The sequence below is a fragment of the Marinimicrobium sp. LS-A18 genome (assembly GCF_000463525.1).
In the GTDB taxonomy this organism is placed as follows: Bacteria; Pseudomonadota; Gammaproteobacteria; order Pseudomonadales; family Cellvibrionaceae; genus Marinimicrobium; species Marinimicrobium koreense.
Genome location: NZ_AWEP01000004.1, coordinates 56,916 through 111,728, shown reverse-complemented (window position 1 = coordinate 111,728; position 54,813 = coordinate 56,916). Strand labels below are relative to the sequence as shown.

At 58.9% G+C, this 54,813-nt stretch carries 46 protein-coding genes and 3 tRNA genes (1 of these 49 cut by a window edge); 18 read left to right on the top strand and 31 right to left on the bottom strand.

Annotation, left to right across the window (positions count from 1 at the left end; all coding sequences use genetic code 11):
- Positions 1-379: 379 nt before the first annotated feature.
- The 4 genes from N645_RS0107835 to N645_RS0107820 form a co-directional block, all read right to left on the bottom strand.
- Complete coding sequence (locus N645_RS0107835; RefSeq protein ID WP_024460952.1) at positions 380-1,270, bottom strand: dihydrodipicolinate synthase family protein; 891 nt, start codon at positions 1,268-1,270, stop codon at positions 380-382.
- 55 nt (positions 1,271-1,325) lie between these two features.
- Entirely contained in the window at positions 1,326-3,068 is a 1,743-nt protein-coding gene (gene araD / locus N645_RS0107830; protein WP_024460951.1) for an L-arabinonate dehydratase, read from the bottom strand.
- Between the two features lie 118 nt (positions 3,069-3,186).
- Positions 3,187-4,215 (bottom strand): LacI family DNA-binding transcriptional regulator, encoded by a 1,029-nt coding sequence (locus N645_RS0107825; protein ID WP_024460950.1) that lies wholly within the window; start codon positions 4,213-4,215, stop codon positions 3,187-3,189.
- A 90-nt stretch (positions 4,216-4,305) separates the two neighbouring features.
- Complete coding sequence (locus tag N645_RS0107820) at positions 4,306-4,863, bottom strand: glutathione S-transferase family protein (RefSeq protein ID WP_024460949.1); 558 nt, start codon at positions 4,861-4,863, stop codon at positions 4,306-4,308.
- Positions 4,864-4,942: 79 nt separating this feature from the next.
- Here N645_RS0107820 and N645_RS0107815 point away from each other — a divergent pair, with 79 nt between their 5' ends.
- From N645_RS0107815 to N645_RS0107800, 4 genes are all read left to right on the top strand, one after another.
- Positions 4,943-5,176 (top strand): hypothetical protein, encoded by a 234-nt coding sequence (locus N645_RS0107815; protein ID WP_024460948.1) that lies wholly within the window; start codon positions 4,943-4,945, stop codon positions 5,174-5,176.
- A gap of 57 nt (positions 5,177-5,233) precedes the next feature.
- Entirely contained in the window at positions 5,234-6,001 is a 768-nt protein-coding gene (locus N645_RS0107810; protein WP_024460947.1) for a sulfite exporter TauE/SafE family protein, read from the top strand.
- An 83-nt stretch (positions 6,002-6,084) separates the two neighbouring features.
- Complete coding sequence (locus tag N645_RS0107805) at positions 6,085-6,621, top strand: hypothetical protein (RefSeq protein WP_152521656.1); 537 nt, start codon at positions 6,085-6,087, stop codon at positions 6,619-6,621.
- Positions 6,622-6,796: 175 nt separating this feature from the next.
- Entirely contained in the window at positions 6,797-8,017 is a 1,221-nt protein-coding gene (locus tag N645_RS0107800) for an ROK family transcriptional regulator (RefSeq protein WP_024460945.1), read from the top strand.
- Between the two features lie 83 nt (positions 8,018-8,100).
- Here N645_RS0107800 and N645_RS16765 read toward each other — a convergent pair whose 3' ends face one another.
- The 3 genes from N645_RS16765 to N645_RS0107785 form a co-directional block, all read right to left on the bottom strand.
- On the bottom strand, positions 8,101-9,720 hold the full coding sequence (locus N645_RS16765) for a glycoside hydrolase family 32 protein (RefSeq protein WP_051174355.1): 1,620 nt from the start codon (positions 9,718-9,720) through the stop codon (positions 8,101-8,103).
- A 45-nt stretch (positions 9,721-9,765) separates the two neighbouring features.
- Positions 9,766-11,163: a sugar porter family MFS transporter gene (locus N645_RS0107790; protein WP_024460944.1), complete on the bottom strand. Its 1,398-nt coding sequence runs from the start codon at positions 11,161-11,163 to the stop codon at positions 9,766-9,768.
- An 86-nt stretch (positions 11,164-11,249) separates the two neighbouring features.
- Positions 11,250-12,176 (bottom strand): ROK family protein, encoded by a 927-nt coding sequence (locus tag N645_RS0107785; protein WP_024460943.1) that lies wholly within the window; start codon positions 12,174-12,176, stop codon positions 11,250-11,252.
- Positions 12,177-12,492: 316 nt separating this feature from the next.
- Between N645_RS0107785 and N645_RS0107780 the strand changes: the two genes are divergently transcribed.
- The 3 genes from N645_RS0107780 (at position 12,493) to N645_RS0107770 (ending at position 19,970) form a co-directional block, all read left to right on the top strand.
- Positions 12,493-15,210 (top strand): hypothetical protein, encoded by a 2,718-nt coding sequence (locus N645_RS0107780; protein WP_024460942.1) that lies wholly within the window; start codon positions 12,493-12,495, stop codon positions 15,208-15,210.
- Between the two features lie 70 nt (positions 15,211-15,280).
- On the top strand, positions 15,281-18,196 hold the full coding sequence (locus N645_RS0107775; RefSeq protein WP_036160597.1) for a SusC/RagA family TonB-linked outer membrane protein: 2,916 nt from the start codon (positions 15,281-15,283) through the stop codon (positions 18,194-18,196).
- Between the two features lie 49 nt (positions 18,197-18,245).
- Positions 18,246-19,970, top strand: a complete 1,725-nt coding sequence (locus tag N645_RS0107770) for a RagB/SusD family nutrient uptake outer membrane protein (protein ID WP_024460940.1) — start codon at positions 18,246-18,248, stop codon at positions 19,968-19,970.
- A 182-nt stretch (positions 19,971-20,152) separates the two neighbouring features.
- Here N645_RS0107770 and hpf read toward each other — a convergent pair whose 3' ends face one another.
- The 10 genes from hpf to N645_RS0107720 form a co-directional block, all read right to left on the bottom strand.
- A complete protein-coding gene (hpf, locus tag N645_RS0107765; RefSeq protein WP_024460939.1) occupies positions 20,153-20,488 on the bottom strand; it encodes a ribosome hibernation-promoting factor, HPF/YfiA family in 336 nt (111 codons plus the stop codon).
- Between the two features lie 216 nt (positions 20,489-20,704).
- Positions 20,705-20,781 (bottom strand) — tRNA-Met (locus N645_RS0107760).
- Between the two features lie 62 nt (positions 20,782-20,843).
- A complete protein-coding gene (ychF, locus tag N645_RS0107755) occupies positions 20,844-21,935 on the bottom strand; it encodes a redox-regulated ATPase YchF (protein WP_024460938.1) in 1,092 nt (363 codons plus the stop codon).
- A 255-nt stretch (positions 21,936-22,190) separates the two neighbouring features.
- Entirely contained in the window at positions 22,191-22,775 is a 585-nt protein-coding gene (gene pth, locus N645_RS0107750; RefSeq protein ID WP_024460937.1) for an aminoacyl-tRNA hydrolase, read from the bottom strand.
- Positions 22,776-22,849: 74 nt separating this feature from the next.
- Positions 22,850-23,500: a 50S ribosomal protein L25/general stress protein Ctc gene (locus tag N645_RS0107745; RefSeq protein ID WP_193744957.1), complete on the bottom strand. Its 651-nt coding sequence runs from the start codon at positions 23,498-23,500 to the stop codon at positions 22,850-22,852.
- 108 nt (positions 23,501-23,608) lie between these two features.
- Positions 23,609-24,538, bottom strand: coding sequence for a ribose-phosphate pyrophosphokinase (locus N645_RS0107740; RefSeq protein ID WP_036160594.1), 930 nt, complete (start codon positions 24,536-24,538; stop codon positions 23,609-23,611).
- 224 nt (positions 24,539-24,762) lie between these two features.
- Positions 24,763-24,837 (bottom strand) — tRNA-Gln (locus N645_RS0107735).
- Between the two features lie 53 nt (positions 24,838-24,890).
- Positions 24,891-25,739 carry a 4-(cytidine 5'-diphospho)-2-C-methyl-D-erythritol kinase gene (gene ispE / locus N645_RS0107730; RefSeq protein ID WP_024460934.1) on the bottom strand — a complete coding sequence of 283 codons (849 nt, stop codon included), beginning with the start codon at positions 25,737-25,739 and terminating at the stop codon, positions 24,891-24,893.
- Entirely contained in the window at positions 25,736-26,323 is a 588-nt protein-coding gene (gene lolB, locus N645_RS0107725) for a lipoprotein insertase outer membrane protein LolB (RefSeq protein WP_024460933.1), read from the bottom strand. Before lolB ends, ispE begins: the two co-directional genes overlap by 4 nt.
- Positions 26,320-28,104 carry a tetratricopeptide repeat protein gene (locus N645_RS0107720; RefSeq protein WP_024460932.1) on the bottom strand — a complete coding sequence of 595 codons (1,785 nt, stop codon included), beginning with the start codon at positions 28,102-28,104 and terminating at the stop codon, positions 26,320-26,322. The genes lolB and N645_RS0107720 overlap by 4 nt, the downstream gene beginning before the upstream one ends.
- Positions 28,105-28,312: 208 nt before the next feature.
- Here N645_RS0107720 and hemA point away from each other — a divergent pair, with 208 nt between their 5' ends.
- The 4 genes from hemA to N645_RS0107700 are packed head-to-tail and all read left to right on the top strand — an operon-like array spanning position 28,313 to position 32,277.
- Positions 28,313-29,599, top strand: coding sequence for a glutamyl-tRNA reductase (hemA, locus tag N645_RS0107715; protein ID WP_024460931.1), 1,287 nt, complete (start codon positions 28,313-28,315; stop codon positions 29,597-29,599).
- Entirely contained in the window at positions 29,596-30,672 is a 1,077-nt protein-coding gene (gene prfA, locus N645_RS0107710; RefSeq protein WP_024460930.1) for a peptide chain release factor 1, read from the top strand. The genes hemA and prfA overlap by 4 nt, the downstream gene beginning before the upstream one ends.
- On the top strand, positions 30,672-31,538 hold the full coding sequence (prmC, locus tag N645_RS0107705; protein WP_024460929.1) for a peptide chain release factor N(5)-glutamine methyltransferase: 867 nt from the start codon (positions 30,672-30,674) through the stop codon (positions 31,536-31,538). The genes prfA and prmC overlap by 1 nt, the downstream gene beginning before the upstream one ends.
- Positions 31,528-32,277 (top strand): molybdopterin-synthase adenylyltransferase MoeB, encoded by a 750-nt coding sequence (locus tag N645_RS0107700; protein ID WP_202960780.1) that lies wholly within the window; start codon positions 31,528-31,530, stop codon positions 32,275-32,277. The genes prmC and N645_RS0107700 overlap by 11 nt, the downstream gene beginning before the upstream one ends.
- 86 nt (positions 32,278-32,363) lie before the next feature.
- On the opposite strand, the gene N645_RS0107695 is transcribed toward N645_RS0107700, so the two are convergent.
- The gene (locus N645_RS0107695) at positions 32,364-33,365 is read right to left on the bottom strand and encodes an adenosine kinase (RefSeq protein ID WP_024460927.1); all 1,002 of its coding nucleotides are present in this window, start codon (positions 33,363-33,365) and stop codon (positions 32,364-32,366) included.
- A 142-nt stretch (positions 33,366-33,507) separates the two neighbouring features.
- Between N645_RS0107695 and mrcB the strand changes: the two genes are divergently transcribed.
- The gene (mrcB, locus tag N645_RS0107690) at positions 33,508-35,847 is read left to right on the top strand and encodes a penicillin-binding protein 1B (RefSeq protein WP_024460926.1); all 2,340 of its coding nucleotides are present in this window, start codon (positions 33,508-33,510) and stop codon (positions 35,845-35,847) included.
- 271 nt (positions 35,848-36,118) lie between these two features.
- On the opposite strand, the gene N645_RS17420 is transcribed toward mrcB, so the two are convergent.
- The gene (locus tag N645_RS17420; protein WP_024460925.1) at positions 36,119-36,517 is read right to left on the bottom strand and encodes a tetratricopeptide repeat protein; all 399 of its coding nucleotides are present in this window, start codon (positions 36,515-36,517) and stop codon (positions 36,119-36,121) included.
- 178 nt (positions 36,518-36,695) lie between these two features.
- On the opposite strand from N645_RS17420, the gene N645_RS0107680 reads away from it, so the two are divergent.
- The 3 genes from N645_RS0107680 to N645_RS18515 all read left to right on the top strand — a co-directional run bounded on the left by N645_RS0107680 (position 36,696) and on the right by N645_RS18515 (position 38,349).
- Positions 36,696-36,772 (top strand) — tRNA-Pro (locus N645_RS0107680).
- A gap of 247 nt (positions 36,773-37,019) precedes the next feature.
- Positions 37,020-37,469: a hypothetical protein gene (locus N645_RS17965; protein WP_152521655.1), complete on the top strand. Its 450-nt coding sequence runs from the start codon at positions 37,020-37,022 to the stop codon at positions 37,467-37,469.
- Positions 37,470-38,097: 628 nt separating this feature from the next.
- On the top strand, positions 38,098-38,349 hold the full coding sequence (locus N645_RS18515) for a helix-turn-helix transcriptional regulator (protein WP_081665968.1): 252 nt from the start codon (positions 38,098-38,100) through the stop codon (positions 38,347-38,349).
- Between the two features lie 131 nt (positions 38,350-38,480).
- On the opposite strand, the gene N645_RS0107675 is transcribed toward N645_RS18515, so the two are convergent.
- Entirely contained in the window at positions 38,481-39,530 is a 1,050-nt protein-coding gene (locus tag N645_RS0107675) for a hypothetical protein (RefSeq protein ID WP_024460924.1), read from the bottom strand.
- Positions 39,531-40,156: 626 nt separating this feature from the next.
- Between N645_RS0107675 and N645_RS0107670 the strand changes: the two genes are divergently transcribed.
- The gene (locus tag N645_RS0107670; protein WP_024460923.1) at positions 40,157-40,621 is read left to right on the top strand and encodes a nuclear transport factor 2 family protein; all 465 of its coding nucleotides are present in this window, start codon (positions 40,157-40,159) and stop codon (positions 40,619-40,621) included.
- Positions 40,561-41,598: a Gfo/Idh/MocA family protein gene (locus N645_RS0107665; RefSeq protein WP_081665966.1), complete on the top strand. Its 1,038-nt coding sequence runs from the start codon at positions 40,561-40,563 to the stop codon at positions 41,596-41,598. The genes N645_RS0107670 and N645_RS0107665 overlap by 61 nt, the downstream gene beginning before the upstream one ends.
- On the opposite strand, the gene pelA is transcribed toward N645_RS0107665, so the two are convergent.
- From pelA to dksA, 10 genes are all read right to left on the bottom strand, one after another.
- Entirely contained in the window at positions 41,595-42,794 is a 1,200-nt protein-coding gene (gene pelA, locus N645_RS0107660; protein ID WP_024460921.1) for a pectate lyase, read from the bottom strand. The genes N645_RS0107665 and pelA overlap by 4 nt on opposite strands.
- Before the next feature lie 114 nt (positions 42,795-42,908).
- Entirely contained in the window at positions 42,909-43,733 is an 825-nt protein-coding gene (gene panB, locus N645_RS0107655; RefSeq protein ID WP_024460920.1) for a 3-methyl-2-oxobutanoate hydroxymethyltransferase, read from the bottom strand.
- Between the two features lie 19 nt (positions 43,734-43,752).
- A complete protein-coding gene (locus N645_RS0107650) occupies positions 43,753-44,427 on the bottom strand; it encodes a deoxynucleoside kinase (RefSeq protein WP_036160590.1) in 675 nt (224 codons plus the stop codon).
- A 12-nt stretch (positions 44,428-44,439) separates the two neighbouring features.
- Positions 44,440-44,940 (bottom strand): 2-amino-4-hydroxy-6-hydroxymethyldihydropteridine diphosphokinase, encoded by a 501-nt coding sequence (folK, locus tag N645_RS0107645; RefSeq protein ID WP_024460918.1) that lies wholly within the window; start codon positions 44,938-44,940, stop codon positions 44,440-44,442.
- Positions 44,941-44,942: 2 nt separating this feature from the next.
- Positions 44,943-46,286 (bottom strand): polynucleotide adenylyltransferase PcnB, encoded by a 1,344-nt coding sequence (gene pcnB / locus N645_RS0107640; RefSeq protein ID WP_024460917.1) that lies wholly within the window; start codon positions 46,284-46,286, stop codon positions 44,943-44,945.
- A gap of 874 nt (positions 46,287-47,160) precedes the next feature.
- On the bottom strand, positions 47,161-48,564 hold the full coding sequence (locus N645_RS0107635) for a sigma-54 dependent transcriptional regulator (protein ID WP_024460916.1): 1,404 nt from the start codon (positions 48,562-48,564) through the stop codon (positions 47,161-47,163).
- Positions 48,565-48,658: 94 nt separating this feature from the next.
- Entirely contained in the window at positions 48,659-51,625 is a 2,967-nt protein-coding gene (locus N645_RS0107630; protein WP_024460915.1) for an ATP-binding protein, read from the bottom strand.
- Entirely contained in the window at positions 51,615-51,794 is a 180-nt protein-coding gene (locus N645_RS0107625; protein WP_024460914.1) for a hypothetical protein, read from the bottom strand. Before N645_RS0107625 ends, N645_RS0107630 begins: the two co-directional genes overlap by 11 nt.
- Positions 51,787-52,794 (bottom strand): tRNA glutamyl-Q(34) synthetase GluQRS, encoded by a 1,008-nt coding sequence (gene gluQRS, locus N645_RS0107620; protein WP_024460913.1) that lies wholly within the window; start codon positions 52,792-52,794, stop codon positions 51,787-51,789. Before gluQRS ends, N645_RS0107625 begins: the two co-directional genes overlap by 8 nt.
- A 48-nt stretch (positions 52,795-52,842) precedes the next feature.
- Positions 52,843-53,286 carry an RNA polymerase-binding protein DksA gene (dksA, locus tag N645_RS0107615; RefSeq protein WP_024460912.1) on the bottom strand — a complete coding sequence of 148 codons (444 nt, stop codon included), beginning with the start codon at positions 53,284-53,286 and terminating at the stop codon, positions 52,843-52,845.
- A 252-nt stretch (positions 53,287-53,538) separates the two neighbouring features.
- Here dksA and sfsA point away from each other — a divergent pair, with 252 nt between their 5' ends.
- Positions 53,539-54,273 carry a DNA/RNA nuclease SfsA gene (gene sfsA, locus N645_RS0107605; protein ID WP_051174352.1) on the top strand — a complete coding sequence of 245 codons (735 nt, stop codon included), beginning with the start codon at positions 53,539-53,541 and terminating at the stop codon, positions 54,271-54,273.
- Positions 54,274-54,286: 13 nt separating this feature from the next.
- Here the strand turns inward: sfsA and N645_RS0107600 are convergent, their stop codons facing one another.
- Positions 54,287-54,813: the 3' portion of a S1C family serine protease gene (locus tag N645_RS0107600; protein ID WP_024460910.1), read on the bottom strand. The gene runs 520 nt beyond the window's last position; 527 of the gene's 1,047 nt are visible here — the last part of the coding sequence; the start codon falls outside the window, past its right edge; it ends in the stop codon at positions 54,287-54,289.

The following is a 54,813-nucleotide window of genomic DNA, read 5'->3' as shown; positions in this document are numbered from 1 at the left end:
CGGATAAGCCGAAGGCGCATCCGCCGTTACTGAACTTGACGAGGGGAATAGTCCCTTATGTACTGCAACTTGGGTAACGGCGGATGCGGGCTTTGCCCTTATCCGCCCTACGCAACCTGCCGTGTAATACCAAACCCCACATCCGAAAGGTGCTATTTCCCGAAACGTTAATTTGGCACCGCGGAGGTTGGGTAACCCCTTGTGAGACCGTAAGCGGAGGGACTCCGCGCGTCGAGCCAGTGGACGCCCCACATGGATGTGGGAAGTGTCCCGAAGCGCCGGGAGCGCGAAGGGGACCGGATTCACGGCGTGTCTCACAAAGGTATACCCAGGCGGAGCATTCCGATACGAAGCACTGCAACCAAAATCCTCCGGGGTATTACCAACCCTTCAAAATTTCTTCTAACGCCTCTCGCTGTGTCTCACTCAACTCAGTCACCCCCGGCGCCCGCGTCGGCCCCACGGGCCATCCCTGAATCTGCATCGCCTCTTTCACCACCGTCACGTTCGCGCCATTGGCCTCAAAGGTACGCATTTTTTCAAACTCGGCAATCCGGTCCACCAAAGCCCGGGCCTCACTCATCGCCTCGCGCTCCAGCGCCGCGTGAATCGCCAGAGACAACTCCGGGGCCACATTCACCAGCCCCGACGTGAAACCCCGGGCGCCGCAGGCGTAGAAGGGTAGGGCCCAGCTTTCCGCCAGACCGCACAACCACTGCAGGGGGCTGCCCTGAGTGGCGCGGATACATTCACCCAGACGGATCGGGTCGGGCACAGCATACTTTACCGCCACCACATTCTCTATTTCCGCCAGGCGAACGAAGTGACCCGGCTCCAGACCCGGGCTGCGGGCGTAGGCGATGATGGGCAGGTCGGTGCTGTCGGCGATCTGTTGAATATAGTCGATGACCAATCGGGGCGAGCAGAACGGGTCCGGTGGCTGATGGATCATCAGGGCGTCGGCACCAGCCTCTTGTGCCTGCTGTGCCAGACGAACTGCTTCCCGACCGCTGCGGCCGACGCCGGCGGTGACTTTGGCGCGCCCGGCGTTGGCTTCAACAGCGACCCGGTAGCCGAGCACGACTTCGTCCAGGTCCTGGGCGTAAAACTCGCCGGTATTGCCGCCGGTGACGATGTTGTGAATCCCGGCGCTGGCGATGCGATCGACCACCTTGTGCAGCAGGGGCTGATCGACTTCGCCCGTGTTGTCATAGGGGGTGATGTGCACCCCGGAGATGCCGTTCAGGGCGTTGCGCATGGCTTCGTACATAACAGTTCTCTCGTGTTTTGTGTTGCTCGCGAGTGTTTTTTACCGCGTCGCGGCCTCAGTGAATATCGGGTTCCTGGTCGGTGATGTCGGTCACCGGGATGGTTTCCAAGAAGTCGAAATCACAGCCTTCATTGGCCTGGCTGACATGGGATTGATAGAGCGCGCCCCAGCCGCGGCTGAATTTGGGCTCCGGGGCTTTCCAGGCGACACGTCGGCGGGCCATTTCGTCCTCGTCGATCAGCAGATTGAGTTTGCGCTCGGGTACGTTCAATTCAATCAGATCACCGGTCTGCACAAAGGCCAGGGGCCCTCCGACGTGAGATTCCGGGGCGACGTGCAGGACGCAGGCACCGTAGCTGGTGCCGCTCATGCGCGCGTCTGAAATGCGCAGCATGTCTCGTACGCCTTTTTCCAACAGTTTTTTCGGGATGGGCAACTGGCCCCACTCTGGCATGCCTGGTGCGCCCTGGGGACCGGCGCTTTTGAGCACGATGATGGAGTGCTCGTCGATGTCCAGCGTCGGGTCGTCGATGCGCTCGCTCATCTCCTGATGGTTTTCAAACACCACCGCCGGGCCCGTGTGCACCAGCAGGTGCGGTTCCGCGGCGGGGGGTTTGATCACCGCGCCGTCGGGGGCGAGGTTGCCGCGCAGCACGGCAATGCCGTCTCGCTCGGACAGCGCGTTGTCGAGGGAGCGAATGACATCGTCGTTGAAGACCCGTGCGCCGGCGATGTTTTCGCCCAGGGTTTTACCGGTGACGGTGCGCTGGTTCAGATCCAGCAGGGACTTCATCACTTCCTGCAGGGCGGGCAGGCCACCGGCGTAGTAGAAGTCTTCCATCAGGTAAGCGCCGGCGGGGCGCAGGTTGGCGATCACCGGGGTGTGTCGAGCCAGGGCGTCAAAGCGGTCGAGGGTCAGTGGGAAACCGGCGCGCCGGGCCATGGCGATGATGTGCACGATGGAGTTGGTGGAGCCGGACAGAGCCAGCGCGACTTTGATGGCGTTGTCGAATGACGTCTCGGTGAGAATGTCTTTCGGGGTCAGATCCTCCCAGACCATTTCCACGATGCGCTTGCCGGTGCTGCAGGCCATCTGGGCGTGGCGCGAATCCGGGGCGGGAATGGAGGCGGCGCCAGTCAGGCACAGGCCCAGGGTCTCGGCCACGCTGGTCATGGTGGAGGCGGTGCCCATGGTCATGCAGTGCCCCGGGGAGCGGGCAATGCCGCTTTCCACGCCCTGCCAGTCTTCCTCGGTGATGTTGCCGGCGCGCAGTTCGGCCCAGTATTTCCAGGTGTCGGAGCCGCTGCCCAGGGTCTTGCCCTGCCAGTTGCCGCGCAGCATGGGCCCGGCGGGTACAAAAATCGCGGGCAGGTTGGCGGAAATGGCCCCCATGATCAGGGCGGGGGTGGTTTTATCGCAGCCGCCCATCAGCACTACACCGTCGGCCGGATAGGCGCGCAACAGCTCTTCGGTTTCCATGGCCAGCATATTGCGATAGAGCATGGCGGTGGGTTTCTGGAAGGGCTCGGACAGGGTGGACGCCGGCAGCTCCACCGGGAAGCCCCCCGCTTGCCAGACGCCGCGCTTGACCTCTTCCACTCGCTGTTTGAAGTGGGTATGGCAGGGGTTGATGTCGCTCCAGGTATTGACGATGGCAATCACCGGCTTGCCGGCGTAGTCGTCGCGGGTGTAGCCCATCTGGGAGGTCCGGGATCGGTGGCCGAAGGAGCGCAGGTCTTTGACGCCGTACCAGCGATGACTGCGCAGCTCTTCGGGAGAGCGTTTGGGCTGGCTCATAGGGTTCTCTCTGTCGTGTTTTTATAGCTGTTTTAAGGCCGGCTGGGCCCGGTTGATGGCTGCTATGATTGCGCAATCATTTTTGGATTGCAAGACCCGATGGCAAAAAGACGGAAAATCAGGCGCTGTCGCGTTTGACGATCTGGAAGCCCACGTCGATGGTCACGGGCTCGGTCGGAGGGTGTTCGCCGGTCATGGCGCTGAGCAGGTGCTGGGCCGCGCGATACCCGATTTCGGCGCCGTTGATCTGCACCGAGGTGAGCGAGGGCAGGGTGTGGGCGGCGAAATCCAGGTCGCCAAACCCGATTAACGCCATGTCGCCTGGGATGTCGATGTTCCGGGCCCTGGCCTCGGTCAATACCCCTTGGGCGAGGGTGTCGGAGCTGCAGTAAACCGCCTCGGCCCGGATTCCCTGCTCCAGAAGGCGGGCAAAGGCCTGCCGGCCCTGGCTGAAGCGGGCGGGAGTTTCCAGTCGCTCCACGGCGTCGGGGCTGATACCGGCCTCGTCCAGGACCTGAATGAAGCCTGCGAGACGGTCTTCGGCTCGCTGGTCGTCGGCACTGATGGCCGCGAAGCGCCGGTGTCCCTGGTTCAGCAGGTACTGCCCGACACTGCGGCCCACGTCCAGGTGCGAGAAGCCGACCAGGGCATCGAGGGGCTGATCCCCCAGATCCCAGGTTTCGACAATGGGAATCGCGGCGGCCTTGAGGCGGGTTCGGCTGATGTCTGTGTGGTTCAGACCGGTGAGGATGATGCCATCCGGACGGCGACAGAGAATGGCCTCCAGCAGGTCTTGCTCCTGGGCCTCGGAGTACCCGGATAACCCGAGCAAGGTCTGGTAACCGGCCTGTTCCAGGGTTTCGGTGATGGCCCGGACGGTTTCGGCGAAAATCGGGTTGGCGATCGTCGGTACGATCAGCGCCACCAGGCGGCTGCTCTGGGTGGCCAGGCTGCCGGCAAGCATGTTGGGCAGGTAGCCGGTTTTCTCGACCGCGGCGGTGACTTTGGCTCGCGCCTTTTCCGACACCCGTTCGGGCTGGTTCAGTGCCCGGGAAACGGTAATGGGCGAGACGCCCGCCACTTTGGCCACGTCGATCAGAGTGGGCGCCCGGCCGCGCTGTGGGTGCTGGGTCTGTCGCTCAGTCATGGTCGTGTCGATTCTCGTGGTTGGTCGGAGTCGACCGCCTCGGAAGCGGTCGTTCTTCTTATAAAAATACTGACGCGTTATTCAGTCGGATCACTGAGGTGGCGCCGTGTCGGCAAACGGCGCATATTGATCCAGGCCTTCCAGTAGCTCCGTAAGACTCGGGTACTGCTGGAAGCTGAAGCGGTCCCGGTAGCGGCCCCAGGCCAGAACGCACCCCAGGCGCAATTCAAAGTCGTTGTAGGGCGCCTGGCCGCTCAGAGGGCGCTGGGCCAGGGCATCGAGGCAGGTGTCGATACGACGGCGCTGGCGCTCCAGGTAGGGGCTCTGTTCCGGGGTCAGGCCGTCACGCTCCAGCACCAGGAGAATTTGTGCGGCATCCATCAGGGTGTTGGTCAGGCAGAAGTCGTCGTAATCCCGGAGGCTGGGGAAGAAGCTTTGGCCGGCTTTTTCCCGCAGATAGCGCAGAATGGAAGACGAGTCGGTCAACAGCAGTTCACCGTCCTGTAGAAAGGGCAGTTTCTGACTGGGCGAGCGCTCGGCGCTGGTGCGGGTGTCGCTTTCAATGAACTCGCAACGCAAGCCGGTTTCGGCCAGCGCGATGCGGCAGTGGCGAACGTAGGGGGAGGTGTAGCTGCCAAACAGTTGCATGGATAGTGACTCCTCTGGTGTTGTCCTAATGATAACGGAAAAGTGTGGTTTTTGGGGCCAGTGGGCCCGGAGGTGTGCGATGAAAGCGTCGGAATTTCTGAAAAAGTACGAGCGTGAGCGCGAAAAAGCCAAAGAACATGAACAGGAGGATCACTCCCTGCAGGCCCATGCCAAAGAGCGGGCCCGCCACCCGGATCATCTGAACGCCGGGACGCCCTATGACTGGGAAGATCTGGAAGCCTACCAGAAAGAACTGGAGCGACTGGACAAAGAGGGCCCCGGGGGCTCAAGTGGCGATCCCGATAAAGGATAGCAGCGCTTGAGGGGGTAACTCACTGGTACAATGGCCGCTTTTTGACGGGAGCGGCGGATGATTGGCGGTTGGGAGTTCTACGCACTGGCGATTCCGGTGGTGTTGCTTGTTGGCCTGTCCAAAGGCGGTTTTGGTGGCGGCCTGGGCACCCTGGCGGTGCCGGCGCTGAGCCTGATGATCGATCCCCGGATGGCCGCCGGTATCCTTCTGCCCATTCTGTGCACCATGGATCTGGTCAGCCTGTGGAGCTTTCGCGGCCGCTGGGACTGGGCCAACCTGAAGATCATGTTTCCCTGGGCCATGGTGGGCCTGCTCGGCGGTGCGTTGACCTTTCAGTACATGAGCGTGGATATGATCCGCCTGATGATCGGCGTCATGGCGCTCTACTTTGTGGGCCACTACCTCTGGGGCAAATACCTGTTGCAGCGGCTCCATGCCCACGGGCCCAGCGTCTGGCGAGGCGGTTTCTGGAGCGGCGTGTCCGGCTACGTCAGCTATATTGCGCACGCCGGTGGCCCACCCATTGCGATTTATCTCTTGCCTCAGCACCTGCCCAAAACCGTGTTTGTGGGCACCACGGTGCTGTTTTTCAGTGTGGTCAACTACACCAAGCTGGTGCCCTATGCCTTCTTTGGTCAGTTGAATATCGGCAATATCACCACCGCACTGGTGCTTCTGCCTTTCGCGCCCCTGGGGGTGCTGTTGGGCGTTTATCTGCACAAGCGGGTGTCCGATCGCTGGTTCTACTGGACCTGCTACGGTCTGTTGCTGGTCGCCGGCATCAAGCTTCTGGTGGAGGGGGCGGCCGGCTTGCTTGCCGCCTGATTTTCGCCCGCGCGTTCAGTTTCGATTCAGATCCCGGAGGGTAATCTGGCATTACGTTAACCGGAATGCATAGGGGGTGCCCCGTGAATCGTATACTGAGCCTGATCGTGATGACTGCCTCGTTGATCCTGATGGGGTGCGATGAAAGCCATGTGCAGGTCACGCACGTCAACGATAGGCCTCATCGGGGTTCGGACTTTGTGCCCTATCTCAAAACCTTCAATATCATCGACAGCTATGGCGTGGATACGGCGCTGGATCCGGGGGTGCCGCTGACGTTTGATCCCTATGTGGATGCGGGCATTTTCGAGATCGACTGGCAGGTGAACAGCCTGGAAGATTATCAGGTGAGTTTCCGCCTGAACGACCGCCCGTCATTGACCGGCAGTTATGGGGTGTACACCGAAGTGTGCGGCGAGGGCCTGCCCTGTGACCAGGAAGCCATCCGCATCTGTCAGTACTACCCGGACCTGACCATGGCCTGCGGCCTGGATGATTATGTGACCGATGTGAGCCCGCTGATTTACGAGTTACCCGAGAAGCTCTATGCGGTGCTGGAAGTGTGTGATCTGGACTCCAGCTACTGCGAGTACGACTACTATCCGGTCTGGCTGGAATAATAAGCTGCAAGACTAATGAACCGGACTGCTGGGGTTCCAGCCCAGAACTGACAAGGTGCTGGCCTTAATGGTCCGCGCCTTGTTAAACTGCGGTGATGTTTGACAAAGGGCTGCCGTTGAATACGCATTCAATCATCGATTCGGTAGCCGCCAGTCCAATCGGGAGCCGGAACACATGAGTCAGGGCAGTAATTCCAGCGGCCTGCGTCGCTACAACGAACGGGTGATGCTCACCCATTTGCGCAAATACCGCACCGCGTCCAAATCCGATCTGGCGCGGGCCACCAACCTCACGCCCCAGGCGGTGACCCGCATCGTCGACGACCTCGAGCAGAACGAGCTGGTGATTCGTGAAGGGCGCCGTCTCGGTGGTCTCGGTCAGCCCTCGACCCTCTACGCCATCAACCCGGCCGGGGCCTATTCCATTGGCATCAAGATCGGGCGGCGCGATCTGGAGCTGCTGTTGCTGGACTTCAGCGGCAAGACCCTGGCCCAGTTCAAACGCGAATTCGATCAGCCGGATCCGGACTACATCATCGAACAGATCGATCTGCTGCTGCCCGAGTTGCGCAATCACCTGGACAAATCCGGGCAGAAGCGTCTGCGCGGGGTCGGCGTTGCCATGCCCTGGTTCCTGGGTGCCTGGCCGAGCGATCTGGAAATGGCCGATGAGCTGTCCGAGCGCTGGCGCAATATCAACCTGAGTGAAGAGATCTCCAGCCGTATCGACCTGCCGGTGTTTTTTGAAAACGACGGGGCTGCGGCGGCCGTGGCGGAGTTGCAGCTCGGCGTCGGACGGGATATTTCGGATTTTCTGTACGTCAATATCGGCGCCTTTATCGGCGGTGGCCTGGTGTTGCACGGCAACCTTGAGCCCGGTGTGCATGGCAACGCGGCGGAGCTGGCGTCAATGCCCGTTCCCCACTCCGAGCTGTTCGGCCATGAGCCGGGCAAGGGCGGATTTGACATGTTGACCCAGCGGGCGTCGCTGCTGACACTTCGCCGGTACCTGAACCAGAAGGGCATCGAGATCAGTCACATCGGCGAGCTGCCCGAGCACATCGATAATGCCCGTATCTACATCCAGGAGTGGATGAACGATTGTGCCGATGCCATGGTGTTTGCTTTTCTTTCGGCCATCAGCATCCTGGATCTGAAAGCCATTGTGATCGATGCCAACCTGCCGCGCTTTATTATTGAAGAGCTGGTGGCGATGGTGGAGCGGCGCCTGGGTAGCATGGCGGCCAAAGACATTTTTGTGCCGGCCATTATTCCGGGGCAACTGGGGCCGGATGCGATTGCGGTGGGCGGCGGCATTCTGCCGTTCTATTCGTCCTTCGGCGCGGATAAAACCGTACTGCTCAAAGGCAGTGTGCCGGAGCGGCGCATGATCTGAGTCGGCGTTGAGGTAATGGCGGCTCCAACAAAAAAGCCCCGGCAAGTGCCGGGGCTTTTTTGTTGCGTTGCGTCGGTGAGCGCTTACCAGATGGACTTCAGCGGCCAGGCGTCGATGCGGTCAAAGGTGGCGCTACCGCCTTCGACAAACACTTCAACGCCCTCGCTGTCCGGTTGTGGGAAAATCTTGTCACTGATGGCGACCACGCCGTCGTGCGCAAAGACTTCCACCGAGGACCAGTCGATAAACACGTGCAGCTCCACCTGACCGTTATCCAGCGGCAGCGGTGCCACATGAACGCCCGGGAAATCCGCGTGGAAGTCCACCTGTCCGGACTGGGTGCGATCCAGCGCCAGCGTTTCCTCGCTCACGTCGTAGCGCAGCACGGTTTTTTCATCGTTACCGGTGCGCAGGTTGAGGCCAACCACCTCGGCATCGCCCGGAGTGAAGGTCACTTTCATTTCCAGGGCCTTACCCTGAATGTCCCAGTCTGCCAGTGAGCGGGTGTCATTGGTGACGGTCAGGTTGCTCAGCGACTGTTGGGCGCCGCGCAGGGTCTGCAGTTCATCCACAGGCTCCTGAACCATTTTCAGGCCGCCGTCGTGGCTTGCCAGCTCCAGGGTGCGCGGAATGCTCTGGGAACTGCGCCAGGGTGAGGTGGGCAGTTCTTGTGCATACTGCCAGTTGTTCATCCAGCCGACCCAGATCCGGCGACCATCCTCTTCCGGTACGTCGGACCAGGAAACCGCGGCATAGAAGTCTTTGCCATAATCCACCCACTGGTGTGGGCCGGATTCGCTTTCGGGCATGGCGTCTTCATCGGGAATGAACTGCTTGCCATCAAACTCGCCCACAAAGTAGAGGCCACCGGAACCTCCGGCCACAGAGCCTTCCTCGCCCGCACCCAGGTCCACTTCCAGCACCCATTTGCGCTTGTCTTCATCGCCGTCAATCGGCAGGGCAAACAGGTCCGGGCATTCCCAGATCCCCAGTTCGGATCCCGGGGATTCGAAATGGCTCAGGAAAGTCCAGTCCTTCAGGTTGGGCGAGCTGTAAAAGGCGATCTTGTAGTCAGTCGACAAGGCCACCACCATGATCCATTGTTCGCTCTCTTCGTGCCAGATCACCTTCGGGTCACGGAAGTTCTCCATGCCTTCATCCAGCACGGGGTTGCCCGCATACTTGGTCCAGGTGCGACCGTTATCCAGGCTGTAGGCCAGTTGCTGATCCTGCCCCTTTTCCGGTTCCTGTTTGTGGCCGGTATAGATGGCCACCATCGGAGGGTTGTCCTTGGTGCCGAAGCCGGAGGTGTTGTGATGGTCTACCACAGCGCTGCCCGAGAAGATCATGTACTCCTCGTCTTCGGGAATGGCCACTTTCTGTTCTTCCCAGTGCACCAGGTCCTTGCTGATGGCGTGGCCCCAGCTCATGTGGCCCCATTTGTCGCCGTAGGGGTTGTACTGGTAGAACATGTGGTATTCACCGTTGTGGTACACCAGCCCGTTGGGGTCGTTCATCCAGTTCTCTTTGGGGGTGAAATGGAACTGCGGACGGAACGTTTCCTGGTAAGGCGCCGTGGTTGCCGGCCCGCTGGTTTCTGCTGGCGCCGCGGTGTCCGGTGTGCTGGTGGTGTTGCTGCCAGTACAGCCGGCGACGGCCAGCGCCAGCGCGGAGGTCAGGGGAAGGGTGAATGTCTTGCGCATGGTAAACCTCGCTATACGATTTATGATGATTGATTATTCGCTGATTCAGGCCGATGCGGCGGTTTTCGCGTTGTCGGGTGCGTTGTCGCGCACATGCAGTGTGTACTCCAGATCTTCCAGTGATGTGCCTTTGGTTTCCGGCATGATTTTCCAGACAAACAGGAACTGCAGGACCATCATCAGACCGAAGAAAATAAACACCAGCCCGCCATTGCCGTCGGCAAACACCGGGAACAGCCAGGACACCGCGGCCGCCATGAACCAGTGTGTGAAACTGCCGAACGCCTGGCCTTTGGCTCGCACCCGGTTGGGGAAAATTTCCGAGATGAACACCCAGATGACGGCGCCCTGAGAGATGGCAAAGGCTGCAATAAAGCCTAGCAGACCGTAGAGCACCAGGCTGCCGGAGATTTCCTCGGCCATGAACTGGAAGCTGACCAGAAACAGCGAGGCGGCGGTGCCGATGGAGCCGATGAACAGCAGGGGACGACGGCCGAGCTTGTCGATCATGAACAGGGCGATGACGGTGAACATGAAATTGGTGCCACCCACCAGAACCGCCTGCAGCAGGGATGCCTCGGTGCTGAAGCCAGCGCTCTCAAAAATGCGGGGCGCGTAGTACATTAACGCATTGATGCCCGAGAGCTGATTGAACATGGCAATGGCCCAGGCGCAGAAAATCGGGAACATATATTTGCGTTGAAACAGTCGGTCCGAGGCGCCGTTGTCGTCGTCTACCAGGGAGCGTTCAATATCTGCCAGCTCCTGCTCGACGTTGGGCTCGCCCATTTTGACCAGAACGTCGTGGGCTTCAAGGGTGCGGCCTTTCTTGACCAGCCAGCGCGGGCTGTAGGGAATGAGGAACAGCAGGGCGAGGAACAGTGCCGCGGGGACCGCTTCGATACCCAGCATCCAGCGCCATGCCGTCGCATCGTCAATGGACAGGCCAATCACATAGTTGGACAGAAACGCCAGCAGAATGCCACCGACCACGTTCAACTGGTTGATTGCCACCAGCCGGCCGCGCATGGCGGCGGGGGAAATTTCCGCGATGTACATCGGTGCCACAACTGAGGCGGCACCCACCGCCAGACCGCCGATCAGGCGATAGACCAGAAACTCGCCCCAGACCGTGGCCAGTGCGCTGCCCACGGCAGAGATGAAATACATTACTGCAATGACCATCAGAGAGCGCTTGCGGCCCAGCCAGTCGGCCGGTTTGCCCACGCTCAATGCGCCGATGACCGTACCGATCAGAGCGATGGCAACGGTAAAGCCCAGCCCGTTGCTGCTGAGTTCAAATTCCCGCTCCAGTGCACCGGTGGTGCCGGAAATGACGGCGGTATCAAAGCCGAACAGTAGCCCCCCGAGGGCGGCCACGATGGTGCTGAAAATGACAACTCGATGAGAACGGGGCGGTGCGGCCCCCGGTGAATGGTTCATGGTTACTACCTCGCTTGGATTATTGTTTGTGATTTTAAGGGAGCCATCGTGCGTGGCTCCTCTGTATTAATGAATGATCAGAGCCGTCAGCCGGCCGCGGTTGAAGTCATCGAAGGCGCAATGGCCTGTGCCATCAATAGTGCACCGACTTCGCCCGCATGACCGCCGAGCTCGGGGGCCACAATATAGTCTTGCGGGTTTTTGGCAGCGCCGCCGCAGGGGTAGCCATTGATATGGCCCTGAAAGCGCTGGTGAATTCGCGGGAACAGATGGTCCTGCTTCATTACCCCGCCGCCGAGAATGATCCGCTGGGGGGAGTAGGTGACGGTCAGGTTCCAGCACAGGGCCGCCAGATAATCAGCCTGAATGTCCCACGCCTCGTGATCCTGGGGGAGGGTGTCGGCCTTCTGCTGCCAGCGTTTTTCGATCGCCGGGCCGGAGGCCAGGCCCTCGACACAGTCTCCATGAAAAGGGCAGGCGCCGGGAAAGGGGTCGACCTCCCGGTCATGGGGCAGAAGCATATGGCCGACCTCCGGGTGCATGGCACCCTTCACCGGCTGACCATTGGCAACGATGCCGGCGCCCACGCCCGTGCCGATGGTGACATACACATAGTCGTCCAGCCCCTGAGCAGCGCCCAGAGAACCTTCCCCCAGCGCGGAACCGTTGACGTCGGTATCAAAGGCCACCGGTACGCCCAAGGCTTTGGACAGCGTGCCCACCACATCGGTATTGGACCAATGCGCCTTGGGTGTGTCGGTGATGAAGCCGTAAGTGGGGGATTCCAGAGACAGGTCCACCGGGCCAAAGCAGGCTACCCCGAGCGATGCGATGGCACCGTGCCGGGCCTGGGCCTGCTCAAAAAACTGGATCGCGGCACCGAGGGTTTCATCCGGGCGGGTCGTCGGAAAGCTGGCGCGCTCCATAATCTCCGTCGGAGAGCGACCCAGCACGCAATTGAACTTGGTGCCGCCGGCTTCGATGCCCGCATAGAGGCAGGGTAGTGACTTCACGTTGATTCTCGCTCTTATTAGGTTTACTGGTTGGCGGCATGCGCCTATTTCGATTAAGTAAATCACGGTTAAATAAGGATGTCAATAATCGTGTATTTTTGATATATACGATTTTGTTCATTGATACCGGTTTCTATATAAGTATTATTATTAACACAAGGTTAATAAAGTAGTTGAAATAAGCTAAATCATTCTGTAGTTTATCTAGTTGATGGCTTTGTAAGCTCATCGAAACTCAGCACATATAACAAATAACGCCTCAACTAAAGGGCTTTGTGTGAAGCCAGGGCAGTGAAGGCGTAGCGAGGACAAAGCGATGAAACGATATAAAGAACTAAACGTGCTCCCGGCACTGTTAGTGGCCCTGACGGCAACAGTTGCTGGCTGCAAGGTGGGGCCTGAAGATAGCCCGCCTCAAAGCGTTGCTGAGGTGGTCAGCGGGGGTGGTGGCTCATCAAGCTCCAGCAGCTCCTCTTCGAGCGACTCTGAAAACTATCCCCCTACCTCTCTATTTGAGCACTCCGGCTTTGAGTTCTGTTGCGGCGGATTCGGGACGTACGAGGCACACGGGTTTACGGCGTCCGGGGTTGTCCAGATGCTGGATGGTGGCCAATGGGCCGCCGATATAGAAGGTGCCGAGGGCGAGCGAGTATTTGCCAGCTTTGGCGATGGTTTTGACGACGACGGTGACACCTCGGCAGAGTGGAAAGGTTGGGAGCTTACTGGTTCCCTCACGACTCCAGAGTTTGAGATTCCGGCACGCTATATCAATTTTCTCGCGGGTGGCGGAACAAACACTTTTGATTCCGACCGACCCACTGCGATTGTGCTCAAGGTGGGTGGAGACGTTGTCCGTCACGCGACAGGTAACGGGCAAGAGGCCACTCTGTCTGTAGTGACTTGGGACGTTCAGGAGTTTGTCGGGCAGCTGGCTCGCATCGAGATCATTGATGGTCATGACGATGAGGGCAGTGATGGCTCTCTTCCCATGATTCTTGCAGATCGTTTTGAGGCCAGCTCAACCGCTGAAACGTCGCCTTCGGGGGTGACGGATGGTGGCTCGGTTGAGCTCGTGTTCACCGAAACTCCGGAAACTGAAGGGTTCAGTTTGTTCACTCGCCCCGGTTCTGATCAGAATATTGCAGGTTTTGAATTCTGCTGTGGTGGCTTTAATACGTACCAGGAGCACAGCTTTGGTGTGACCGGAGACTTTGTCTACCTCGACGGTGGTGAATGGGCTGAAGCGTTCGAGGGGCGGCAAGGAGAGCGAGTGTTCGCCAGTTTCGGTAATGCCTTTGATGAGGATGAAGGAAACTTCTTTTTGGGGTGGGGGGCTACGGGTCGCCTGAGTTCTCCAGAATTTTCCATCGGTAGTAACTTCATTAATTTTCTGATTGGTGGTGGAAACAATCAGTACAACGAAGCTTATGCCACAGCGGTTGTCTTGAGGGTCGACGGCGAAGTGGTGCGTCAGGCCTCTGGTAGTAACGTTGAGAACTCGCTTGAATGGGTGAGCTGGGACGTCTCTGCTCTGAAAGGGCGTCAAGGAGTCATCGAAATTATTGATATGCACCCTGATGATGGATCTGATGGTGCTCTTCCGTATGTTCTTGCCGACGAATTCCGGGCTTCGGACAAAGTGGCAGTAGAACCTTCGGACGACAGCGTTGTAACCAATGTGCTTCCCGGCCCGTTGGCTAACCGTCTTAAAATGGGTGATCCAAACCCCTTTTACGAGGATGGCACTTATTACCTCTACTACCTTCAGGACGACGGGAACCACCCTTGGTATCTGTCTCAAACTGACGACCTGGTAAATTTCTCGAGCGCTTATGAAGTTCTGCCTGCGGGATCGGAGCCTGATAGCCAGGATAACTGGACTGGATCCGGCAGCGTTATCAAGGATGAATCAGGACAGTATCGGATGTACTACACTGGTCATAACCAGACGATTGACCCAGTTGAAGCTGTCATGTTGGCAACGGCGGGCTCTCCCGACTCTGATGTCTGGGAGAAACAGCCAGAGTCAACGTTCAGCGGAGACAGTGGGTATAGTGATTTTGATTTCCGTGACCCCTGGGTCTTCTGGAATGAAGGCGACGGATCCTATTGGATGCTCCTGACGTCTCGTTATAACAGTCAGGCGGCGATTGCTCTCTACACTTCTCCTGACCTGGATACATGGACTGCAGAAGCGCCGTTATACCAGGAAGACTCCAATCTTAACCTGGAGGTTCCTGACTTGCTTCAGCTGGCTGGAGACGAATATCTGATTTATTCAGATCAGAGGGATGATTCCAGGCAGGTAAGACACCTGGTTTCCGATGGTTCAGGCGGTTGGGAGTATCCAGCGTTCGATGCGTTAGATGGTCGAGGTTACTATGCAGGTCGTTCCGCTGGTCCTGAAAACAGCAAGCTGCTCTTTGGTTGGGTTCCACACAAGTCAGGCGCCGTCGATAGTGGGCGTTCTCGTTGGGGTGGCGACCTTGTGGTCCATCAATTGGGAAAAACCGAAACCGAAGAGTTGGCTGTCAGTCTGCCCGAGATGATTCGAACAGAAACTTCCACAGCGGTTGCCTTGAATGTGGCCTCGTCAGGAGAGGGGGCATCGTTCGACAGTGGCAATGTTTCCCTGGTTGGTGATACATCGGTAATGTTCGAATCGGTAAGTCAGTTGACTCGATTTGAGCTTGCTATCGATCAATTTCCGGCAGACGAGGCGTTTGGACTGGCATTCAAAGATCCAAATAACGGCCGAACCGCCCAGATTGAGTTTGATGTTAGTGAAGACGAAGTCAGGTTCTCTTTGGACGGGGTTCGGGAAAACCCGCTAGATCCCGCCGTCTTGACGCCTTTGGTTTCAGGTGAATCGATTAATCTGGAGTTGCTTCTGGATCCTGTTCTGGAGTATGGCGTAGTTTATATAAATGACTTTCGAGCGCTGACGTTTCGATTCTACGAGCTCAATCAGTACGATATCGGACTGTATTCCAAAGCTGGCCTGACAGCTACCTCTGTACAACGATTTGAATAAAGCCGTGGCGCCTAGAGTTAGGCGCCCAGCATTGATTCTTCACCAAAAAATAAAATGTAGGAGAAATCCCATGAACAGATCTCTATTTAAAATGAGCGCATTAGCATGCGCGATTGCACCTGGACTGGCGGTCGCCCAGCCGGAAAATGGTCCGGAGATGAGGCCTTTAGAAGAAGTTGTTGTTACTGGTTACAGTACGACCGAAGAGAAGAAGTTGCTCGGGGCTGTAAACGCGGTGAACCTGGACGACGTCGAAGACTTGCCATCGGGCAATATAATGCAGAACTTGCAGGGTCGGTTGCCGGGTGTTCAGATTACCACCAACGGTAGCCCAAATCCCAGCTCAACTGTCCGTATTCGGGGGCAGGGTATTGGTGGGCTGGGTTTCAATGATCCTCTATATGTCATTGACGGTGTGCCAACTACAAAGGGGATGCATGAGCTTAATCCCAACGATATTGCCAGCATTCAGGTCCTGAGAGATGCGGCGACAGGCAGTGTCTACGGCGCGAGAGCTGCGAACGGCGTCATCGTTGTCACCACCAAGAAAGGTTCAGACGCTGACGGTGTTCAGGTAAAGCTCAACCAGTCATTTCAGGATTACTCTTACGACCTGAACCCTCTGAACACACAGCAGCGTGCACGCGCAATATTCCAGGCGGCGGTCAATGATGGTACTGATCCGAATAACGCCAGTCCGTTGTACAGCTATGATTGGAACGGTGACTACGGTAACCCTGAGCTGAATGAAGTTCGCCTTCCGGAGTACCTTGACTCGGCGCAGACAATGCGTCCGGCTGATACCAATTGGTTTGATGCCGTTACCCGCACGGCGAAAGTGAGTGATTTACATATCTCGATGGGTAATTCGAGTGATCGATCGAATGTCTATGCGTCATTTGGTTACTATAATGCGCAGGGCGTTGTGGATGAATCCGAGTTCGAGCGGCTGTCATTCAGGGTTAACTCGAGCCTGGATTTCATGGATGGTGACTTAACCATTGGAGAAAACTTTACTTTCACCAATCAGGTATCCAATAAAGTCAATGACTTGGCGGAAAGTGCACTTAACTTGTCCATTGAGCAGCAGTCCATTGTTCCGATTCGTACAGAGGACGGGTTGGGCTGGGGTGGCCCGGCTGCGGGGATCACCGACCGAGATAATCCGGTTCGCTTGATTGAAATGAACCAGGACAACGAAAACACATACAACCGCCTGATGGGCAGCACATACATTGAGTATCGTCCTTATGAGGACTTGATTCTAAGGTCAAATGTGGGTGTTGACTATAGCCAATTCTATTACCGCGATTACACTCGAGCGTTCCAAGCCGGTAACTTGAACTTCGAGGATCAGTTGAGCACTAATCATAACTGGAACAGATCGCTGGTTTGGACAAACACAGCCGAGCAAAGTTGGGATTTTGACGGAGGTCACTTCTTAAAGGTTCTGGTTGGTGCAGAGACCGTTGATTTTGAGACAGAGGGTTTCTCTGGGCTGAATCAAGGCTACGTTTCAGATGATCGCGATTATGCCTTCCTGTCCCAGGGTACTTCTGGGACCGAAGTGGGCGGCTCCGGCGATGCGTGGAACATGCAGTCCTATTTCACTCAGATTGACTACGATTTCGAAGGTCGCTATCTGGCGTCTGTCACGGTGCGGCGCGACGGCTCTTCCCGGTTCGGTGACAATAATCGCTACGGCACCTTCCCCGCCGTGTCTGCCGGTTGGTTTGTTTCTGATGAAGCCTTTTTCGATGTCGACTTTATCGACGAGCTGAAGCTGCGTGCCAGCTGGGGTGAAAACGGTAACCAGGAAATCGATACCCGGGCGACCTCCACCATCTACGAAAGCCGTTATGCGACGACCTCTCTGTTTACCACTCAGCAGGATGAGGGCACCGCGTACGACCTGAATGGTGCGGATACCGGCAACCTGCCGTCGGGCTTCGCCCGGGTGCAGATCGGTAACCCGGACCTGAAGTGGGAGACATCGGTACAGACCAACGTGGGTATCGATTTTGAAATGTTCGGTGGTTCCTTCTGGGGTTCACTGGACTGGTTCGACAAGACCACCGAAGATATTCTGACCCGCACCCAGCCTCTGGCAACTCAGGGTGAAGGCGCCTCCCAGATTGTTAACGGCGGTACCATCGAGAACTCCGGTTTCGAGCTGGTGCTGAACTATGCCAATGACTTCGAGATTGATGGCGTCGGTGTATTCAATTATGAGATCAGCGGTAACGTCTCAAGTGCCGAGAACGAGGTCATCTCACTGCCCGCCGACGTGGTGAACTCCTTCCCGGGTGATGGGCGTGACAAGACGATTCTCGGCCAGTCCATCAACGCGGTTTATGGTTACGTAGCCGATGGCCTGTTCCAGAACCAGGATGAAGTTGAGGCTCATGCGATTCAAGGTGGTGCGGCACCAGGTCGAATTCGCTACTCCGATCTGAATGGCGACGGTGAAATCACCGAAGCTGACCAGACGTTCTTCACGACGTCCGATCCGGATCTGATCTATGGCGTGAACTTCAAGCTCGGCTATGAAAACTGGGACTTCAATATGTTCTGGCAAGGCGTTCACGGTGGGCAGATTCGTAACCACTGGCGCTTCTTCACCGACTTCACCTCGCTCAACGCCGGTTCCAACTACGGTGATCGCGTGCTGGGAGCCTGGAGCCCGGACAATACCGGCAGCAATGTGCCGGCGCTGACCCTGGTCGACAACAACAACGAAGCCCGCTCTTCCACCTTCTTCTGGGAAGATGCGTCTTACATCAAGTTGCGTGACCTGTCTGTGGGTTACACGCCGTCGGATACCTTCTGGGGTGCCATTGGTGCCAGCACGGGTCGCTTCTATATTCAGGGGCAGAACCTGCTGACCATTACGCCGGACGGTACCCTGGCTCAGGACCCGGAAACGCCGGGAGCGACGTTCCCGATTCCGCGCAGCATCAATGTGGGTATGAATGTCACCTTCTAAACCGGGACCCTATAACGAATTCAAATATTGAACAATTGAGGTTAACATCATGAATAAGACTTATAAGTTAGCACTGTCCGCGGTGATGGCTTTTGCCATTACGGCGTGTGGCAGCGACTCTCTGGACGTTGAGCCGAAGTCGGCCCTGAGTGAAGATCAGGTAAAGACCGTTGATAACCTGGATGCACTGGTGACGTCTGCCTACTCATATCTGGGCAACGACCACTACACCGCTCCAATGTACCTGTGGCCGACGGGAAATCTGCGTGCCGGCGATGCCCACAAGGGCGGTAACGGTGCGGCGGACATTTTCGCCTATCACGCTCTGTCACTTTACGAACCTTTGGTGGCTGACGGTGAGTCCTTCCCGCCGGATTTCATTGATCTGAACAACAAGAAGTGGGTGCGTGATTTCACGGGTATTTCCCGAGTGAACTCGGCGCTTCAGGTCATGAATGATGTGGATGAAAGTGTCTACCCGAACAAAGCGGCTCGTCAGGCGGAGCTTCGCTTCATCCGCGGGGTGTTCTACTTCGACCTTAAAATCCATTACGATCAGGTGCCCTGGATCGATGAAACCATGACACCAGAGCAGGTGGAAACCGCGAGCAATGTGGACCTGACCTCGCAGGAGTTGTGGGACAAGATCGCTGCCGATTTCCGCTTTGGTGTGGAAAACCTGCCGTTGCCTCAGGATCAGGCGCAAGTGGGCCGGGCGGATCGTGATGCGGCGCGGGCCTACCTGGCCAAGACGCTTCTCTATCAGGCCTATGTGCAGGACGAGAATCATCAGGTGACCAGTATCGACTCTGACAAACTGGAAGAGGTGGTCAGTCTGGTCGATGACATTGAAGAAAATGGCCACTATGGGCTGGTGAATGACTATGCGGAGAACTTCCTGTGGGAGTTCGAGAACAACCGCGAGTCCGTGTTTGAAATTCAGCGTTCCCGTGAAGATGGCAGTCCCGATGGCCGAGGTTCCTGGGGTGTGGCTTTGAATACCCCGATGGCCGGTGGTTTCGGTTGCTGTGGTTTCCACGTGCCGACCGATAACTTTGTCAACGCCTTCAAAACCGGGGCTGATGGTCTCCCCCTGTTTGATACCTTCAACGATGCCAATTACGACGCGTCCTCCGATATGGTTGATCCGCGCCTGGATCACACCGTGGGTATGGAAGACAAGCCGTTCAAATACGACGAAGATCTGATTATCGAAGACGGTGATGCCTGGGCGCGCAACCCGGCGACCTACGGTAATTTCGTGTCCATGAAAGAGTTGGAGCACCCTGACTGTGAGTGCCGTATGCAGAATGGTCCGTTTACTGTGACCTCCAAAAACACGATTCTGGTTCGCTATGCCGATGTGTTGCTGTGGAAGGCTGAGGCATTGATCGAGCTGAACCGCGAAGATGAAGCCCTGCCAATCATCAACCGGATTCGTCAGCGCGCTGCGGGCAGTACCGGCCGTCTCGGTAACAACTTCAGTATCTACAACATCGGTACCTACAGCGACTTTGCCGATCAGGACGAAGCCCGTCGGGCCTTGCGCTGGGAGCGTCGTCTGGAGTTGGGCCTGGAAGGGCACCGGTTCTTCGATCTGGTTCGTTGGGGTGTGGCCAAGGAAACTCTGGATGCCTATCTCGAGGTTGAGGAGACTCGTAAAGAGTATCTGACCGATGCGGAGTTTACCGCCGGCAAGCATGAGTACATGCCGATCCCGCAGCAGCAGATCAACCTCAGTGGTGGTGTTTACCAGCAGAACCCGGGCTACTGAAACCGGGCGCCATGAACACGTCCTGCGCCGGGCTCTCCGTGGCGCAGGATGCTCTCCAGCGTGTTGGGTGCTGGAGCTCTCCCAGGGAATGTCTCTCCCTATATTGGCACAATGTTAGTGCAGGCGCGGCCCCTTGGGGTCGCGCCTTTTTCGTTGCTGGCAAGAATTGTTACAGGGGAGCGTTATTCGGGGCTTTCGTCGGGTTCGGTGATCAGTTCCGGTTTTTCATGACGGTGGGATTGGGTTGTCCCTTTGCGCTTGGCCAGCGCGGCATCCAGCTTTTTGGCGGAATCGGCAATGGCGGCATACAGATCCTGTGATTCAGCGTGTACGGCCACCGTAGCGCCTTTGAACTGGGTAGTAACCTCGACGGCCTGTACGTGCCGTTCGACGGTGAGGGCCATGGAGAGGTCTCCAAGGTCGGGGTAGTGGTTCTGGATCTTCTTGAAGCGGCTATCAACGGCCTCGCGGATGCCGTCGGTGATATCCACGTGGTGACCGGACAACTGTATATTCATAGTGACTCCAATACCTTTTCAGTGTGCAACCCTGACCTGCCACACCGTGGCCAGGCCTTCAAGGAAGAGGACTGCGTGGTTGGGCCGCGAGTTCCCGGTGCCAACCCGTTTTCTGCCCTCCTATTACAAACATGTGTCCGAGGGGAGGGAAAGTCAAGGCAGGTGGAGATGAATACCCATAAAAAAACCCGCGCAAGGCGCGGGTTTTCTCAAAAGTGGTAGCTAGGGGCGGACTTGAACCGCCGACCCCAGCATTATGAGTGCTGTGCTCTAACCAGCTGAGCTACCTAGCCACTTGGTGAGGGCGCGTATTTTCCCTGTCTGCACCCCTAAAGTCAACCCTGATTCGCGGGTTTTATACATTGAAGCGGAAGTGCACCACATCGCCGTCTTTGACGATGTAGTCCTTGCCTTCCAGGCGCCATTTTCCAGCGTCCTTGGCCCCCTGCTCCCCTTTGTAGGCCACAAAGTCGTCGTAGGCGACCACTTCCGCCCGGATAAAGCCCTTTTCGAAGTCCGTGTGGATCTTGCCGGCCGCCTGGGGGGCGCTGGCACCGACGGGAATGGTCCAGGCGCGCACCTCTTTCACCCCAGCGGTAAAGTAGGTGTGCAGGCCCAGCAGCTCGTAGCCGGCGCGGATCACCCGGTCCAGGCCCGGCTCGTCCATGCCCATCTCTTCCAGAAACTCGGCCTTTTCGTCGTCTTCCAGCTCGGCAATTTCCGCTTCCAGCTTGTTGCAGATGGGCACCACCACGGCCTTCTCGTCCTCGGCAATGGCCCGCACCCTGTCCAGCAGCGGGTTGTTCTCAAAGCCGTCTTCGGAGACATTGGCAATGTACATGGTCGGCTTGACGGTCAACAGGTTCAGCTCGCGCAGCTGGGCCAGCTCGTCGTCCGACAGGCCAAAGGAGCGCAGGGGCTTGGCCTCGTCCAGGTGCGGCTGAACCTTCTCGAGTAACGCTTTCATGGCGATGGCATGCTTGTCCTGGCCCTTGGCGGCCTTGGCGTAGCGCTGCAGCGCTTTGTCCACGGTTTCCAGGTCCGCCAGGGCCAGCTCGGTGTTGATTACGTCAATATCCGCCGCCGGATCCACGCTGTTGGCCACGTGTATGACGTTGTCGTCCTCAAAGCAGCGCACCACGTGGGCAATGGCGTCGGTTTCGCGAATATTGGCGAGGAACTTGTTCCCCAGCCCCTCACCCTTGGAGGCGCCCGCCACCAGCCCGGCAATGTCCACAAACTCCATGGTGGTGGGGACCACTTTTTCCGGTTTGACGATTTCGGCGAGCTTCTCCTGCCGCGGGTCGGGCACCATGACCACCCCCGCGTTGGGCTCGATGGTGCAGAACGGAAAGTTCTCGGCGCCAATGCCCGCCTTGGTCAGTGCGTTGAAAAGAGTGGATTTTCCGACGTTGGGCAAGCCAACGATGCCGCAGTTAAAGCCCATGAAATTGATATCCAGCCAGAGAATGAAAAAACAGGCCCGGATTATACAGGTCTGGCCTGTACGGGAGTAGGGCCTGCCGTTAATGTCGGATTACGGCCCTTCGGGCCTAATGCGACCTACGGTTTTAATTGGGTGTCATGTGGTAACGGCGGATGCGCGCTTCGCGCTTATCCGCCCTACATCGGGCTGCGGAGGTTGTGTAGGGCGGATAAGCGCGAAGCGCGCATCCGCCGTCACCCAAGCCTGAAGCACTGGTTACACCTTGGTGTGCAGCTGATTCATCGCTTTCGCCCACTCGCCCTTCGCGGCGAGTGGTAGTACGTCGATGGCACGGTCGATGGCATCGTGAAGTGCCTGCTGTTCGCTGGTGGGCGCTTTCTTCAGTACAAAGCCCACGACCTGTGACGCCGAGCCCGGGTGGCCAATGCCCAGGCGCAGGCGATTGAACTCCTTGTTGTTGCCCAAGGCCTTGATGGTATCGCGCAGGCCGTTGTGGCCGCCGTGGCCACCACCGTGCTTGAGACGGGCGGTGCCGGGGGGCAGGTCCAGCTCGTCGTGGGCGACCAGAATGGCCTCGGGCGGAATCTTGAAAAACTGCGCCATGGCGCTGATCGCCTGACCGCTGCGGTTCATGAAGGTGGTGGGAATCAGCAGGCGCAGGTCTTGCCCGTCCAGGGTGATGCGGGCGGTCAGGCCGTGGAATTTGTTCTCGGGCGTAAGTGTCGCGCCGTTTCGGTAGGCCAGCTCGGTGACAAAGTCGGCACCGGCGTTGTGGCGGGTGCGGTCGTATTCGGTGCCCGGATTACCCAGGCCGACAATCATCTGTAGGGGCGTGTCCATGGGGGTTCACCTTTCAGATAGAAAAACACCCCGAGGGCAGAGCCCGTCGGGGTGTGTTTTCGGGCGAGTGAGGCTTACTTCTCCTCTTCGCCGCCTTCTTCTTCACCGTCTTCGCTGTCGGCGTCATCAGTGGCCATGCCGCGCGGCTTGTTGATGGATACAACCGGCTGGTCGTGATCCGCGCCGTGGCTCAGTTCCACGGACTCAACGCCCTTGGGCAGTTTCAGGTCAGAGATGTGCAGGCTGTGACCCAGCTCCAGGTCGGCCACGTCCACTTCGATGTACTCGGGCAGATCGGCCGGCAGGCAGCTGATTTCCAGCTGAACCATGTTGTGCACAATCTTGCCGCCCTGCATTTTAACGCCCTTGGCGGTTTCCTCGTTGAGGAAGTGCAGCGGTACACTGGTGTTCAGCTTGGTGGTTTTGGATACGCGCTGGAAGTCAGCGTGCATGGTGTAACCCTTGGCCGGGTGACGCTGCAGATCCTTGAGGATCACATTTTCGGATTTGCCGTCAATGTTCAGCTCAATGATGTGCGAGAAGAAGGCTTCGCTCTCCAGGTGCTTGGTCAGTTCTTTCTGGCTGACCATGATGGAGGTCGGGTTCTTCACCTTACCGCCATACACGATGGCAGGTACTTTGCCCTCGAGACGACGCAGGCGGCGGCTCGCACCTTTCCCCAGGTCTTCTCTGGCTTCGGCGTTCAATTTAAAATCTTCAGACATGATAAGTCCTCGATGTTATCCACTGGAATCCGCGACCAGAATCACCAGCGGGGTTCAAAAAGCGACCGGACAGTCGTGTCGGCCGCGGTTATCTGAGTGCACCGTTCTTTAGTTGAACATTGCACTCAGGGATTCTTCATTGCTCAGGCGGCGAACCGCTTCGGCGAGCATGCGCGACAGGGTCAGGGTGCGTACCCGTGAGCAGTTGCGCGCCGCTTCACTCAACGGGATGGAGTCGGTCACGACCAGCTCATCCAGCTGTGAGTTGTCCAGGCGGTCAATGGCGCTGCCGGACAGTACCGGGTGGGTACAGTAGGCCACCACTTTGTTGGCACCCTGCTTTTTCAGGGCGACCGCGGCGTTGCACAGGGTGCCGGCGGTATCGACCATGTCATCCACCAGCAGGCAGGTGCGACCATCCACTTCACCGATGATGTTCATCACTTCCGCCACGTTCGGATTGGGGCGGCGTTTGTCGATGATGGCCAGGTCCACGCCCAGCTGCTTGGCCACCGCGCGGGCGCGAACCACGCCGCCAATGTCCGGAGAGACCACAATCAGGTCTTCAAAATTCTGTTTTTCCACGTCTTCCAGCAATACCGGCGAGCCGTAAACGTTATCCACGGGCACGTCGAAAAAGCCCTGAATCTGTTCCGCGTGCAGGTCCACGGTCAGCAGGCGGTCAATACCCACGCCCACCAGCATATCGGCCACCACTTTGGCGGTGATGGGCACCCGGGCGGAGCGAACGCGTCGATCCTGGCGGGCGTAGCCGAAGTAGGGGACCACTGCGGTAATGCGGCCAGCGGAGGCGCGGCGCAACGCATCAATCATGATCATCAGTTCCATGATGTTGCGGTTGGTGGGCGCGCAGGTGGGCTGGACGATAAATACGTCGCGGCCACGAACGTTGGTGTTCAGTTCAACGGCAATTTCGCCATCGGAAAACTGGGAGACCGATACGTCTCCGAGGTCGATGCCCAGGCAGTCCACAATCTTCTGGGACAGCTCCGGGTTGGCGTTGCCAGTGAATACCATTAACTCAGTCACGTTCGGTACCTTTTGTTTGCATTGCCGCTTTATTACAGCCGTATTCTTGTCTGGCGTCGAACCAATGCGGGACAGATGGAGGGAAAACTGAGCTCTTGGTGAGGCAGGTTGCCGGTTCCGTTATCTGATCCGCGGGAAACACGTAGGAGAGGTGCTATAGGCATCGACCCAAACGAACAGCGCCGCTGAGGCAGCGGCGCGTTAACGAATAATGGCTGGGGCGGTAGGATTCGAACCTACGCGTGACGGGATCAAAACCCGCTGCCTTACCGCTTGGCTACGCCCCAGTAGTCGTCGTTTCAGCGATTACGGAAACCGCTTTTACAATGTTCGACTGTCATCATGCTTTAAACAGTCGATCGTGCACCGGTGAAAGGTTGACGCCTCTGGCCACAAAACTGGACCAATCAGTGGGCGTTTTCCCCTGTACTTCCCGCGCTTCGGCTTCACTCTCGAAGCTGGCGAAGACGCTTGCGCCAGTGCCGGACATTGTAGCGTTGCTGACAAAATTTTCCAACCAAATCAGCGCTTTATCAACGTCCGGATAAAGTTTTCTGACCAGTGGTTGGCAATCGTTTTTGCCGCCCCGCTCGAGAAAGGCCGCTACTGTAATGGGCGCTGTGTCTCTTGTCAAATCTTTGTGACAAAAAATTGTGCCAGTGGCCACGGGCGTGGGTGGCGTGACCACCAGAAACCAGCGTTCGGGCAAATCGACGGGCACAAGTCGCTCGCCGACCCCTTCCGCCCAGGCGCTATGGCCGGCGACAAACACCGGGACGTCGGCGCCAAGTTGTAATCCCACCGTCTGCAGCTCCTTGTTGGAATACTGGCAGTCCCACAGGTGGTTGAGTGCCAATAGCGTGGTGGCGGCATCGCTACTGCCGCCACCCAGGCCGCCCCCCATCGGGAGGCGCTTGCGCAGGGTGATATCGACACCGGTGTAGGCTCGAGCGCGTGGACGCAGAAGCTGGGCCGCCCGCCAGATGAGGTTGTCCTTCAGGGGCACGCCCTCAATGGCCGGGTGCAGATGGATGTCGGTGTCTGCTCTTGGGCTGAACGTCAGTTCATCGCCATAGTCCAGCAGCTGAAAGGCGGTCTGTAGCTCATGGTAGCCGTCGGGGCGTCGACCGACGATGTGCAGGCACAGGTTCAGCTTGGCCGGCGCGGGCAGGGTGACTGATGGGTTCATGACTCGGGGAGTGACCAATCGTAGACAATCAGGGTCAGCCGGGTGTCTTTGCGTTCGGCCACAATGCGACCGGGCAGCGGTAACAGACCGACGGCCTCATAGTCGCTGTAGTGCAGTGTCCAGCCGCTCTGGCGAAGGGTTTTCAGCAGCCCCTGGGGGGTGCGTTCAAGCACCCGGTGACGGCTGTCCGGGGCGGGGATACCCCGCACCCAGTAAGTGAGTTCGGCCACCGGTACGCGCCAGCCGGTGGTCTGCCACATCAGGGTTTCGGCGCTGGCGGCCTCCAGGGGTGGCTCACCGCCCTGGCGCAGGCGAACGCCGCTTTCGGTGGTTTCGATGATGACCCGCCCCTGGCCGAAGGGGCCGCTCAGGTCGATCCGGTAGTCGCTCTGGTCTTGATGCCAGCGCAGCCGGGCGCTGCCGCTGTTGTCGGGGAGCCTCGCTCCCAGCTTGCCGCTGAGCTGCCAGCTGTTGAGCCGCTGGGCGGCGGCCTGGTGGCGCTCCCAGTCCTCGACCGGTTGCAGCGGTTGGCGGGCACAGCCGACGACCAGTAGTACCAGTGCCAGGGCGACTATACGGCTCATTGATCCGCAGCCTCCGCATCGACGCCCAGGCGTTCGCGGGTGGCGGGAATCAGCTCGCTGTCCGGGTCGGTTTCCAGACCCTGCTGCCAGACAGCCCTTGCTTCCTCTTTTTGCCCCAGTTGCCACAGGACCTCGCCCAGGTGGGCCGCAATTTCCTGATCCGGATAGGCGTTCATGGCGTCCTGCAGGTATGGCAGGGCCTCTTCGGGGCGGCCCAGGTTGTAGAGCACCCAGCCCATGCTGTCGAGAATCGCAGGCTCTTCCGGGTTGAGCGCCAGAGCCTGGCGAATCAGCTCATAGGCTTCTTCGTGACGATTGGTTTTGTCCGTCAGGATGTAGCCGAGCGCATTCAGTGCCGTGGCATTGTGGGGGTCGTAGGTCAAGATGTTGCGCAGGTCCCGCTCGGCGGCCTCCAGGCGGCCCTGCTGGTCGTACAGCATGGCGCGGGAGTAGAGCAGGTCGCTGTGCGTCGGGTGCGCCTCCAACGCGTTGCCCAGCAGGGCTTCGGCGGACTCCTCGTGGCCCTTCTGGAGCAGCACCCGAGCCTGGAACAGGTAGAGGTCGGCGGCCTGGTCCGGGAAGCGGTTACGCATCCGGTTCATATGATCGTTGGCGGCTTCCAACTGACCGCTGTCGATCAACAGCTCCATGATATTGATGGTGGCCTGAAGAAAATCGCTGCCTGGTTCAACCTGAAGGTAGTACAGCAGTGCCTCCTCGTTTTGCCCTTGCTGCTCCGCCAACTGGCCCAGGTAGAAGTTGGCGCTGGAGGCGTGTTCATCGCTGTCGAGCAGGCTTTCAAAACTGGTCTGGGCGGTCTCGGTGTCGCCCCGCTCCAAGGCAACAATACCCAGTGACAGTCGCAGATCCGGGTCCCGGGGCTCCTGGCGTACCAGTACCTCAAACTGCTCCTGGGCCATCGCCAGGTCATGTTGGGTGAGCAGGCGAGCGTATTGCAGACGCAGGCGCAGGCTTTCCGGGTTATCTTCCAGGGCTCCCACCACCGTCTGCAGGGCCTCGTCGGATCGCTCCAACTGGTTCAGTAGTGTGGCCTTGAGAATGGTGGCCGCCACGCTGTCCGGTGCTTCTTTCAGGGCGCGAGAGGCATAGTTAAGCGCCGGCTCCAGGTCTCCCTGTTGCTGCATCAGTAAGCCGGTGCCAATCAGCAGCTCCTGGTGCTCCGGGTACTCTTCCAGAAGCGCCAGGTAGCCGTCGATCAGTCGCTCGCGCTGGGTATCCGTGGCCTCGGCGGCACTGGCGGCAATGTTCTGAAACAGGGTGTGCTCGCCCTTGTCCTGCAATTGGCGGGACAGTTCAAAGGCCTCTTGCAGTCGACCGTTCTGCACCAGGGCCAGGGCGGCATTCAGTTGCGCCTCGGTATCGTCCGGGGCGATCTCTACCCAGAGCAGCGCCGCATCGAGCAGGGCGTTGTTGGCCGAGAGAAAGCGGGCGATATGGGTGGCCCGGGCTGCGACCTGCGGGTCCCGGGTCTGGTGGGCCTGCTGGAGATAGTTGGACAGCGCAATATCAAACTGCTGCCGGCTGCCGGCAATTTCCGCCGCGAGCAGCGCGTACAGGGTATCGCTGGTGAATGGGCGGGTGGGCGCCGGTTGTGCGGCTTCGGGCTCGGGCTCTCGGGCCGCATCCGCGGTGTCGGACGCAGGCTCGGCCGATTCGCTGGCTGAGGCGGGCTCGCGCTCGGGCCCAGTGGGCTGTTGGGCGCAGCCGAGTAGCAGCGCACTTAGCGCCAAGGCGGTCACTAACGGGACACTGGCGTTCATTCAAGGTCTCATCGGTTGATTGGCTATTCCGGCATCATAAACAGAGCGGGCCGGGATCGCCAGTCGGGTTACACTCCGGCTGGCTTCGACGCCCCATTGCGGCGATAATTCCCGGGGTGATGAGCGTTTTCCTTGCTCGCCCCTTGCGCCCGGCCCCTCAGGGCCGGACAATGGCGTCCCTTTTGCTGGCAAAACCTGCTCCTACTCTATGACCCTGTTGGCGTTCGGTATCAATCACAATACTGCTCCCCTGGCGATCCGCGAACGCGTGGCGTTCGGACCCGACAGCCTGGAGCATGCGTTGATGCAGGCCCGCGAGCGGGCGGGGTTGAATGAAGTCGCCATTCTTTCGACCTGCAACCGCACCGAGATATACGCGGCCAGCGACGCCGAGGTTCACGCCCTGTTGACCTGGCTGCTAGAGCATACTCAGATGGATGAGGACGCCCTGAGCCGGTGTTACTACTGCTTTGAAGATGCCGAGGCGGTGGGGCATATGATGAAAGTCGCCGGCGGGCTGGACTCGTTGGTGTTGGGGGAGCCCCAGATTCTGGGCCAGATGAAATCCGCTTACGCTGTGGCCAGCCAGGCGGGTACCGTGGGGGCGACGCTGCATTCGGCGTTTCAGCAGGTGTTCGGGGTGGCCAAGCGGGTCCGCTCGGAAACCGCCATCGGCGAGAATCCGGTGTCCGTGGCCTACGCGGCGGTTACCCTGGCCCAACAGATCTTCTCCGATCTCAAAGAAGACACCGCTCTGCTTATTGGCGCCGGTGAAACCATCCAGTTGGTGGCCCGGCACCTCAAAGAGCAGGGAATTCGCCGGCTGGTTGTGGCCAATCGGACCCTGGAGCGGGCGCACGTCATTTCCCAGGAACTGGGGGCTGAGGCGATTCTGCTGGCGGACATTCCGGAACACCTGCACAAAGCCGATATTGTGATTTCCTCCACCGCCAGCCAGTTGCCCCTGCTGGGCAAGGGGGCGGTGGAGTCGGCGCTGAAAAAGCGCAAACACAAACCGATGTTCATGCTTGATATTGCGGTTCCCCGGGATATCGAAGAGGAGGTGGGCTCGCTGGACGATGTCTACCTGTACACGGTGGACGATCTACACGCGGTCATTGATCAGAACAAAAAGTCCCGGGAGGCCGCCGCCGACAAGGCCCGGGAAATTATTGCCGAAGGCGTCGGCCAATACCTGAAAATGCAACGCGCCCAGGACGCGGCGGTCACCATCCGCTCGTATCGGCAGCAGGCTGAAGCGTTGGCGGCCCGGGAGCTGACCAAAGCCCAGAAGGCGCTGGAGGCCGGCGGTGATCCGGCCCAGCTGATGGCGCAATTGTCCCGCGCCGTCACCAACAAATTATTGCATCCGCCCAGTGTGGCTTTGCGTCAGGCCAGCGCCGAGGGGCGCACAGAACTGGTCGCCGCGGCGCGCGAACTGTTTGGGCTGCAGGCGGATGACATCGAGACTCAAGAGAAAAGCGAACCCGAATGAAAGCATCCATTGAAGAAAAACTGTCCCGCCTGACCGAGCGCTACGAAGAAGTCGGCCAGCTGTTGTCCGATCCGGACATCATCGGCAACCAGAATCGGTTTCGGGACTTGTCCAAAGAGTACGCCGAGCTGGAGCCGGTGGTGCAGAGCTATTCGCGCTACCATCAGATGAAGGCCGACCGCGACGAGGCGGAAACCTTGCTGTCCGACCCGGAAATGCGTGACATGGCCCGCGAGGAGCTGGATGCCTGTGACGAACAGTTGGGGCCGATGGAAGAAGAGTTGCAGCGCCTATTGCTGCCTAAAGATCCCAACGATGGCAAGAACGTGTTTCTGGAAATTCGCGCCGGCACCGGCGGTGACGAGGCGGCCATTTTCGCCGGCGACCTGTTCCGCATGTACAGCAAATACGCTGAACAGAAAAAGTGGCGTATCGAAATCATCAGTCAGAACGAGGGTGAACACGGCGGCTATAAGGAAATTATCAGCCGGGTGTCCGGTGACAGCGTGTACGCCAGCCTGAAGTTTGAATCCGGTGCGCACCGGGTGCAGCGCGTGCCCGAAACTGAATCCCAGGGTCGCATTCATACCTCGGCCTGTACCGTGGCGGTTTTGCCCGAAGCCGACGAAGTGGAAGCGGTGGACATCAGCAAGGCGGATATCCGGGTCGATACCTTCCGCGCTTCCGGCGCCGGCGGTCAGCACGTGAACAAAACCGATTCGGCGATTCGCATTACCCACATTCCCACCGGCATTGTGGTGGAGTGTCAGGACGAGCGCTCCCAGCACAAAAACCGGGCCCGGGCCATGTCACTGCTGGCCTCTAAACTGAAGAGCCAGAGCGAAGAGGCTGCGGCCAAAAGCCTGTCGGACGAGCGGCGCAACCTGGTGGGCTCGGGCGATCGTTCCGAGCGTATTCGCACCTACAACTTTCCTCAGGGGCGGGTGACGGATCACCGCATCAACCTGACCCTTTATAAACTGGATGAGGTGATTCAGGGCGCGCTCGATGAAGTGGTACAGCCCCTGGTGCATGAGTATCAGGCCGACCAGCTCGCGTCCCTGGCGGAGTGATGCGCACCGTCAGTGAAGCGCTGCGCCGGGCCATCGAACTGAGCCCGGTAAGTGACTCTCCTCGCCTTGATGTGGAGCTGTTGTTGAGTTGGGTGCTTGGCAAGGAGCGGGTCTGGCTGTACACCTGGCCGGAAACCGAACTGAGCGACGCTCAGCAGGCCGAGTTTGATCGGGCGCTGTCCCGGCGCCGCAAAGGCGAGCCGATTGCCCATATCATGGGCGAACGGGAGTTCTGGTCGCTGCCGCTGTACGTCAATGCCAGCACGCTGATTCCCCGTCCGGACTCCGAGCGACTGGTGGAGTTGGCGTTGACGCTGACGGAAAGCGCCCCCTCTGGCCGCGCGCTGGATCTCGGCACGGGCACCGGTGCCCTCGCGCTGGCGTTTGCCAGTGAGCGGCCCGCTTGGGAGGTAACCGCTCTGGATGCTTCCACGGCGGCGATCGACCTGGCCCAGCGCAACGCCAGGCGCCTCGGGTTGGAGCGAGTCCGCTGCCTGCACAGCGACTGGTATTCGGCATTGCCAATGGACGAGCGGTTTGAGCTGGTAATGAGCAACCCGCCCTATATTGCCGACTGCGACCCGCACCTGAACCGGGGAGATGTGCGCTTTGAGCCCCGCTCAGCGTTGGTGGCCGAACGCCAGGGGCTGGCGGACATTGAGCACATCGTGAATCTCTCGCCCCGGCATTTGTTGCCCGGCGGCTGGTTGTTGATAGAGCATGGCTGGGAACAGGGATCGGCGGTGCGAGAGCTGTTCACGGTACGGGGCTTTCGCGCCGTGCGCACCGAGCAGGACCTGAACGAACGCGACCGAGTCACACTGGGGCAATGGCCCGCAAAGGAGGTGGCCGATGATGAACGATAACCAGCTGCTGCGCTACAGCCGGCACATCCTGTTACCCGAAGTGGATGTCGAAGGGCAGGAGCGACTGCTGAACGCCCGGGTGTTGGTCGTGGGCCTCGGCGGCCTGGGCGCACCCGTGGCGATGTATCTCGCTGCCTCCGGGGTCGGGGAGTTATGGCTGGCGGACCACGATGAGGTCGATCTGTCCAACCTTCAGCGGCAGATCGTGCACACCACTGAACGTGTCGGCGAATCCAAGGTGCGCTCGGCCGCCGCCGCCCTGCAGGCGTTGAACCCGGACGTAAAACTGGTCCCCATTGAAGAAAAACTCAGCGGCGAGGCGCTTATCGCCCGCGTGCGCGAGGTGGATCTGGTCATTGATGCCACGGACAACTTCAGCGTGCGCTACGCCATCAACGAAGCCTGTGTCGCTACCCGTACACCGCTGGTGTCCGGCGCCGCGATTCGCCTGGAAGGGCAGGTCACGGTGTTCGACTCGCGCCGCGATGACAGCCCCTGCTATCGCTGCCTGTACGACGTGAGCGAAGACGAGCAACTCAACTGCGCCAGCAGCGGCGTACTGGCACCCCTGGTGGGCGTCATCGGCAGCATGCAGGCACTGGAGGCGGTAAAACTGCTCGCCGGTGTCGGCACCAGCCTCGCCGGCCGGCTGCTGCTGTTCGATGCCACCACCAGCCAATGGCGCGAACTCAAACTCCCCCGCGACCCGGATTGCCCGGTCTGCAGCAGCGCCCATTAAATTGGGCCTGGACGGCGGCACAGGGCCTTGCGTAGGGCGGATAAGGCCGAAGGCCGCATCCGCCGTAACTGACGTCCTGAATCAAACTACCCAAAAAACGCCTGCTTCAACTCTTGATGCTGCTCGGGGCGCAACCGCGGACCGTACTGGGTCACCACCTTGCTGGCCGCCAGACTCGCAAACCGACCGGCCACATCATACTCATGGCCCTGACTGAGCGCATACAGAAACGCACCGGCAAACATATCGCCGGCACCGTTGGTGTCCACCGCTTTTACCGGTTGGGCATCAATGTGATACGAGTGGCGGCCATCAAAGACCAGCGCGCCGTCCGCCCCGCAGGTGATGGCAAAGGAGCGGCAGTAATCCTGCAGTGACTGAGCGGCTTCTTCCAGCGTGTTGGTGCCGGTAAAGCCCATGGCCTCCTCGCGGTTGCAGAACAGCAGGTCCACGCCCTTGCCGATCATCTCCAGCAGGCCGTCGCGGAAGAACTGCACCATGGCCGGGTCCGACAGGCTCAGCGCGGTCAGTGTGTTACGCTTCTCCGCCCGCTCGCGCAGCTCAATGGCGGCGGCCCGACCGGTGTCGGAGCTGACCAGGTAACCTTCGATATACACATAGTCCGCCGCATCAATGGCGGGAGTGTGCAGCTGGTTCACCGACAGTCCGGCGCTGATGCCGAGGAAGGTGTTCATGCTGCGCTCGGCATCCGGGGTGATCATCACCAGGCATTTACCGGTGATGCCCTCATCGCTGCCCAGGTGCTCGGGATAGTCCACGCCGGCGGCCTTGATGTCGTTCAGGTAGAATTCGCCGTTCTCGTCATTGGCGACCCGGCAGGAATAAAAGCTGCGGCAACCGAAGTAGCTGGCGGCAATCACGGTATTGGCCCCGGAGCCGCCGCTGGCGCGATTGGAATGAACCAAGTGGTCGCTCAGGTAGTCAATCAGCTCAGACTGGCGGGGCTCATCGACCAGCGTCATCACACCTTTGGCGACGGCCATGGCTTTCAGGTCGGCGTCACTGACTTCGATTTCGGTGTCCACCAGAGCCGCGCCAATGCCGTAGATGTGATAGTGATCGTTCATGAATGCCTCGCTGTCTGTCCGAAATTGAGCGCTATGTGGCGCTTCCGGTTGGGTTTTGGCCGACCATTATGCAAAATAAGCGCCCCGTACGAAAGCGCCCCGAACGCGCGGGGCTTCACCAGTAACGAGTTGACCTCCGATTATGACCCGACGTCGCCATAAAACCCGAACCCGCCGCAAGGGACGACCCACTCAGGGGCGCCACGGCTGGGCGCTGTTGCGCCTATGGCTGCTGTATGCGGCGGGCGTGATTGCCCTGCTGTTTGTGCTCTGGGTGATCTATCTGAATGGCGTGGTGCGCGAGAAATTTGAGGGCAAAAAGTGGTCGGTGCCCGCGCGGGTCTACGCCCGTCCGCTGGAGTTGTACGAAGGGGTGTCGCTACCCCCCGACCTGTTTGAGCAGGAAATGCTGGCACTGGGTTACCGGCCGGTTGAGCGCGTCAGCGGCCCCGGGCAGTACGCGCGCCGGTTTGAGGGCAACACCCGGCACTATGACGTTTACAGCCGCGGCTTTGAGTTCTGGGACGGCGACGAGCCGGCCCGGCGTTTTAGGATGACGCTGGACGCCGGTCGGGTCACCCGTCTGCAGGGCGGGCAGGGGGAGCCGCTGCCACTGATGCGGCTGGAGCCCGAAGAGATCGGTGGCATATTCCCTGCCCACGGCGAGGACCGGTTACTGGTGCGCCTGGAAGATTTGCCGCCGTTGCTCGGCGAAACCCTGCTCGCGGTGGAGGACCGCGACTTCCTGGACCACTTCGGGGTATCGCCCACAGCCATTCTGCGCGCGGCCTGGGCCAACCTGCAGGCGGGGCGGGTGGTGCAGGGCGGCAGTACGCTGACCCAGCAACTGGTGAAAAACTTTTATCTCACCCATGAGCGCAGCCTGCAACGCAAATTCCAGGAAGCCATCATGTCCGTGCTGCTGGAAGTGCATTACAGCAAGTCGGAAATTCTTGAAACCTACATTAACGAAGTCTACCTGGGCCAGAGTGGTTCCCGGGGCGTGCACGGTTTTGCTCTGGGCGCGCAGCATTACTTTCGCCAGCCCCTGAATGAACTGAAAACCGAGCAGATCGCGCTGCTGATCGCCATTGTCAAAGGGGCGTCCTACTATAACCCCTGGCGTCACCCGGAGCGGGCCAAGGAGCGCCGGGATCTGGTCTTGCGGGTCATGCATCGGGAAGGGCTGATTGACCAGGCCGAACTGGACGCGGCCACCGAAGCCCCTCTGGGCATAGTGCCGGATGTGGACTACAGCCTGCAGAGTTACCCGGCTTTTATCGAACTCGTGAACCGGCAACTGCGTCGGGACTACCGGGAGGAAGACCTGCGCAGCGAAGGGCTCCGCATCTTCACCAGCCTCTCGCCGATGATTCAACGGCGCCTGGAGCGGGTGATCAGTGAGCGGTTACACCGCCTGGAGCAGGCACACGGCACTGAAGGCCTGCAGGGGGCCGCCATGGTCACCTCGGTGGGCGCCGGTGAGGTGCTCGCCCTGGTGGGCGATCGCAACGGACGGTTCAATGGCTTCAATCGCGCCCTGGATGCCCGCCGTCCGATCGGCTCGCTGGTCAAACCCTTCGTGTATCTCACGGCACTGGAGCGTCCGGATGAGTATCACCCCGGCACCCTGATCAGCGATGACCCGGTCACCGTGGAAGCGGGCGATGGCACCTTGTGGGAACCCCGCAACGCCAGCCTGGAAGATCACGGGGAAGTGCCTCTCTATCAGGGGCTGGTGCACTCCTATAACCAGGCCACCGCCCGGCTGGGTATGAACCTGGGGCTCGGCTCGGTGTACGACACCCTGCGTGCCGCCGGCTTTGAGGGGACTATCCCCGGGGTACCGGCCATCCTTCTTGGTGCGGTGGAAATGACGCCCTACGAGGTCTCCGGTATTTACCACACCCTCGCCGCCGAAGGCGTCTATACCCCGCTGCGGGCGATTCGCGAAGTGCTGACCGCCGAGGGCGACCCGCTACGCCGCTATCCGTTGAAGATGGAGCAGCGGTTCAGCCCCGAGGCCAGCTTCCAGATGCAGTACCTGCTGCAGCTTGCTCTGCGCGAAGGCACCGGTCGGTCGGTCTACCAGCGGTTACCGGAAGGACTGGCCATGGCCGGTAAAACCGGCACCAGCAACGACTACCGGGACAGCTGGTTTGCCGGCTTCAGCGGGCAGCACCTGGCGGTGGTCTGGCTCGGGCGGGACAACAATGAGGAAACCCCGCTCACCGGCTCCTCGGGCGCCCTGCATGCCTGGGCGGACATGATGGCGGACCTGCCCACTCAGGGGCTGCCCCTCACGCCGCCGGGCGATGTGAGTTTTGACTGGATCGACAGCGCCACCGGAAAGCTCAGCGCCGAGCGCTGCGAGGGCGCCGTCTGGTTGCCGCTGCGGGAAGGTCAGGTTCTGGAGGAATCCGCTGGGTGTCGCATCGACCGCTCGTCCCGCCCCAGCTGGTGGCAGCGCCTCTGGCAGTGAGCGCCGCACCAAAAAAAGCCGGTGCTTCAAGCACCGGCAAGATAGGAGTACACAATAAGGAAAGTTTCCTGACAAGGTCCACCGGACCCAACTGGTGGTTGATAAAACCAGAGGATTGCCAACACCAGTTACTTACAGTATCGGCGCTGATCAGAAAATCGCCAGTTTTTCCGGCCGCTTAATTAAACCAATTGGAAATAGGTTTGAGCTTGTACATGAAATTTGGCTATATATTAGCCGAATCTCATGAAGTGGCGCCCGGCGGGGTAGGCTAAAAGCGCAGGGTGCCGGTGCTCTGGGCCGCGCGCCCGCGCACCGCTTCCAGGGCCTGATACAGGCGGGAGTCCGGCGGGCTGTGGCGCAGCCCCTGTTCCGCAAACTGACGGGCCTGCTCCATCTGCGCCAGGTCAAAGTAGCTCTGGGCCAGTACCAGATACAGCTCGGGCTCGCGCCGATCGATCCGCAGGCCGCGCTCGGCGGCGGCGATGGCCCCCATATAGTCGCCCTGCTCATAGGCCAGGCGAGCCTGATCGATCAGGCTGACCACAGCGGCCGCCTGGGGGTCCACCTGGGGGCCTTCCGGCTCATCGGGTCGGTCCAGCGGGCCCACGCAGGCGGTCATTACCAGAGCCAGAGTGGTTACAGCAGCAAGTCGAAAAGCGGCGTTCACGCGTCAATTCCTCATTCGGGTCAGACAATAATGGGCGCATGATACCAGTTGCGGCCCGCCATGGGGCTCCATCCTCCCGCCAATCCGTCAATCTGTGACGTAAGAAATGCCAATTCCCCATTTACAGCAGAAAAACAGCTGTTATAATTCCGCCCTCGTTGGCACAGGCCAACCCAGTCGGAGCGTAGCGCAGTCTGGTAGCGCACCTCGTTCGGGACGAGGGGGTCGGAGGTTCGAATCCTCTCGCTCCGACCACTAATTCCAGTCTAAGCCCCTGATTTTCCATGTGGATTTCAGGGGCTTTTTCGTTTTAAGCCCTTTCTGCTCCTTAGTTACTAATCCCACCCTGGAAATTCAGCGAACACTAATCCTTTGAGCCATAATCGGTTAAATGAGGTAAGTGCGCTATATTTGTAGCATCCACATCTGTCGAGTGGAGCTGGGCAAATGCTGGATGCCCTGAAGTGAGCAACCATTGAATGCAATATACACGGAGAGGCTGATGATTCTCGTATCTGGTCGAACAGCTGCGGTCTCCGTGGCTATTTTGTGTTTATTGGGCTGCGAATCGCTAACTCAGGCTCAACTGGACGCGTTGGTAGCTGGCATGCTAGCTGGCGCCAGTCAGCAACAAACAGGGGCGCGGGCGTACTATCAGGGCACAACAGATGATTCTGGAATTGGCCAATGTGCTTCTACAGGTTCTTCTTATGACTACCAGTCAGGTAACTCATATCACTGTAACTGGATGGCGGACGGGATTCTAAAGCTTAATGGTTATAACTATTCTAATGGGACTAACTGGGTGACTTACTTTTCCGAAAATGGTGATATGAAAGGTTATGATTCAAACCAAAACTATTGGACATATACAGAGTCCAGTGGTTACTACATAAATTACGGTACAGGGAAGAGCTGTTATGGAAAAGCTGCATTAAGGCACTGCTATTAGTGCGCTATGTGTTATCAGAGATTTAAAAATCGTGTTAACCCGAGATGGGGCACGCCAATCGCTTCGAAAACAGAAGAGAGTAGCTCACGTTCCCAGCTCAGTTGCCGGCCAGATGTTATTGACTGGAAGTATACGGTTCGGCCAGCGGGAATTTTCGGAAACTAAATCCTATAGTCGTTCTCTTTTGTAAGCAGCAGCCTATTTTTTCCGGATCGGGTGCGCCACCAAAAAACGCACCGCAGAACTGGTTGCTCTCATCGGTTGTCCGGCGCGCATGCAAATCGGCCATTGATAAATGAGCGCTCTTGTCATTCGTTCTATGTGATTTTGCGAAACAGTTCGACGTTGACCATTAGGCGCTTGCCTATGCGGATGGAGGGGAGATATCCGCGATCCAGCCAGCCCCGGACTACTTGGGGTTTATCGCCAGGCCGATCCAGTCGGCGAAGAGGGTCCAGTGGAGGGCCGGTGGTGCTCCTCGGAGGGATTTTGGATCTACTTCTTGAACGGCCATGCGCTTTGTCTCACTATGTTTCACAATATGTTTCTGCGTCTGTGTATCTGCTTATTTGTGTCTAAATTAGAAGATACATTAATTGGTGTCTACTATTTTAGATTTTAATTTTTTATGGACTTAAAAGAACGCATTAAAGAAATTGAACGAGTGGAAGGGCTTACCCGAGAGGAGTTAGCTAGGAAGATGGGTATTAACTACACGAGACTAAGGAATCTTGTGGGAGGGCAAACAAAGTTTAGAATTGACGATTTAGAAGCATTAGCGAAAGTGTTTCCACGATACGAATATTGGATTTATAGTGGTAAAGAGTTGCCCTGTTCAGGGCAAATAAGTCCTATGACCAAGGAGCGTGAAAAAAGCTAATAGAAATTAAATACGGAGTGAAAGTCAGGACAATTTGAGTGTGTGAAAGAGCGGCGATCATACTCTAGTGGGAGTTGCTTTTTTACAACAAAAAGTATGAACGCCGCCTGAGCTATTGATTAGGCATATATTTACTTTTCGTCTTTGGAGCTGTCCTCTAGCTTGGAGGTGTCCAGTCGGGGCATTTCAAGCTTTAGGGAATCCACAACTTTCTCAGCTTTGTTTTTCTTTAGTCTATCTAACACCAAGTCCCAAATTTTTTGCCTGGTTTGTAAGTCGATAAGACCATCAAAGCCAAGCTTTTGATTACCAAAAAGCATTGAATAAGCTGCAACAGTGTAAGTCATCCATCCATCAATGCTGCCCGCCGTAGCTCCAATGGCGTTCCAGATATCGCCAGGAGAGTGAAACTGTGCTTTAGTTGTGATTGAAAGTTTGTTGTCATCAATGTAACGGTTATATGTGTCGTCAAAGTTTTCTAGGTTGTCAAAATTTTCAACCTCTTTCCCTATTACCTCTATTTCGTTAAGTAGGGTAAGAACTGCAGAAACACTATAATTCTTAATTCTATCTTTGGATCTAATTTTTGATGAAAGGTAAAGATGATTGTCCTTAACAAACGCCGGGTAAAGTGAATGGTGGACCGCTTGCCAATGTTTGTCTAAACAAAATAAAGTTAAGTTAGATTGAAAACTTTGTGATAAACCATAAGGAAGTTCTTTTCGGAGTATTGATGGTCCCCAGACAACGGATCGCCTAAGGGTGAAGTCCATTTTTACTAAACGCCCCTTCATCGCGTCATAAACTACAGTTACAGGCTCGTTTTCGATGTAAGGGCGACCGATAATTCTTCCGAACCTGACAAGTTTGTCTCCAACAGTAACTACCCAATCTCCTACAGACATCTCGTAAATAAATGACTTAATCTGAGTTAAGTGGCTCGATGTTCTGTGTCTGCTGCTGCCGATCTCGTCGTGGTACCTTATAAACGACTGAGACAATTTATCTTCAGATGGATAAAACTGACCAGACTCAGGAGTGTCTTTGATGTCGAGGCAGTTTAAGTGCCCAAGGGCAATCAATCCATGTTGCGTGAAATGGTCAAAATATAAACCACCTTCTGCACGCACAACCCAATACCTTTTCTCTTCTGGCACCTTGGGTACTTCATAAATATCCATTTGGTCTCCTTTCGGGCATTAAACTGTAAGATTACAACGATCAATATATAGGGAAGAGGGAAGAATTAGCCTCGTTAAAAAGGAAAAACGGAGAAGCTTAGGAGAAAGTAGTAATTTCGGGCCAGCTCTATCAAAGAAGGCCATATTATTGCCGGAGTACATAAATTTTAGTTGATAGTTGTAGAGAGCGCTGAGGAGTTTGTACATGGCCGATCAACACGGTGTATGAATTAATTATTGGTGAAAGTGTACACCTGAAGCTGACGCTTGTAACCACTAGTGTCGAAAAAACGTCGAAAACGCAGTGATATACAGTGGTCTAATGTGGTCGCCTTATTTCGTTAAGTGACTGATTTTAAAGGCATTGTGGTTTATAGTGAGCCTATGGAGTAGGGCAGGGACGTATTCGAATCCTCTCGCTCCGACCACTATAGAATCCCGTAAGCCCCTGGTTTTCCTTGTGAATTTCAGGGGCTTTTTCGTTTATACCCCTCCCTGTTGTCGTAATTGTGCTGCTCCTGAGTCGTCCTGCCGGATCGCTTTTCTATCCACTGAAACACCCGCGTACTCCAGCACGAGTTTGCTAAACTCGGTGGCATAACAAATCAACCACCGGAGTTACCCCTATGAAAACCTGCCTTGGCGCTGCGGCGCTTGTCCTGTGTTCCACTCCTGCGTTTTCTGCTGATTGCCTGGAAGCTGACGCCCTCAAGCGGCTGGATGGTCAGTATGAAGACGCGCTGCGGGTGGGCAATCCCGAGTTTATGCGCGTTCTTCTGGCCGATGACTTTGTCTGGGTGCACAACCATGCCGTGGCGGCGGAGGATAAAGCGACGCTGGTCGGTCGATTGGGTGAAGGGCATGAAGTGCCCTTGGCCCGTCGTTCGGAGCAGGTGGCGTATCGGCGTCTGGATAACACGGCGGTGCTCAGTGGCTTTACCACGGTAGAGAAGGCGCCTCGTGAAGAAGGGGGTGAGGTGCGGGGCAACAAGTATCACTTTATGCGCACCTACGTTGCGGTGGAGGGTGAATGTCACCTGCTCTCCAATCAGACCATGAAGGTCTGGAGCACGGAAGAGGAGGTGAACTGATGCGCTATGTGGTCGTAGGTACCGGGAATATCAGCAATACTTATATCAATGCGCTGACCGAGCGGCCGGGCAGTGAGCTGGTGGGGGCGGTGTCCCGTTCCGGACGGCCGCTGTCAGCGGCGCCGGAACTGCCGGTCTGGCCTTCGATTGACGCGGTTGATGCCGATTTCGATGCGGTGATTCTGGCCACGCCCAATGGGTTGCATCACCAGGGCGCGATCGATGCGGCGGCGCGGGGCAAGCATGTGCTGACCGAGAAACCGCTGGATATCAGTATCGAGGCGATGGATCGGATGACCGACGCCTGTAACAGGGCGGGTGTGGTGCTGGCGGTCTGTTACCAGCGGCGCACCCGACCGGATAATCAGGCCATCAAGGCCTTGATGGCGCAGAGTGCCTTCGGACGAATTTACGCGGTGGATCTGGCAGCCAAGTTTTATCGGGATCAGGCCTATTACGACAGCGGCGATTATCGCGGTGGCCTGGCGCTAGATGGCGGCGGTCCCTTTATGCAACAGGCCTGTCATAACCTGGATATCTACACCTGGCTGTTCGGTTTACCCGGGCAGGTGGTCAGTATGCTGGGGACCTTTGCCCACGATATTGAGGCGGAGGATCACGGTGCGGCGCTGATGCGTCATGAGGATGGGATGATCGGTACGGTGGTGGCTTCAACTGCGGCCCGGCCCGGTTTTGCGGCGCGGATGGAGGTGCATGCTGAGCGTGGCAGTTTTACCCTGACCGACGATGTGGTAACCCAGTGGGCCGTGGATGGGGTGGATAACCCGAGCGCGCCCGGGGATCACTATCAGCACGACGGTGCCACCAGCGCAGCGGTGACGGATACCACCGCGCATCAGGCAATCATCGAGGATTTTGAAGCGGCCGTTCGTGATGGCCGTGAACCTCTGGCCGGACCGACCTCGGCCCGACTGACGACTGAGCTGATTCTGTCGATTTATCAGAACGCGGTTTAACGCGGAAAGCGACGCTTCCAGTCTTCGTATTTTTCCAGGACCTCGCTCGGGGCGGTGGTGTACCAGCCGTAGCCTTCGCGGCGCTCCATGGAAATGTCTTTGATGTCGTAATGCACTGAGTGGTCCCGGTCGCCAAACAGGGGGCGGTTGGTGCCGATTTCGGCAAAGCGGGACCAGATGGGTGGCGCGTCCGCGTCGGGTACGATTTCCCGGGTGTCACTGTCCCACCGGTAGCCGGTGATCACGTTGTTTTCATACCACGCCATGGCGGAGTGAATGGCGTGTTGTATCTCGGCGGAGGGATCGTTCAGATCCATCATGAAATCCAGCAATGAGACGCTCTCGGCGGTGGCCAGGGCGACCATTTCATAGGCGCGGGCTTTCATGGGCTCCAGTGTTCTGGGGGCATGCTGTCCGCCCCACAGGGTGGGCTTGCCATTCACCACCACCTGCGTGGCCAGTGCGGCGTCCAGGGCCCGGTCGAGGGCGGCGGCGGATTCGGCCCGCAGGTCGTTCGGGGCCTGCGCGAACGGCGCTTTGCCCAGGCTGACCCGGTGCAGCGCGGTCATATTGTTTTCCATCACCTGATCGTTGTAGGTGATGTAGTCATGGTATCCGCCGCGCAGGGGGAAGTTCTGGGGCCAGCCGCCGTTGGGGTACTGGGCTTCCAGAATCAGCTCGACGCCACGCACGTAGGCTTCCAGGTAACGCGTATCACCGGTGGCGGTGTGTGCTTTGGCCAGCAGCTCGATCTGGGTTGTGGTGGCACTGTTGTCGAAGGTGGGAATGTAGCTGAATTCATACCCGAAGTGCTCGCCGGGCTGGCGCGGGCGCTTGCTCATGTCGGTGCGTTTGGACCAGCCACCGGAGGGCGTCTGAAAAGACACCACGATGTCGGCGATTCGGCGGCCTTCGTCGGTGCTGTACCACTCAGTGGGTTGATTGGGGTCGAACCCGAAGCGGTGGGTACGGGCGGGTCGCTTGGGATTATCGAGGCCTTCGGCGGCCACTTCCCCGCGAATGAAGTCCCGATCGACTGAGCGCCAATGGTCGGAGCGGGCCCGGTAATCCTCCCAGGCGGCGTCGGAGGTGGCGATGGTGTCGGCAGGTTCCGGTTCGGCCGGTTGATTCTGGCAAGCCAACAAAAGGCTGGCGCAGCCCAGTACCGCCCACCAGGCGGGGATGCGTATGTTCATAGTGTCTCTCATTCTCACGGTCTATTTTTATGGGTGGCTCCGAGGAGCCCCGGCACCCGGGTTGATGTTGTGGTTTGGGGTGGGTGCCGGTGTTTTCGGTGTCGCGATTACAGTTTACAGAAATATATGGTCGTCGCCAGGGAATACGCCGGACTTGACGTCGGCCACGTACTTTTTCATGGCGCCGGGAATGTCGCCGGCTTCGGTCAGGAAGTTTTTGGAAAACTTCGGCGGCTGCTCGGTCAGGCCCAGAATGTCATTGATCACCAGCACTTGTGCGTCGGTGTCCCGGCCCGCGCCAATACCGATGGTCGGTATCGGGGTGTTTTGAGTGATGCGTTCGGCCAATGCCGAGGGCACACATTCCAGCACCACGAGATCGGCGCCCGCCTCGGCCAAGAGTGCGGCATCTTCGGCGATTTCATCGGCTTGGGCTGCGTCCCGCCCCTGCACCCGAAAACCGCCGAACTTGTTGACCGATTGCGGCGTGAGGCCCAGGTGGGCGCATACCGGAATACCGCACTCGGACAGGCGGCGCACGGTCTCGGTCAGCCAGCGGCCACCCTCGATTTTGATCATCTGGGCGCCGGCCTGCATCAGACGGGTGGCGTTTTTCAGGGCATCGTCCAGGGTGGCGTAGGTCATGAACGGCAGGTCGGCGATGATCAGGGATTTCTGGTTGCCTCGCGCCACCGCCTCCACGTGGTAGATCATCTGCTCCATGGTGACCGGAATGGTGCTCTGGTAGCCGAGCACGGTCATGCCCAGGGAGTCCCCCACCAGCACGGCTTCTACCCCGCATTTCTGGGCCATGGCGGCCATGGGGGCATCGTACAGGGCCACCACCACGAACTTCTCATCGGAGCCCTTGAGCTTCTGCAGGGTTTTGACGGTCACCGGCTTGTTCAGGGCGGTATCGGCGTTGGCTCCGTAAGGCATAGGGTTCTCCGTAACGGGCTTAGAGGGCGGGCGTCGGGTTGTAGTAGTGGCGCCCGCTCTTGATGGTTAACAGGGTTTCGATCAGTTGCTGGAAGTGTTCCCGGTTTCGGGCGAGATCCAGGTCCTGGGCGTTGACGATCAGCAGGGGTGAGCTGTCGTAATAGTGAAAAAACTGGGTGTAGGCCTCGTTCAGGGCCTCGATGTACTCCGGGCTGATGTGCTGCTCGCTGGCAATACCGCGCTCGCGGATGCGCTCGTTCAGGACGCGCGATGGGGCCTGAAGGTAAATCACCAGGTCGGGGCGGGGGGCATCCAGCGTGAGCCGGTCGTACACCTGCTGATAAATGGCCAATTCGTCATCGTCCAGGGTGACCTGGGCGAACAACTGATCTTTCTCGATCAGAAAATCGGCGACCCGCACCGGCTCGAACATGTCGTTCTGGCGCAGTTGCTCAAGCTGGTTGGCACGCTGGAACAGAAAGAACAGTTGAGTCTGCAGGGCGGCGGTTTTCGGGGAGCGGTAGAAGCGCTCCAGAAACGGGTTCTCTTCCGGCTGCTCAAGCAGTACGTCGTAGTTGAACAGTTGGGCCAGGTTTTTGGCCAGGGTGGTTTTCCCGACACCAATTGGCCCTTCCACGGCAATGTAGCGGGGAAGGTCGGCCTGGGAAAAATCCAGTTGTTGATCGTCAAACATCGCTGCCACGCGTTACGACTCCCGGTGTTGACTGTCAGGGTTGAACCGCTCCAGCCCCTCGTAAGGGCAGGCCTTCAATAATGACGCAAGTGAGGTGCCTGTGGGAAGGGTCAGGTGCGGGGCGATATCCGCTAAAGGGTGGAGAACAAAGGCGCGCCGGGTCATTTCCGGGTGGGGAACGGTCAGGCGCGGTGTGCTCAGGGTCTCGTCGCCGTAGAGCAACAGGTCCAGATCCAGGGTTCTCGGCCCCCAGTGTTGGCTGCGCACCCGCTGGTGGGCCTGTTCGATGCCCTGTAGGGCATCCAGCAGTGCCAGTGGTTCCAGGCGGGTATCGAGGCGGGCGACGGCGTTGAGGTAATCCGGTTGGGGCGGGCCCACCGGTTTGCTGGAATACAGTGGCGAGCGCGCCACCAGGGTGCTCTCCGGCAGCCCGGCCAACGCCTCGAAGGCGCGGCTCAGTTGCCCGAACGGATCGTCCAGGTTGCTGCCGAGGCCGATATAGCAGGGGGTCACGCTCAGTCCTGGGAACTGGGAGTCGGACTTTCCTGGCGGGGCGCGCGCCGTTTCCGGTTGCGTCGCCGACCGCTCTTGCCGCCCGGCCCCTGACGGCGGGCCTCGGCAATCATTTTCTGCTGCTCAGGTTCATCCACTTCCTGGAACCGGGTCCACCAACTGCCCGCGCCATCCAGGCGCTCGCCGGAGGCTTCGCGCAGAATCAGGAAATCGTAAGCGGCGCGGAACCGGGACTGCTCCAGCAGCTTCTGGGGGTGGCGGCGCTGTACCAGGCGGTGCTGCATGTCCCACATTTCCCGCATGGGAATCAGGAAGCGCTTGGGCAGGGCGGTGTGTCCCAGTTGTTGGCCGATGACCTCGGTGGCGGCCTGCTGATAGGCCGCTTGCGGTGGCATGTTCTTGACCAGCTCGTCGGCCCGGGCGCGCATTGGCGGCCAGAGCAGGGCGGCGTAAATGAAGGCCGGGGTCACCGGTTTGTCGGCCCGCACCCGCTTGTCGGTGTTGGCCATGGTCTCTTCGATCAGGGCCAGGCCTTGCTCGTCGCCGGCCTGCAGAGCCGCTTCGGTGCCCGGGAACAGGTGCTCGAGCAGGTGGTAATCGCGCATCAGCGTAAAGGTGGCGGTCGCCGAGCCGGCCATAAACAGCTTCAACACTTCTTCAAACAGGCGCGCCGGGGGGATGTTGCGCAGCAACTCGCCCAGCTCCAGAATCGGATCGGCGGTGCCGGGCTCTATCTTGAAGCCCAGTTTGGCGGCAAAGCGCACCGCGCGCAGCATACGCACCGGATCTTCCTTATAGCGGGTTTCCGGGTCGCCGATAATGCGCAGGGTGCGCTTCTCCAGGTCCTTCAGACCACCGGTATAGTCGTGGATGGCGAAGTCATTGAGGGTGTAGTAGAGCGCGTTGACGGTGAAATCCCGCCGCACGGCGTCGGTTTCCAGGGAGCCGTAGACATTGTCCCGCAGGAGCATGCCGTCTTCACTGCGGGACTGCTCGTGGTGGCCCCGGAAGGTGGTGACCTCAATGATCTCCCGTCCCATGCGTACGTGCACAATCTGAAAGCGCCGGCCAATGATGCGCGCTCCGCGGAACAGCCGCTTGATCTGCTCTGGAGTGGCGTCAGTGGCCACATCAAAGTCCTTGGGGTGACCACCCAGGAGCAGGTCCCGCACGCCACCGCCGACCAGGAAGGCCTGATAACCCGCTTCGTCCAGGCGTTTCATGATACGCAGGGCCGCCTGACTGATGTCCCGGCGGGAGACCTTGTGCTGGTCGCGGGGGATAACCCGGAGTTGGGGGGTGGGGCGTGAACGGGGGCGCAGTTTGTCGATAAGCCGTCTAAGCATGGGCATTGGGTTACTGTCAGTGAGTGCTTTCGCCGGCAGCCGTGCCGGACTCGAGTCTGAAAGCCGGGCAGTTTAGCACGGGCGGGGGATGGTGGAAACGTTGGGAGCCGGGAGGGGCCCGTGTTTACGGGGGCCAGAAAGCAAAACGGGAAAGCCGAAGCTTTCCCGTGGGATCGATTCGCCAAGGTTCCCTTGGCCTGCAAATCGGCGCGTCCGTGCCCTCGTATCAAGTGTGCGTGCTTGCAATCCCGCTCCAGTGTCTAGTCAGTCTTTCCGCTTTTCTTGTGTAGTTATCATTATCATTTTTTTATGGGCGTAAAGCACAAGGCTTTCGCTTCTTTTTATTGTTGTTTCGTTATTATTATTTACGTTTCTATTTTTATTGTTTCTTGTCGTTATTATGTTGCTTCCGTTTTTTATTGTTTGTTGTTGTTATTTTTGAACTTCTTCTTTTCTTATTGTCTATTGTTGTAATTATGTTCGTTTCATTTCTTATTGTTTGTTGTTGTTATTGTTGGCGTGCTTTTTATTGTTTGTTGTTGTTATGTGCCCGGATATAGAGCACGTCCCGTGCCAGAAATGTAAAGTTCAATAAAATCAATAAGTTAGTTTATTTGTATGATCTCTCGTCATCCTGATCCATTTCGAACGGTTACAGTTCCTGAGCCAGACTGTTACGTCGGTTGTGGGGGGTAACAACTCTGGTGCAGGTAACAGCCTTTGCCGGGGGTAACCCTGCGTAACGCTTATGGCGCCGAAATCGTTTTTGTGGCGCATTAGAGGTCTTTTCAGGTGTTACGGCCGTTAGACAGGCAGAGCCCTCCGGCGCTGAGGATGTGCGCCGAAGGATCGAGACAAGGAGAGGAGAAGGGGTTTACTTGGCGCCGGCGGCCTTGTTGCGGGGAATGCCGAAGCGCTGCCGACGCTCCCAGAGACACTTGCGGCTGACGCCCAATTTGCGGGCCAGCTCGGTTTCGCTCATGGTGTCTTGGTGCTCGAGCACGAAGCGCTGGAAGTAGTCTTCCAGAGAGAGATCTTCGTTCGGGTCCTGGGGCGCTTTGCCGCGCGGTTGGATGCGCTCGGGTGAGGAGCGCGTATCGTCCTCGTCATCCTCTTCAAAACGCACCAGATCCAGATCAATATCCAACAGCTCGTGGCTGATTTCCTGAGTGTCTTCGCACAGGATGACCGCGCGTTGCATGGCGTTTTCCAGCTCACGCACGTTCCCCGGCCAGGTGTAGGTGGTAATGGCTTGCACCGCCTCGGGGGACAGCTTCAGGTTGGGCTTTTCCATTTCCTGGCAATAGCGGGCCAGCAGGGCCTCGGCCAGGGTGATGATGTCTTTGCCCCGGTCGCGCAGCGGGGGCAGCTCCAGCTGCACTACGTTGATGCGGAAGTACAGGTCCTCCCGGAACTTGCCCTCCTGAGCCAGTTTGCGCAGGTCCCGGTGGGTGGCGGCCACCAGGCGGACATCCACCTTGTGGGACTCCACCGAGCCGATCGGGCGTACCTCGCCCTCCTGCAGGACCCGCAGCAGGCGCGCCTGGGCCTCCAGGGGCAGTTCGCCAATCTCATCGAGGAACAACGTGCTGCCGTCAGCCGCCGCGACCAGGCCCTCACGGGTGCTGGCGGCGCCGGTGAAAGCGCCTTTTTCGTGGCCGAACAGCTCGGATTCAATCAGGGTTTCCGGGATGGCTGCGCAGTTGACGGAAATCATGGTCTTTTCCCGGCGCGGGCTCTCTTCATGGAGGGCCCGGGCCACCAGCTCTTTACCGGTACCGGTTTCGCCGTGCACCAGCACGGTGGCCTTGGTGGGGGCCACCTTGTGAATCCGGTTGTACAGGTCGTGCATCACGTCACTGGCGCCGATCATGCCGGCAATGGCATGGCTGGCGGTGGTGGAGCTGTGTTTTTGCAGGTTGGCGGCGTTGGCCTTGCCAATGACCCGCTTGACCGCGGTGACCATCTCTTCGTGGTCGAACGGCTTGGCGATGTAGTCCACCGCGCCCATGCGCATGGAATCCACGGCCGAGCGCAGGCTGGCGTAGCTGGTCATGATCAGCACGGGCACGCTGTCGGCGAGCTTGATCAGGTCGGTCCCCGGTGCGCCGGGCAGTCTGAGGTCGCTGATGATCAGGTCAAAATCCGCGAGGGTGAACTTGCCGGTGGCCTCTTTGACCGACGGCGCTTCGCTCACCTCGTACTTGTTGCGCTCCAGCAGGCGGCGCAACGCGGTGCGGATAATGGGTTCGTCTTCAACGATCAGGATTTTGCTCATAGTGCTCACATCGCCTATGGTCTGGCAGGTTGCGAAAGGGGCCGGGCGCTGCCGTTCGCCGGGCCCCTGCAGGCCTGTTTGATGCCGGAAAATATCACTCCGGCCGCATGGAATCAATATGGCGCGGCAATTTGATGGTGAATTGTGCGCCACGTTGGTGCACGGTATCCACCGGGCTCTTGATGTCGAGCTTGCCGCCGTGATCTTCCACAATACTGTACACCATGGCCAACCCGAGCCCCGTGCCATCCCCCGGGTCCTTGGTGGTAAAGAAGGGCTCGAGAATCTGGTCCATCTTGTCCGCCGGGATGCCGCTGCCCTGGTCGGTCACGGAGAAAATGATGCTGTATTCATCTTCGCTGCTGTCCAGCATAACACGGCTGCCGGCTGGGCTGGCATCCCGGGCATTGGAGAGCAGGTTGATGAAAACCTGGATCAGGTGCTGGCTGTCGCCGGCAATAATGGCGTTTTTGGCAATATTGTTGACGTACTCCACCTGATTTTTGTCTTTCTGCAGCGACAGCAGCTGAATGGCCTCGTTGGCGCAGGCGCGCAGGTCCACCGCCTCGAATTCGCTCTTCTTGTTCTGTCCGCTGTGCGAGAAGCTCACCAGGGACTGGACGATGCGGGTCACCCGGTCGGTCTGGCTCAGGATGTGCTCGGCGGTTTCCAACACTTCCGGGGCGTCGGACTCGTAGCGCAGATTCTGGGCCAGGCTGGAAATACCGGTAATGGGGTTACCGATCTCGTGGGCCACGCCGGCGGCCAGTCGGCCCACCGAGGCCAGGCGCTCGCTGTGAATCAGCTCCTGCTCCAGCAATTGGGTCTCGGTCACGTCTTCGAGCAGGATCACCTGGTCGTACTCGCCGCTGTGGATGCTACCCTCAATATTGGCTTTGTGCAGGCTGATCCAGTGCGGACGCCCGTTCAGGTCGATCTCCTGGCGGTAGTAGTGGGGCTCGGTGCTTTCGCTGAAATCGATCAACAGGGCCCGCCAGGGCTCGGACAGGTCGTCCAGGCGCGAGCCGGTGACATCATCGCTCGGGGTCTGGGTCAGCAGCTCCATGGCCCGGTTCCACATCAGAATTTCACCATCTCGGCCCAGAGAGCACACCGCCATGGGCAGCTCCTCCAGGGTTTTCCGGTGGTAGAGCCGCAGGTTGTTCAGCTCGGCCGCCATGCCGGTCAGGTGGTCCCGGTATTGAGCCAGGCGGTTCTCGATCAGGTTGATGTCCAGAGTGTCGCGCCGCTCCGCCAGGGTGTAGGGCAGGTGGCGGTCCATGATTTCGCCGGCGACATGAATCCCCATCAGGCCGGAGAGGTTGGCCTCAATCTGGTCTCGCAGGCGGCGCAGGGCGTAGGGGCGCCGCTCGGTGATGCGCAGCCCCAGCTCGCTCAGGGCGACATCCACCTCTCGGCTGGCGGTGACCTTACCCAGGGATTTGGCCAGCCGGGTTTTGAACTCCGCCGCGCTGTGCACATCCAGGGCCTGCCGCACCGGCTGGCTGAGTTCGTCGGCGGCGCACAGCTCGGCACTGTACTGCTCTTCTTCGGTTTGCCGGGTGATGAGAGACAGCCCGACGAATATGGCGGTGTTGGCGCCGACCGACAGCAAGGCAATGGCGCTCCACTGCTCCATGCCGAGGGGCAGGACCAGGTCGGTTCCCGGCAGGGGAAGTGAGGTCAGACCGGTCAGTACCGGCAACAGCAGGCCCACCGCCCAGATCAGCGTGCCCACCGTCAAACCGCTCAGCAGGCCGCGCCGGTTCCCCTGGGGCCAGAACACGATGGCAAACATACCGGGTAGAAACTGCAGGGTTTCAATGAAGGTGAGCAGTGCCAGGTTGGTCAGGCTGTGGCGGTTGTCCAGCAACCAGTAAAAGAAATAGCCCCCGAAAAACAGGGTGGCGATCAGCACCCGGCGCAACCACAGCAGCTGCCGGTAGAGGTCATCCCGGTTGCGTAGACTCAGTGCCGGCAGAATCCAGTGGTTCATCACCATGGTGGCCAGGGCGAGCATCATCACCACCATGGCCCCGGTGGCGGCGGACAGGCCACCGATAAAGGCGAGCACGGTCAGTCCCGTGGACTCCGCGAGAATCGGTACCCCGAGGGTAAAGTACTGGGCGGGTAGCGGAACCGACAGCTCGAAGCCCGCCCACAGAATCGGGAAAATCGGCAGCGCCATCAGCAGCAGGAACAGCGGGAACGCCCAGGTAATGGTGTGCACGTTGCGGGTGAGCAGGTTCTCGGTCACACCCATATGAAAGATGTGCGGCATGGTGATGGCGGTGGCCACAAACACCAGTAGCAGAGTGTGGGCGGCGCCGTCCTGAATGGGGGCGTGGAGCAGGGCGAGGTTTTCCGGGTTCTGGGAGAGCCACTGGTCCAGGCCGCTGAACCCGTCGAACACGCCGTATACCGCGAGCAGGCCGATGGCACACAGGGCGAAGACCTTGATCAGGGACTCGAACGCCATGGCGGTGAACAGGCCGCGGTGCTGGTCGCGGCTGGAGCCGAACAGGATGGTGAACACCGCGAGCAGGGCGCAGTACGCCATGGCCATCAGGTCCTTGAAGGTAAAGCCGGTGCCCATGGCCGGCAGGCTGGGGTTACTGCTCACCGTCAGAATGTACATGGTGTCGGCAATGGCCTGAATGTTCAGCGCCATCAGCGGCAGAATGCCCAGCAGCATGCACAGGGTGGTCAGGGCGCCGACACCGTGGCTGTGATAGCGGAATACCAGCAGGTCGGCGAGGGAGTGCACCTGATGGCGCCGGGCCAGTTCCGCCAGCGGTGCCAGGGCGACCGGGGCGAACAGAAACAGGGCGCCGGTGCCCAGGTAATAGGCCAGGGCGCCGTAGCCAAACTGGAAGGCCAGATCGATGACCCCGTAAAACGCCCAGGCACTGGCAAAGATGCCCAGGGACAGAATGTAGGTCAGAGGGTGCTGGGTGACCGCGTCGGGAATCCAGCCCTTTTCAGTGATCCAGGCGATACCGAACAAAACCAGCAAGTAGCTGACGCCGATCAGCGCCACATGGCTTAACTCAAAGATCATGGGGCCTCTTCTTGCGGTTTTGAACGGCGTAGGCAATGACAATGACCAGCGCCCAGATGATGTAAGGACGGAACCAGGCACCCTCGGGATTGATGATCCAGGTGAACAGGGTGGGCGAAAAGATGTAGGCGATCAGCAGCAGCAGGATCACCAGGCGCTGATTATTCATGGGGCATCCTCTGAGCGGTATCGGAGCTGCGTGCGTCGTCTGGGTTCAAAATAGCCTCCGGAGCCCGGGCCTGCATGCCCCGGACGAGATCGTTGCGCCAGTGTTCGCGGGTCCAGTCGAGCAGGGCTTCGGGGGTGGCAGCTAACAACTCCCCGGGTGGATTCTGCCCTAAAAAGTGCAGTGCGTGCCACAGGTTCGCACCGGCCCGGTCGGGGTCGAGCGCCGGTGCGTGGTGCTGCTTGCTCAGTTTCTGATCCCGTTCATTCAGGGCGACCGGCACGTGCCCGAACGCCGGCGTCTGTCCGCCCAGCAGGGCGAAGCTGGCCACCTGACCGGCGCTGACCGGTAGTAGGTCGGCGCCGCGAATAATGTGGGTGATGCCCTGGTGAATATCATCCACCACCACTGCCAACTGATAGGCGAACAGTCCGTCCTTGCGCTTGATGATCGGATCGCCCACATCGCGGCGCAGGCTCAACGTCTGAGGCCCCTGAAACAGATCGTGCCAGGTGTAGGGATCGGCGGGTTCAGGGCAGCCCTCGGGTACGTCGTACAGTTTCAGCCGCCAGGCGTGGGGCTCGGTCGGCTCGATAACCCGGTTCCGGCAGCGGCCATCATAGACACCGCCCAGCGCATGAATATCCTTGCGGGTGCAGCGGCAGCGGTAGGCCAGGCCCTGCCTCTGCAACTCATCCAGCGTTTGGGCGTAGGCGTCGAGTCGGTCGCTCTGGTAGAGCACCTCGCCGTCCCAGTGCAGTCCATGGGCTTCGAGTGAACGCAGAATCGCGTCGTCGGCGCCGGGTTCCTCTCGGGGTGGGTCCAGATTTTCCATCCGCACCCGCCAACGGCCGCCGGCTTTCCGGGCGTGGGCATAGCTCGCCAGGGCGCTGACGAGAGAGCCGAAGTGCAGAGGGCCGGTTGGGGAGGGCGCGAACCGGCCCACATAGGGTTCGGCAGCGCCCTTGGGCGTTGAAGCATTGGCAGAGGTTGGGTACGGCATACGGCGGTTTGCCGCCGGGCTCACGCGGGCGCGAGCCCCGACCGGCGATTAACCTCCGACTTGCTTTTCCTTGATTTCATCAAGGGTTTTGCAGTCGACACACAGTGTGGCGGTCGGACGGGCTTCCAAGCGACGGATGCCGATTTCCACACCACAGGCGTGGCAGAAACCGTAATCGTCGTTCTCGATCAGCTCAAGGGTGCTGTCGATCTTTTTGATCAGCTTGCGCTCGCGGTCCCGGGTGCGCAGCTCCAGGCTGAACTCTTCTTCTTGGCTGGCGCGATCGGCCGGGTCCGGGAAGTTGGCCGCTTCGTCTTTCAGGTGGCTCATGGTGCGGTCGACTTCTTCCATCAACTCGCGCCGCCAGGCCAGCAGCAACTGACGAAAATGTTCTTGCTGATTTTCGTTCATGTACTCCTCGCCCTTCTTCTCCTTGTAAGGGGTGAAGTTACTCATTGAATAGTTTTCCGCGGTAGATGAACTTTTCGGCATGGTTGCGCGCCTCGTATGACTTCCCATTTAACTGGCCGACAGTCATGACTGGCCGGGGTTTCACCCTTTGGGCGCCTTGGCCCTGACCGTCATTCTGCTCCTGTTCACCGGCTTTAGGGCCGTGAAATTTGAAGGGTTGGCAAGCTACCAGATATCCCGGGGCTCCGCCAGTATTTTTTTGCCTGTTTCGGCGCTTAATGACAGCCTGGTTTGAGCCCGTGGACCCTAACTGTAACAATAGCGGACTTTTCGATGAATGCGTGCTATCAGGAGGTGAAATTGAGTCAGCTTTGGCAATCCGGGACGCTGTTGCGGCGCTACAAGCGCTTTATGGCTGATGTTCGTCTCGCCGATGGCACGGAAATGACCATTCATTGCCCCAATACCGGTTCCATGCGCCACTGTGTGGTGCCGGACTCACCCTGCTGGTTTTCGGATTCCGGCAACCCCAAGCGCAAATATCGCCATACCTGGGAGGTGGCGACAGTGCCCGGTGGGCACCTGGCCGGGGTCAATACCGGTCGGGCCAATCACCTGGTGGAGGCCGCGCTGACGGCGGGTCGGATTAAGGCGCTTGCCGGCTACTCGACGGTCCGCCGCGAGGTGCCCTACGGACAGGAGCGCTCGCGCATCGACTTTCTGCTCACGGAGGATGGCAGGGCTCCGTGCTATGTGGAGGTCAAAAGTGTGACGCTGATGGAGCAGCCGGGGCAGGGGCTGTTTCCCGACGCGGTCAGCGAGCGCGGGCGCAAGCACCTGCGGGAGCTGGCAAGCATTGCCCAGCAGGGCGACCGGGCGGTGCTGCTGTTCTGCGTCCAGCACACGGGCGTGGAGTGGGTGGAACCGGCGGATGCCATCGATCCGGCGTACGGTAAGGCGCTGCGGGAGGCGGCCGCCGCTGGGGTCGAGATGCTGGCCTACCGGGCGGACATCCGACCGGATGACGCCCACATTGAGCTGGTCCACCCGGTGCCGGTTCGCTATTAGTGGTGGGAATACATTAGAGCCCGTCCGGAGCGGCGAGGGTCAGTGAGCGCCGTTCGGTTTTCCCGTCGCGCGCAAACACCAACTCCACCCGGTCGCCAGGCGCGTATTTTTCCAGTGCGGTCATCAGCTCGTCGTAGTTGCGGGTGGGGTGTTGGTCAATGGCGGTGATTATGTCGCCCAGGATAATGGTGCCCCAGCGGCTGCGCTGTGCTCCGCGCAAGCCCGCCCGGTCGGCCGGAGAGCCCGGTGCGACCCGCAGCACCGCCACCCCTTTGACGCCGGATTGCCGAGCCCACTGGTCGGGCGCGATATCGATGCCAATCACCGGTCGCACAACCCGCCCGTGTTCAATCAGTTGCGGCACTATGTCTTTCAGGGTGTTCACCGGGATGGCGAACCCGATGCCGGCGCTGGCGCCGCTCGGGCTGTAAATCATGGTGTTGACGCCGATCAGTTCGGCCTGAGAGTTCAGCAGCGGGCCGCCGGAGTTGCCGGGGTTGATGGCGGCATCGGTCTGGATCACGTTGCGGATTTTGCGCT

What these genes read in the sequence shown, in the direction of transcription:
- N645_RS0107775 (WP_036160597.1), top strand. Translation starts at nt 15,281, where the DNA reads ATGAACAGATCTCTATTTAAAATGAGCGCATTAGCATGCGCGATTGCA.
- N645_RS0107720 (WP_024460932.1), bottom strand. Translation starts at nt 28,104, where the DNA reads ATGAACGCCAGTGTCCCGTTAGTGACCGCCTTGGCGCTAAGTGCGCTG.
- N645_RS0107650 (WP_036160590.1), bottom strand. Translation starts at nt 44,427, where the DNA reads ATGTTTGACGATCAACAACTGGATTTTTCCCAGGCCGACCTTCCCCGC.
- N645_RS0107625 (WP_024460914.1), bottom strand. Translation starts at nt 51,794, where the DNA reads ATGAATAATCAGCGCCTGGTGATCCTGCTGCTGCTGATCGCCTACATC.
- gluQRS (WP_024460913.1), bottom strand. Translation starts at nt 52,794, where the DNA reads ATGCCGTACCCAACCTCTGCCAATGCTTCAACGCCCAAGGGCGCTGCC.
- N645_RS18515 (WP_081665968.1), top strand. Translation starts at nt 38,098, where the DNA reads ATGGACTTAAAAGAACGCATTAAAGAAATTGAACGAGTGGAAGGGCTT.
- pcnB (WP_024460917.1), bottom strand. Translation starts at nt 46,286, where the DNA reads ATGCTTAGACGGCTTATCGACAAACTGCGCCCCCGTTCACGCCCCACC.
- N645_RS0107745 (WP_193744957.1), bottom strand. Translation starts at nt 23,500, where the DNA reads ATGTCTGAAGATTTTAAATTGAACGCCGAAGCCAGAGAAGACCTGGGG.
- sfsA (WP_051174352.1), top strand. Translation starts at nt 53,539, where the DNA reads ATGAATGCGTGCTATCAGGAGGTGAAATTGAGTCAGCTTTGGCAATCC.
- N645_RS0107630 (WP_024460915.1), bottom strand. Translation starts at nt 51,625, where the DNA reads ATGATCTTTGAGTTAAGCCATGTGGCGCTGATCGGCGTCAGCTACTTG.
- hpf (WP_024460939.1), bottom strand. Translation starts at nt 20,488, where the DNA reads ATGAATATACAGTTGTCCGGTCACCACGTGGATATCACCGACGGCATC.
- N645_RS0107810 (WP_024460947.1), top strand. Translation starts at nt 5,234, where the DNA reads ATGATTGGCGGTTGGGAGTTCTACGCACTGGCGATTCCGGTGGTGTTG.
- N645_RS0107790 (WP_024460944.1), bottom strand. Translation starts at nt 11,163, where the DNA reads ATGAACCATTCACCGGGGGCCGCACCGCCCCGTTCTCATCGAGTTGTC.
- mrcB (WP_024460926.1), top strand. Translation starts at nt 33,508, where the DNA reads ATGACCCGACGTCGCCATAAAACCCGAACCCGCCGCAAGGGACGACCC.
- ychF (WP_024460938.1), bottom strand. Translation starts at nt 21,935, where the DNA reads ATGGGCTTTAACTGCGGCATCGTTGGCTTGCCCAACGTCGGAAAATCC.
- dksA (WP_024460912.1), bottom strand. Translation starts at nt 53,286, where the DNA reads ATGCCGAAAAGTTCATCTACCGCGGAAAACTATTCAATGAGTAACTTC.
- N645_RS0107665 (WP_081665966.1), top strand. Translation starts at nt 40,561, where the DNA reads ATGTCACCTGCTCTCCAATCAGACCATGAAGGTCTGGAGCACGGAAGA.
- araD (WP_024460951.1), bottom strand. Translation starts at nt 3,068, where the DNA reads ATGAGCCAGCCCAAACGCTCTCCCGAAGAGCTGCGCAGTCATCGCTGG.
- N645_RS0107675 (WP_024460924.1), bottom strand. Translation starts at nt 39,530, where the DNA reads ATGGATATTTATGAAGTACCCAAGGTGCCAGAAGAGAAAAGGTATTGG.
- N645_RS0107820 (WP_024460949.1), bottom strand. Translation starts at nt 4,863, where the DNA reads ATGCAACTGTTTGGCAGCTACACCTCCCCCTACGTTCGCCACTGCCGC.
- N645_RS0107635 (WP_024460916.1), bottom strand. Translation starts at nt 48,564, where the DNA reads ATGAGCAAAATCCTGATCGTTGAAGACGAACCCATTATCCGCACCGCG.
- hemA (WP_024460931.1), top strand. Translation starts at nt 28,313, where the DNA reads ATGACCCTGTTGGCGTTCGGTATCAATCACAATACTGCTCCCCTGGCG.
- pth (WP_024460937.1), bottom strand. Translation starts at nt 22,775, where the DNA reads ATGGACACGCCCCTACAGATGATTGTCGGCCTGGGTAATCCGGGCACC.
- N645_RS0107825 (WP_024460950.1), bottom strand. Translation starts at nt 4,215, where the DNA reads ATGACTGAGCGACAGACCCAGCACCCACAGCGCGGCCGGGCGCCCACT.
- N645_RS0107695 (WP_024460927.1), bottom strand. Translation starts at nt 33,365, where the DNA reads ATGAACGATCACTATCACATCTACGGCATTGGCGCGGCTCTGGTGGAC.
- N645_RS0107670 (WP_024460923.1), top strand. Translation starts at nt 40,157, where the DNA reads ATGAAAACCTGCCTTGGCGCTGCGGCGCTTGTCCTGTGTTCCACTCCT.
- pelA (WP_024460921.1), bottom strand. Translation starts at nt 42,794, where the DNA reads ATGAACATACGCATCCCCGCCTGGTGGGCGGTACTGGGCTGCGCCAGC.
- N645_RS0107780 (WP_024460942.1), top strand. Translation starts at nt 12,493, where the DNA reads ATGAAACGATATAAAGAACTAAACGTGCTCCCGGCACTGTTAGTGGCC.
- N645_RS0107770 (WP_024460940.1), top strand. Translation starts at nt 18,246, where the DNA reads ATGAATAAGACTTATAAGTTAGCACTGTCCGCGGTGATGGCTTTTGCC.
- N645_RS16765 (WP_051174355.1), bottom strand. Translation starts at nt 9,720, where the DNA reads ATGCGCAAGACATTCACCCTTCCCCTGACCTCCGCGCTGGCGCTGGCC.
- ispE (WP_024460934.1), bottom strand. Translation starts at nt 25,739, where the DNA reads ATGAACCCATCAGTCACCCTGCCCGCGCCGGCCAAGCTGAACCTGTGC.
- prmC (WP_024460929.1), top strand. Translation starts at nt 30,672, where the DNA reads ATGCGCACCGTCAGTGAAGCGCTGCGCCGGGCCATCGAACTGAGCCCG.
- N645_RS0107700 (WP_202960780.1), top strand. Translation starts at nt 31,528, where the DNA reads ATGAACGATAACCAGCTGCTGCGCTACAGCCGGCACATCCTGTTACCC.
- N645_RS0107740 (WP_036160594.1), bottom strand. Translation starts at nt 24,538, where the DNA reads ATGGTATTCACTGGCAACGCCAACCCGGAGCTGTCCCAGAAGATTGTG.
- panB (WP_024460920.1), bottom strand. Translation starts at nt 43,733, where the DNA reads ATGCCTTACGGAGCCAACGCCGATACCGCCCTGAACAAGCCGGTGACC.
- lolB (WP_024460933.1), bottom strand. Translation starts at nt 26,323, where the DNA reads ATGAGCCGTATAGTCGCCCTGGCACTGGTACTACTGGTCGTCGGCTGT.
- N645_RS0107800 (WP_024460945.1), top strand. Translation starts at nt 6,797, where the DNA reads ATGAGTCAGGGCAGTAATTCCAGCGGCCTGCGTCGCTACAACGAACGG.
- prfA (WP_024460930.1), top strand. Translation starts at nt 29,596, where the DNA reads ATGAAAGCATCCATTGAAGAAAAACTGTCCCGCCTGACCGAGCGCTAC.
- N645_RS0107835 (WP_024460952.1), bottom strand. Translation starts at nt 1,270, where the DNA reads ATGTACGAAGCCATGCGCAACGCCCTGAACGGCATCTCCGGGGTGCAC.
- N645_RS0107815 (WP_024460948.1), top strand. Translation starts at nt 4,943, where the DNA reads ATGAAAGCGTCGGAATTTCTGAAAAAGTACGAGCGTGAGCGCGAAAAA.
- N645_RS17965 (WP_152521655.1), top strand. Translation starts at nt 37,020, where the DNA reads ATGATTCTCGTATCTGGTCGAACAGCTGCGGTCTCCGTGGCTATTTTG.